Annotated in this window: 49 protein-coding genes (1 of these 49 running past the window's edge); 28 read left to right on the top strand and 21 right to left on the bottom strand. The window is 36.6% G+C overall.

From position 1 onward, the window contains the following. The 4 genes from DB895_RS05280 to DB895_RS05265 form a co-directional block, all read right to left on the bottom strand. On the bottom strand, positions 1–29 hold the 5' portion of the coding sequence (locus DB895_RS05280; RefSeq protein ID WP_116724324.1) for a lipopolysaccharide biosynthesis protein. The gene continues 1,441 nt to the left of window position 1, outside the view; the window shows 29 of its 1,470 coding nt (coding positions 1–29); the start codon lies at positions 27–29; its stop codon lies off the left edge, out of view. 39 nt (positions 30–68) lie between these two features. Next, entirely contained in the window at positions 69–1,352 is a 1,284-nt protein-coding gene (locus DB895_RS05275) for a glycosyltransferase family 4 protein (protein WP_166426936.1), read from the bottom strand. Positions 1,353–1,380: 28 nt separating this feature from the next. Then, positions 1,381–3,813: a YfhO family protein gene (locus DB895_RS05270; RefSeq protein WP_116724322.1), complete on the bottom strand. Its 2,433-nt coding sequence runs from the start codon at positions 3,811–3,813 to the stop codon at positions 1,381–1,383. Positions 3,814–3,879: 66 nt separating this feature from the next. Continuing rightward, positions 3,880–4,158: a DUF4834 family protein gene (locus DB895_RS05265; protein WP_116724456.1), complete on the bottom strand. Its 279-nt coding sequence runs from the start codon at positions 4,156–4,158 to the stop codon at positions 3,880–3,882. Positions 4,159–4,279: 121 nt separating this feature from the next. Here DB895_RS05265 and DB895_RS05260 point away from each other — a divergent pair, with 121 nt between their 5' ends. Both DB895_RS05260 and DB895_RS05255 read left to right on the top strand, forming a co-directional pair. After that, positions 4,280–5,266 carry a transporter gene (locus DB895_RS05260; protein ID WP_116724321.1) on the top strand — a complete coding sequence of 329 codons (987 nt, stop codon included), beginning with the start codon at positions 4,280–4,282 and terminating at the stop codon, positions 5,264–5,266. 1 nt (position 5,267) lies between these two features. Further along, a complete protein-coding gene (locus DB895_RS05255; RefSeq protein ID WP_116724320.1) occupies positions 5,268–6,386 on the top strand; it encodes a GTP cyclohydrolase in 1,119 nt (372 codons plus the stop codon). Between the two features lie 89 nt (positions 6,387–6,475). On the opposite strand, the gene DB895_RS05250 is transcribed toward DB895_RS05255, so the two are convergent. Beyond that, positions 6,476–7,738: an aminotransferase class I/II-fold pyridoxal phosphate-dependent enzyme gene (locus DB895_RS05250; protein ID WP_116724319.1), complete on the bottom strand. Its 1,263-nt coding sequence runs from the start codon at positions 7,736–7,738 to the stop codon at positions 6,476–6,478. Between the two features lie 245 nt (positions 7,739–7,983). On the opposite strand from DB895_RS05250, the gene DB895_RS05245 reads away from it, so the two are divergent. Together DB895_RS05245 and DB895_RS05240 are read left to right on the top strand one after the other, a co-directional pair. After that, positions 7,984–8,787 carry an NYN domain-containing protein gene (locus DB895_RS05245; protein ID WP_116724318.1) on the top strand — a complete coding sequence of 268 codons (804 nt, stop codon included), beginning with the start codon at positions 7,984–7,986 and terminating at the stop codon, positions 8,785–8,787. 250 nt (positions 8,788–9,037) lie between these two features. Continuing rightward, positions 9,038–9,967, top strand: coding sequence for a T9SS type A sorting domain-containing protein (locus tag DB895_RS05240; protein ID WP_116724317.1), 930 nt, complete (start codon positions 9,038–9,040; stop codon positions 9,965–9,967). Between the two features lie 647 nt (positions 9,968–10,614). Here DB895_RS05240 and DB895_RS14250 read toward each other — a convergent pair. Beyond that, on the bottom strand, positions 10,615–10,776 hold the full coding sequence (locus tag DB895_RS14250) for a hypothetical protein (protein WP_166426935.1): 162 nt from the start codon (positions 10,774–10,776) through the stop codon (positions 10,615–10,617). Between the two features lie 268 nt (positions 10,777–11,044). On the opposite strand from DB895_RS14250, the gene DB895_RS05235 reads away from it, so the two are divergent. From DB895_RS05235 to DB895_RS05220, 4 genes are all read left to right on the top strand, one after another. Further along, complete coding sequence (locus tag DB895_RS05235) at positions 11,045–11,617, top strand: non-canonical purine NTP diphosphatase (protein ID WP_116724316.1); 573 nt, start codon at positions 11,045–11,047, stop codon at positions 11,615–11,617. A 100-nt stretch (positions 11,618–11,717) separates the two neighbouring features. Then, a complete protein-coding gene (locus DB895_RS05230; RefSeq protein ID WP_116724315.1) occupies positions 11,718–13,631 on the top strand; it encodes a DEAD/DEAH box helicase in 1,914 nt (637 codons plus the stop codon). Between the two features lie 87 nt (positions 13,632–13,718). Next, the gene (locus tag DB895_RS05225) at positions 13,719–14,483 is read left to right on the top strand and encodes a carboxypeptidase-like regulatory domain-containing protein (protein ID WP_116724314.1); all 765 of its coding nucleotides are present in this window, start codon (positions 13,719–13,721) and stop codon (positions 14,481–14,483) included. Between the two features lie 238 nt (positions 14,484–14,721). Then, on the top strand, positions 14,722–15,285 hold the full coding sequence (locus DB895_RS05220; protein WP_116724313.1) for a DUF4256 domain-containing protein: 564 nt from the start codon (positions 14,722–14,724) through the stop codon (positions 15,283–15,285). Positions 15,286–15,391: 106 nt separating this feature from the next. Here the strand turns inward: DB895_RS05220 and DB895_RS05215 are convergent, their stop codons facing one another. Next, positions 15,392–16,048, bottom strand: a complete 657-nt coding sequence (locus DB895_RS05215) for a TrmH family RNA methyltransferase (RefSeq protein ID WP_116724312.1) — start codon at positions 16,046–16,048, stop codon at positions 15,392–15,394. 94 nt (positions 16,049–16,142) lie between these two features. Here DB895_RS05215 and DB895_RS05210 point away from each other — a divergent pair, with 94 nt between their 5' ends. From DB895_RS05210 to DB895_RS05195, 4 genes are all read left to right on the top strand, one after another. After that, positions 16,143–16,835, top strand: coding sequence for an SIR2 family NAD-dependent protein deacylase (locus DB895_RS05210; protein WP_116724311.1), 693 nt, complete (start codon positions 16,143–16,145; stop codon positions 16,833–16,835). A 67-nt stretch (positions 16,836–16,902) separates the two neighbouring features. Then, entirely contained in the window at positions 16,903–18,249 is a 1,347-nt protein-coding gene (gene purB, locus DB895_RS05205) for an adenylosuccinate lyase (protein WP_116724310.1), read from the top strand. Positions 18,250–18,278: 29 nt separating this feature from the next. Then, the gene (locus DB895_RS05200; RefSeq protein ID WP_116724309.1) at positions 18,279–19,076 is read left to right on the top strand and encodes a polysaccharide deacetylase family protein; all 798 of its coding nucleotides are present in this window, start codon (positions 18,279–18,281) and stop codon (positions 19,074–19,076) included. A gap of 205 nt (positions 19,077–19,281) precedes the next feature. After that, positions 19,282–21,522 carry a cation:proton antiporter gene (locus DB895_RS05195; RefSeq protein WP_116724308.1) on the top strand — a complete coding sequence of 747 codons (2,241 nt, stop codon included), beginning with the start codon at positions 19,282–19,284 and terminating at the stop codon, positions 21,520–21,522. Positions 21,523–21,582: 60 nt separating this feature from the next. On the opposite strand, the gene guaB is transcribed toward DB895_RS05195, so the two are convergent. After that, positions 21,583–23,055, bottom strand: a complete 1,473-nt coding sequence (gene guaB / locus DB895_RS05190; RefSeq protein ID WP_116724307.1) for an IMP dehydrogenase — start codon at positions 23,053–23,055, stop codon at positions 21,583–21,585. A gap of 163 nt (positions 23,056–23,218) precedes the next feature. On the opposite strand from guaB, the gene DB895_RS05185 reads away from it, so the two are divergent. After that, the gene (locus DB895_RS05185) at positions 23,219–25,720 is read left to right on the top strand and encodes a cation-translocating P-type ATPase (protein ID WP_116724306.1); all 2,502 of its coding nucleotides are present in this window, start codon (positions 23,219–23,221) and stop codon (positions 25,718–25,720) included. On the opposite strand, the gene DB895_RS05180 is transcribed toward DB895_RS05185, so the two are convergent. Beyond that, positions 25,717–26,580: a beta/alpha barrel domain-containing protein gene (locus DB895_RS05180; protein ID WP_116724305.1), complete on the bottom strand. Its 864-nt coding sequence runs from the start codon at positions 26,578–26,580 to the stop codon at positions 25,717–25,719. The genes DB895_RS05185 and DB895_RS05180 overlap by 4 nt on opposite strands. Positions 26,581–26,651: 71 nt before the next feature. Then, positions 26,652–27,671, bottom strand: coding sequence for a quinone-dependent dihydroorotate dehydrogenase (locus tag DB895_RS05175; RefSeq protein ID WP_116724304.1), 1,020 nt, complete (start codon positions 27,669–27,671; stop codon positions 26,652–26,654). A gap of 367 nt (positions 27,672–28,038) precedes the next feature. Here DB895_RS05175 and ppsA point away from each other — a divergent pair, with 367 nt between their 5' ends. The 7 genes from ppsA (at position 28,039) to DB895_RS05135 (ending at position 35,749) form a co-directional block, all read left to right on the top strand. After that, the gene (gene ppsA / locus DB895_RS05170; RefSeq protein ID WP_116724303.1) at positions 28,039–30,459 is read left to right on the top strand and encodes a phosphoenolpyruvate synthase; all 2,421 of its coding nucleotides are present in this window, start codon (positions 28,039–28,041) and stop codon (positions 30,457–30,459) included. Between the two features lie 12 nt (positions 30,460–30,471). Beyond that, positions 30,472–31,227, top strand: a complete 756-nt coding sequence (locus DB895_RS05165; protein ID WP_116724302.1) for an SDR family oxidoreductase — start codon at positions 30,472–30,474, stop codon at positions 31,225–31,227. Between the two features lie 38 nt (positions 31,228–31,265). Next, positions 31,266–31,712, top strand: a complete 447-nt coding sequence (locus DB895_RS05160; RefSeq protein ID WP_116724301.1) for an OsmC family protein — start codon at positions 31,266–31,268, stop codon at positions 31,710–31,712. Positions 31,713–31,932: 220 nt separating this feature from the next. After that, complete coding sequence (locus DB895_RS05150) at positions 31,933–33,450, top strand: trypsin-like peptidase domain-containing protein (protein WP_116724299.1); 1,518 nt, start codon at positions 31,933–31,935, stop codon at positions 33,448–33,450. A gap of 277 nt (positions 33,451–33,727) precedes the next feature. Beyond that, entirely contained in the window at positions 33,728–33,985 is a 258-nt protein-coding gene (locus DB895_RS05145; RefSeq protein ID WP_116724298.1) for a zinc ribbon domain-containing protein, read from the top strand. Positions 33,986–34,327: 342 nt separating this feature from the next. Further along, positions 34,328–34,747 (top strand): hypothetical protein, encoded by a 420-nt coding sequence (locus DB895_RS05140; protein ID WP_116724297.1) that lies wholly within the window; start codon positions 34,328–34,330, stop codon positions 34,745–34,747. Between the two features lie 216 nt (positions 34,748–34,963). After that, entirely contained in the window at positions 34,964–35,749 is a 786-nt protein-coding gene (locus tag DB895_RS05135; RefSeq protein ID WP_116724296.1) for an RMD1 family protein, read from the top strand. A gap of 106 nt (positions 35,750–35,855) precedes the next feature. On the opposite strand, the gene DB895_RS14190 is transcribed toward DB895_RS05135, so the two are convergent. Beyond that, positions 35,856–36,053 carry a hypothetical protein gene (locus DB895_RS14190; RefSeq protein WP_133242645.1) on the bottom strand — a complete coding sequence of 66 codons (198 nt, stop codon included), beginning with the start codon at positions 36,051–36,053 and terminating at the stop codon, positions 35,856–35,858. Positions 36,054–36,384: 331 nt separating this feature from the next. On the opposite strand from DB895_RS14190, the gene DB895_RS05125 reads away from it, so the two are divergent. From DB895_RS05125 to gcvT, 8 genes are all read left to right on the top strand, one after another. Then, positions 36,385–37,029 carry a heavy metal-binding domain-containing protein gene (locus DB895_RS05125; protein WP_116724294.1) on the top strand — a complete coding sequence of 215 codons (645 nt, stop codon included), beginning with the start codon at positions 36,385–36,387 and terminating at the stop codon, positions 37,027–37,029. 90 nt (positions 37,030–37,119) lie between these two features. Continuing rightward, positions 37,120–37,365 carry a heavy metal-binding domain-containing protein gene (locus DB895_RS05120; protein WP_116724293.1) on the top strand — a complete coding sequence of 82 codons (246 nt, stop codon included), beginning with the start codon at positions 37,120–37,122 and terminating at the stop codon, positions 37,363–37,365. Between the two features lie 68 nt (positions 37,366–37,433). After that, positions 37,434–38,723 (top strand): efflux RND transporter permease subunit, encoded by a 1,290-nt coding sequence (locus DB895_RS05115; protein WP_116724292.1) that lies wholly within the window; start codon positions 37,434–37,436, stop codon positions 38,721–38,723. Between the two features lies 1 nt (position 38,724). After that, positions 38,725–40,647, top strand: coding sequence for an efflux RND transporter permease subunit (locus DB895_RS05110; protein WP_116724291.1), 1,923 nt, complete (start codon positions 38,725–38,727; stop codon positions 40,645–40,647). Further along, positions 40,637–41,893: a TolC family protein gene (locus DB895_RS05105; protein WP_116724290.1), complete on the top strand. Its 1,257-nt coding sequence runs from the start codon at positions 40,637–40,639 to the stop codon at positions 41,891–41,893. Before DB895_RS05110 ends, DB895_RS05105 begins: the two co-directional genes overlap by 11 nt. Positions 41,894–41,895: 2 nt before the next feature. Further along, positions 41,896–43,143 (top strand): efflux RND transporter periplasmic adaptor subunit, encoded by a 1,248-nt coding sequence (locus DB895_RS05100; protein ID WP_116724289.1) that lies wholly within the window; start codon positions 41,896–41,898, stop codon positions 43,141–43,143. 1 nt (position 43,144) lies between these two features. Beyond that, positions 43,145–44,272, top strand: a complete 1,128-nt coding sequence (locus DB895_RS05095) for an HlyD family efflux transporter periplasmic adaptor subunit (RefSeq protein WP_116724288.1) — start codon at positions 43,145–43,147, stop codon at positions 44,270–44,272. A 238-nt stretch (positions 44,273–44,510) separates the two neighbouring features. Then, positions 44,511–45,593, top strand: a complete 1,083-nt coding sequence (gene gcvT / locus DB895_RS05090; RefSeq protein WP_116724287.1) for a glycine cleavage system aminomethyltransferase GcvT — start codon at positions 44,511–44,513, stop codon at positions 45,591–45,593. A 179-nt stretch (positions 45,594–45,772) separates the two neighbouring features. On the opposite strand, the gene acs is transcribed toward gcvT, so the two are convergent. From acs to DB895_RS05040, 10 genes are all read right to left on the bottom strand, one after another. Further along, positions 45,773–47,680, bottom strand: a complete 1,908-nt coding sequence (gene acs, locus DB895_RS05085) for an acetate--CoA ligase (RefSeq protein ID WP_116724286.1) — start codon at positions 47,678–47,680, stop codon at positions 45,773–45,775. Between the two features lie 18 nt (positions 47,681–47,698). Then, positions 47,699–49,600, bottom strand: a complete 1,902-nt coding sequence (locus DB895_RS05080) for an acetate--CoA ligase (protein WP_116724285.1) — start codon at positions 49,598–49,600, stop codon at positions 47,699–47,701. Between the two features lie 18 nt (positions 49,601–49,618). Continuing rightward, positions 49,619–49,981 (bottom strand): response regulator transcription factor, encoded by a 363-nt coding sequence (locus tag DB895_RS05075; RefSeq protein ID WP_116724284.1) that lies wholly within the window; start codon positions 49,979–49,981, stop codon positions 49,619–49,621. Between the two features lie 3 nt (positions 49,982–49,984). Then, positions 49,985–52,690 carry a sensor histidine kinase gene (locus DB895_RS05070; RefSeq protein WP_116724283.1) on the bottom strand — a complete coding sequence of 902 codons (2,706 nt, stop codon included), beginning with the start codon at positions 52,688–52,690 and terminating at the stop codon, positions 49,985–49,987. Beyond that, entirely contained in the window at positions 52,683–52,877 is a 195-nt protein-coding gene (locus tag DB895_RS05065) for a hypothetical protein (protein ID WP_116724282.1), read from the bottom strand. Before DB895_RS05065 ends, DB895_RS05070 begins: the two co-directional genes overlap by 8 nt. Positions 52,878–52,977: 100 nt before the next feature. After that, positions 52,978–53,208, bottom strand: coding sequence for a DUF6814 family protein (locus tag DB895_RS05060; protein WP_116724281.1), 231 nt, complete (start codon positions 53,206–53,208; stop codon positions 52,978–52,980). Between the two features lie 12 nt (positions 53,209–53,220). Then, complete coding sequence (locus tag DB895_RS05055; RefSeq protein WP_116724280.1) at positions 53,221–54,756, bottom strand: MFS transporter; 1,536 nt, start codon at positions 54,754–54,756, stop codon at positions 53,221–53,223. A 24-nt stretch (positions 54,757–54,780) separates the two neighbouring features. After that, positions 54,781–56,037: a hypothetical protein gene (locus tag DB895_RS05050; RefSeq protein ID WP_116724279.1), complete on the bottom strand. Its 1,257-nt coding sequence runs from the start codon at positions 56,035–56,037 to the stop codon at positions 54,781–54,783. A 103-nt stretch (positions 56,038–56,140) separates the two neighbouring features. Next, the gene (locus tag DB895_RS05045) at positions 56,141–56,560 is read right to left on the bottom strand and encodes an IS1/IS1595 family N-terminal zinc-binding domain-containing protein (RefSeq protein ID WP_166426934.1); all 420 of its coding nucleotides are present in this window, start codon (positions 56,558–56,560) and stop codon (positions 56,141–56,143) included. 269 nt (positions 56,561–56,829) lie between these two features. Then, complete coding sequence (locus DB895_RS05040; RefSeq protein WP_116724277.1) at positions 56,830–57,366, bottom strand: hypothetical protein; 537 nt, start codon at positions 57,364–57,366, stop codon at positions 56,830–56,832. Positions 57,367–57,671: the final 305 nt, after the last annotated feature.

The raw sequence follows: 57,671 nt of genomic DNA, 5'->3' as shown, positions 1-57,671 counted from the left end.
TTTATAGATTGATTTAAAACTATTCCCATTTTTCTTGTAATTGCGAGGCATGAAGCAATCTGATAAAATTATTTAATCAATTTCGACAATTTTTCGGTTAGATTTCTTCTGGAATACTGCTGAAGCCCTATTGCATTCGATTGTAATTTACCTTCTATATACTTGCTGTAATAATCTAAAATCACCCCCTTTAGTTCGTCTTTCTCTGCATAATCAAAGAAAACGCCCGTATTCGTTTCCCTAATTATTTCAGCAAAGCCTGACCCATGTGGTCCAATAGCAATGATTGGTCTTTCGGAAACCATATATTCAAATAATTTTCCTGGAATTATACTTATTGTGTCAACCGAATTTATTTCAATTAACAATAAAACCTGTGATTTCCTTTGGTGCATAACAGCTTCGTTATGGGAAACATAGCCAACTAAATTAAGGTACCCCCCTAAATTATAGCTCCGTATCGTTTCCAAAACGTCTCGGCTTACCGTTCCAATTAATTTAAGTTCAAAATGTGTTGCAAAACCAGGAATTTCTTTTACGAGTTCGGCCAAACTTTGCCAAAGAATTGTTGGATTTCTTTCCGACAATAAGGAACCAATATGTGCTAATGTAAATTTTTCGTCTAATGGTTGTTTTATATTTTTTTCAATATCATACCCATTCGTTATTACTTTAATTGGCTTATTAGTAATCGCCTGAAATTCCGTTTTCGTTTTTTTGCTTGTCACAACGATTGTGTCAGCAAAATTTAATACTTTTTTTTCCAATATTTTATGTTTCCTTTTTGAATTATCAGACAATTTTAGCGCTTTATGATACCCAATGGTTGTCCAAGGATCTCGAAAATCCGCAATCCAATGAAGATCTAATTTACGCTTGAGTTTTAAACCAATTAAATGCAAACTATGTGGAGGACCTGTCGTAATTATAGTCTCAATATTATTGTCTTTGATATATTTTTCCAGGTATTTTACAGAAGGATTTACCCATAATACCCTTGCGTCTGGAATGAATAAATTACCTCTAACCCACAATAACATTTTTTCTATTTGTGTCTGTTTCCTTATATTTGGAATAATTCCGGCACTTATCTTTTTTGTTTTATTTTTCGAAAAAATTGAAGCTAAAGCATAGGGCTCAAAAATCTTCTTTTTTATAATAATTGCTTTGTCCGAAATTTCATTTACTAATTCCTCGTCAATGATTGGATACGTTGGGTTTTCTGGAATATAAACAACAGGCTGGATACCAAAATCAGGCAAATATTTCACGAACTTCAACCAACGCTGTACTCCTGGGCCACCAGCCGGAGGAAAATAATAGGTAATGATTAGGACTTTTTTCATTGGCAAATATTATGTTATTCATGAAAAGAACAAATTAATGCTTTTTAATGTCGTACCATTTTTTCTTTCTTTCAAAATACAGTCCGCAAACAATCAAAAACAACATTCCAATGGAGCTGTATAGGGCAATGGTGCTTCCCGTTTTTACCACTTCGGGTTCAAATTTGAATTCAATTACATGTTTTCCTGCAGGAATATTTAAAGCCCTCAAAGCATAATTAGCTCTAAAATGTGGCACTTTTTTTCCGTCAATAAAAGCATTCCAACCGTTCTTATAATACATTTCCGAAAACAAAGCCAATCCTTTTTGAGGATTATTTGACCTGTATTTTAAATAATTCGGTTTGTATTTTTGTAAGACAATTGTAGCCAAACTGTCCTTAACAAAAGATTTTTCAGCGATAAATTCTCCGAATTCTTTCTGGTTAATAACCGCTGAATTTTTGGGATCCAAATGATCTAAAGCCTTCATCTCTTCATCTGCCGTTTGAACAAATTTCACTTGGCTCACAAACCAAGCATTTCCATTGTTTTCAGGATTTTGAATCGGGAATTCTTTCCCTTCCTTATCCGTTTGAATGATGTATTTCACGTTTAACATATCCAAAACGGCCATATTGTTTTTAGCAATTTGATAATCAAACAATTGCTGCATCCTTCTGGGTTTTGCGGCATGATACCCCCCAATCGATTTGTGAAAATAAGAGGCTCGCGAACTGGATAAATTTCCGCTCACTTCAAAAACCCTATAATTTGTGGTGTCCTGCAATATTTTAGCATCGGATGGAGTCTCATGAAAAGGAACATCTACCTCGCTTGCATTTAAGAAATCCTTACCACTGACATAATTTTTGTCGATGAAAAACAAATCAAAAACCATTAAGAATCCTACCAAAATAATGGCTGTATTTTGAGCCAATTTATTTTTGATAAACAGCCATAAAATCCCGGCTGAAACCAAAATAAAAAATCCGGATCGCAACAAATCAGCAGAATACAAACTCCTTCTATCCGCTTTAAGCGCGTCTACAAAATCAGGTCCGTAACTTTCCATGAAATAACTGTCACTGGAACCTGAAAAGCTGAAAGATCCTTTAATCAAGAATAGGAATACTATTATACCTAATCCTACTGCCCCCGATTGCCATAATGCTTTCCACTGTGTTTCTTTGTCCGATTTAAAGAAAGAATGCAAGCCCATTATGGCCAAAACCGGAACACACAATTCCAATAAAACCTGAATTGAAGAAACAGCCCTGAACTTATTGTACATCGGCATAAAATCAATGAGGAAATCGGTAAGAATCGGAAAGTTTTTACCCCAAGAAAGCAGTAACGAAACAATTGCTCCAGCTAAAAAAGCATATTTAATTTTTCTCTTGTCTATAAATAAGGCCAAAATTACCAAAAAGAAAACTACGGCTCCAATGTAAGCTGGTGCAGCCACAATAGGCTGATCGCCCCAATAAGTTGGCATTCCTGAAACGAAATTTTTTGCCTGATCCTCAGGAACACTCTGACTCACCATGAATTCATACATTTTGCTTTCGGTTCCAATATTTTCGTTATTGGAACCTCCAAAAAGTCTAGGTGTCAACAAATTGAAACTTTCGGCAATTCCGTAACTATATTCAGTGATATAATCGCGACTTAAGGCATTGTCATTTACTTTTTTTGAACCGTCGGGATTGAATGTCAATTCGCTTTTCCCCCTGGTGCTGAAATCTGCATACTCCTTAGTGGCCAGCAAATTGGTTGCATTGACTCCAATGGCTAAAATTCCAGCAATGCCAAAAATACCAAAGGCGAATAAAAGGTTTTTATAGTCTTTTTGTTTAATGAATTTGTAACTGAAATAACAAGAAAATATCAAAATCAAAATCAACAAATAATAGGTCATTTGAAAGTGATTTGCATTAATTTCTAAGGAGGCGGCCACCATAGTAAGTATTCCTCCCAAAATAAATCGCTTTCTAAAAACTAATATCACACCCGCAATCACCAATGGCATATAGGCAATGGCATGTGCCTTAGCATTATGTCCAACGCCAAGTATTACAATCAAATAAGTGGATAGACCAAAGGCCAAAGCACCTAAGAAGGCTTTTAAAGGATCTATTTTTAAAACTAATAAAAGTCCATAAAAGCCTAAAAAGTATAGAAATAAATAGTCAGCCGGACGAGGCAAAAATCGAAGTATATGGTCTAATTTGCTGATATATTCATGCGGATAATTGGCTCCCAATTGGTAGGTTGGCATACCTCCAAATGCGGAATTAGTCCAATATGGTTCTGTATTTTCTACAGCTCGAAAATCGTTTTGTTCTTTTGCCATTCCGGTATATTGTACAATATCGGACTGGAAAATTTTTTTCCCTTGAAGAACAGGATAAAAATAAATGAGGGAAATTAAAACAAAGCCAACAAGGGCCAATACATGCGGATAAAACTTGTCAAGAATCTTCATTAAAATAGTTTAGAATTAAAAGTTTTAGGTTTTCAAAAATCCAACCCAATACATTTAACTGCAAACTTAATCAATTTCTTCATAATCTACATACTCCCCCACTTTTTTGGTCTCACGAGGTTTATTACTTTTACCAGTATCATAAATGATTTCGTCCTTATTTGAAGTATTTTGATTTTGTGAGGTATTTGATTGGTATTGTTGTTGGAAGTTTTGCCCCACTTTTTCTACCGCTTTCTTAATCACTATGGGAAGAAATAATTTTGCCAAAAATTTAAAGACATAATAAAAAACATAAATATAAAATAGCGTTTCTAAAAGTCCTGTAAAAGAAGCTGTTTGCATAAACATAAAATTTTTACAAATTTAATAAATCAAAACTTCAAAATTAAAAAAGCAATCTTAAATAAATAATAAAATATAGTACATTTGAAAAGCGATATAATTTCTAATGTAATAAACGAATATGCTTAAAATCAAATATTTAATCCTTTTTTCTTTCTTGTTTTTTTCAATAATAAGCTATGGACAGTTTACGGATGACATTAATTCGAATCGACCGGGAGAATCAATGTCTGCTTTTTCAGTGGGAAAAACTGTACTTCAGGCAGAATTAGGGATTTATGCTCTCAAAGAAAAACACGATTTGCTAGACAATGAAATAAGTGGATTTGGCAGTAATTTAGATCTTCGGTACGGTGCCTTTTTAGAACAATTAGAGTTGCATTTAAATCTGCAATATCAAAAAGCCAATTTTACTACACGCAATGTAGATAATTATTTTAGATTAAAAAAAACAATCATTGGAGCCAAATATCTTCTTTATGATCCCATGAAAAATTATGAAAAAAAAATAAATGTGTACAGCTGGAAATCGAATCATAAATTTAATTACCGACAGTTTATCCCTGCTATCGGAATTTATGCCGGTGTAAATATCAACCTTTCCAATGATATTCTTTCACGTCCTGGAATTCCGGCAGATCCAAAAATAAGTCCCAAATTTATGATATTGACACAAAATCAATTTGGTAATGTGGTTTTAATAAGCAATATCATTTTGGATAAATTTTCGTCCAACAAACAATCTATTGATTACGTTGTTACTATAACCAGAGGAATTACTTCTAGATGGTCTGGATTAATAGAGATTCAGGGATTTAATGGGGATTATTACTCCGATGCTTTTCTTAGAGGAGGTGCTGCATTTTTAGTTCAAGAAAATCTCCAAATCGATGCTTCTATTGGAAAAAACTATAAAAATACCCCTTCTATTTTGAACGGCGGAATTGGAGTTTCTTGGCGTTTTGACAATAATTATAACGAAATGCTGCTTCGAGTTCACAAAGAGAAAAAAGATGAAAAGGGTAAAGATAAAAAAGGAAAAAAAGATAAGAAAAAAGACAAAGCCAAAAAAAGATTAGACGAAGTGGGAGGCGAAAAAATAAAATAAGATGATTACCATAAAAGAGGCAAAAACCAAAAGCGATTTACTGAATTTTATAAAATTCCCTTTCGCATTATATAAAAACAACAAGTATTGGGTTCCCCCCATAATTGCTGACGAATTAGAAACTTTTGATAAAACTAAAAATCCTGCTTTTGAAAATGCAGAAGCGTATTTTTTTATAGCTTATAAAAACGATACAATTGTAGGTCGCATTGCAGCAATAATAAACTGGAGCGAAGTCAACGAACAACAAAAAAGAAAAGTGCGCTTTGGCTGGTTTGATGTAATTGATGACATTGAAGTAACTAAAGCTTTATTGGAAAAAGTATATGAACTTGGTCGAAAAAACAATTTAGAACACGTTGAAGGCCCAATGGGGTTTTCTAATCTGGATAAGGTAGGCGTTCTAACTGAAGGTTTTGATGAAATCGGCACCATGATTACCTGGTATAATCTTCCTTATTATGCCAGCCATTTCGAGCAATTGGGTTACGTCAAGGAAAAAGAATACTTAGAAAGCAAATTTCCTTTTTCAAACGTAAAACCTGAAATTTTCGAAAAGGCAAATGAATTGGTCAAAAAACGATATCAACTTGAACCGCTCAATTTTAAAACTACAAAAGAAGTCATGCCGCACGTGGATAAAATGTTTGATTTGTTTAACGAATCCTATGCTTCTTTGTCTTCTTTTGTGGCAATCACTGACGTTCAAAAAGAATATTTCAAGAAAAAATACATCAGTTTTATCAATCCGGAATTTATTAAATTCGTGGAAGATAAAGACCATAATATTGTTGCTTTTAGCATTGTTATGCCCTCTTTTTCGGAAGCGTTGCAAAAGGCAAAAGGAAAATTATTCCCTTTTGGATTCCTACATTTATTGAAAGCTAAAAAGCAAAGCAAGGACATGATTTTCTATCTGATTGGGGTACATCCAGAATACCAAAACAAAGCGGTAACAGCCATCATTTTTAATGAATATTACCATACTTTTAAGGAAAAGGGAGTCATAAATTGTTTCAGAACCCCCGAATTGGCAGATAACTTGGCGATTCATAACTTATGGAAACATTTTGACCCCGTGGTTCACAAACGAAGGTGTACCTATCGTAAAGAGTTGTAAAAAAAATATTGGGTTTTAGGATAGATTTTAGTAACTTTTATTACTTAACACCTATCCCATAACCCAACATCTATAACCTAAAAACCTTATTAAGCGTCTAAATCAACCTTAGTTCTGCTTGCAATTTCTTTATACGTTCCGTTTTCTAATTTCTCGCGAATCGCTTCAAAAGCATTTAGTGTTTCATCAATATCCGCTAAAGTATGGGATGCTGTAGGAGTCATTCTCAACAAGATAATTCCTTTTGGAATCACAGGATAAATAACTATCGACAAGAAAATTCCGTAATTTTCTCTCAAGTCATTTACCATAACCATGGCTTCCGGCACACTTCCTTCCAAATAAACAGGTGTCACACAAGTATTTGTATCTCCAATATTGAAATTTCTGGAACGCAATCCACCTTGTAAAGCGTTAACGATTACCCAAAGCTTATCTTTCAATGCTGATGAATTTCGTAACAATTCCAGTCGTTTCAACGAACCTATGGTTTGAATCATTGGTAATGCTTTAGCAAACATTTGCGAACGCAAATTGTATTTTAGGTAGTCAATAATCGCCGCATCAGCCGCCACAAAAGCACCAATATTTGCCATTGATTTTGCAAAAGTCGAAAAGTAAACATCAATATCGTCCTGAACGCCTTGCTCCTCGCCTGCTCCTGCTCCAGTTGCACCAAGAGTTCCAAAACCATGTGCGTCATCAACTAACAAACGGAAATTATATTTTTGCTTCATAGCAACAATTTCTTTCAACTTCCCTTGTTGTCCACGCATGCCAAAAACACCTTCGGTAATAAAAAGGATTCCTCCACCGTTTTCTTCAGCTAATTTGGTAGCGCGTTGCAGGTTTTTCTCCATGCTCTCAATATCGTTATGACGGTACGTAAAACGTTTTCCCATATGCAAACGAACCCCGTCAATAATACAGGCGTGTGCATCCACATCATATACAATCACATCATTTTTAGTCACCAACGCATCAATGATTGACACCATTCCTTGATACCCAAAATTCAATAAATAAGCCGATTCTTTCATCACAAAATCAGCCAATTCTTGCTCCAATTGTTCATGATATTTAGTATGTCCACTCAACATACGGGCTCCCATTGGGTAAGCCGCTCCATATTGTGCGGCTGCATCGGCATCTGCTTTACGAACTTCCGGGTGATTGGCAAGACCCAAATAGTCATTCAAACTCCAGTTTAAAACATCTTTTCCGGCAAACTGCATTCGCGGACCTAATTCTCCTTCTAATTTTGGAAATACAAAATAACCTTCTGCCTGTGAGGCCCATTTTCCTAGTGGTCCTTTATTGTTCTGAATTCTTTCGAATAAATCTTTTACCATAATATAGTGACGTATAATATATTTTTTAAGAGGGTGCAAAATTAATTATTTCTGATTTAATATAGTGTTGAAACCAAAAATATTTTCAGGACTTATCCTAAGAGCTATCAGGAGCTATTTCCTGCTATCCGCTATATCTTTTGTTTTTTAAAGAAAAAAACAAAAGGATGCCGCTACTATCAGGGCTATGACATTCCAATCAACAATAAACTTTGTATCTTTGAAGACATTTCAATTCTAAATCCATGGAAGAAAACGCAAAAGAATTAAAACTCGCCGTACTTATTGATGCAGACAACGTTCCCTACAGCAATGTAAAAGGCATGATGGAAGAAATTGCCAAGTACGGAACGCCAACTACCAAACGCATCTATGCCGATTGGACCAAACCCAACGCCGGAGGTTGGAAAAGTGTTCTTTTAGAGCATGCCATTACTCCAATCCAGCAATACAGTTATACGGTTGGTAAAAATTCCTCCGATTCAGCCATGATTATCGACGCGATGGATTTGCTGTATTCTGAAAAAGTGGACGGTTTTTGCATTGTTTCCAGTGATAGTGATTTTACCCGTTTGGCAATCCGTTTAAGAGAATCCGGTATGAAAGTGATTGGAATTGGAGAAAAGAAAACACCGAATCCCTTTATTGTTGCTTGCGATCGATTTATTTATATTGAGGTTTTAGAAGGCGCCATCAAAAAGACCCGAGCAATAGCGAACGGGCAAAGCAAAATACCAAAACCTACTGCCATAATTCCAACTGACACCAAAAAACCGGTAGAGAAAGAAATCGCTGCAAAAATAGATTTACAAACCATAGAATTGATTGAATCTACTATAGAAGCCATTGGCGATGATGATGGTTGGGCATTCTTAGGCGACGTGGGAAATCTCATCGTTAAGAAAAAACCAGAATTCGATCCCCGAAATTACGGCTTTGCAAAACTGACTCCCATGCTAAAATCCCTAACTGATATCCTTGAAATCGACGAAAGATATTCCGATAAGAAGGGAATAAAACACGTCTATGTGAGACTTAAATTTAGTTAAAAACAATTTTATTGAACAAATCACATATCTGTTATTCCGATTCCAAAGTATGAAATTTGAATCATTCCTTTCAATAAAATGTACTGTTTTCTAACATTCAACCCTCTGCAAATAAATGATTACAATTCTAATGCTCAATTCTAATGTCGTTCATCGTTTCTTTCAAACAGAACATCCAATTTTGGATGAGAGTTCAATTTCAATCCAAATAAAAGAAGTATATTAGCACAACACTTTAAAAATCAGAATCATGAAGACAAAGTACACTATTTTAACGGCGGTTGCCATTACGCTATTATTTTCATTCAACTCCTGGGCACAAACAACCATCGCCCAATGGAATTTTAATGGCACATCGAACGCCACAGTATCGGGAGGAGAAACTTCGCCTAATGCTTCCATTGGAACAGGAACGGCGCTATTGGTTGGAGGCGCCACTGGCGTTACTCCTTTCCCTGCAGGAAATTCAACAGCTGGAACTTTGGAAACAGCCGCAGTCAATACTAATTTTGCGTGGCAAACCATTGGCTACGCACCTTCGGGAACCGACAATAAATTGAGAGGGGTACAATTTAACGTAAGTACTGTGGGGCAGACTGGAATAATTTTTAAATTTGAACAACGATTAAGCAATTCATCTAACAATACCTATGCGGTACAATATACTACAGACCGAACTGCTGGAACCCCTATTTGGGTAGACAAACAAATATTTACGTTCACTCCGGCCGCAACAGGAACGGGAGATACGTGGTATAATGGAAGGATTGTTGACGCATCTGCCATTACGGCTTTAGACAACAATCCCAATGTGGCTTTTAGAATAGTTAGTGCTTTTGACCCTGTTGTAGGAGATTATGTAGCATCAAAATCAACAACGGTATATTCCGCAGGTACTGGAGGCACCGTTCGTTATGACATGGTAACCATTACTAGCAATACCACTTTAGCCGTTTCCCAATTCGAAACAAATAAAAATGCTTTTACTGTTTATCCTAATCCTTCTAATAAAGAGGTGGTACATTTTAACCAAGTTCAGGACATTAAAGTTTTTGATGTACTTGGAAAATTAGTTTTGAATGCCAAAAACGCTTCTTCAATAGACACAAAATCATTTGCAAATGGCATCTATATTATCAAAACCGCTACCGGAATCACCAAAAAATTAGTCGTGAAATAATTTGTTTATTCAGACCCAATGCTTAATGTAAGCATCTTTTACATCTTCTTCGCTGGATGCTTTTTGTAGTTTTTCGTAGAGGGTCATATCAATTGGTCAGTTGTGAATTATAAATTGTTCAGAAACAAATATAATTGTGTGTTATGAACGGTGAATGCCGATTTTTTGGAGAAAAACGCCATGTATGACGTCACTTAGGGTCAAATTTGACGCATGGGACGTCAAATTTGGGGTTGCGAACGTCAAATTTGACGTTTGAAACTGTATCTAAAATCTTTGGGGCATAGGAGCCCTTGTCTTAGAGTTGCAGCCACAAAAAAAGGAGGTCTTGTTACAGACCTCCCCTTGTAGATTTTGATTTACTGGTATCGACTTGAACTTTATGGGTTCATCCGACTTTCCAAATAAGCTTCTCTTTGCAGAGGAACATATTCAGATAATAAACCAAAACAACACTCAAATGTACGATTATTTTTTATTCAAAATACTATAATTCAACACTTTAAATAATATTTAACAGGCCCGAGTCAAATCCAAAAGCAAGCCGTTTATTTTTAAAATAGTGCCGTTCATTTATCAAATTAAAACGAAATCTAAAAAAATCACTTCCTAAATTAGAGTTTTAGCCACAAAAAAAAGGAGGACCTTTATAGTCCTCCAGTTGTAGGTTTTGATTTACCATTATCAAACTGATACTTTTCACTCGTATAGCTGACTATTGAATTGTCATATCCAATGTTTTTCACGTAGATTGACAGACTCAAGTAATTAATCAAAACCACATTCAAATGTACGAATAAATAAATCATATCTTATTTATTTATAGCATTTTAACTCATTTTTAACCGTTGATTTTCAAATTTTTAAAAGTTGATTCTCCTTAGTTCCACTTAAACTGTTATGCACAAGTCATTCTTTAAATTTAAAACAAAAACAGCTACCTTTGCCCTAAAAAAATCTTGATGAAATCGCCACTAACAATCAGTTTGTTGCAAACAAAAAACCAATAAATAAAAGGCGGTAACACTTGCCTTTCGGCAGACTGGTATTCCTTAAAAAAACAAATAGTATCTAGATATGAAACTCGTATTCGCCACCAACAATAAAAACAAAATCCTCGAAGTGCAAAGTATGCTCCCCGACTCCATCCAAATTATCAGTTTGGAAAGCATTGGCTGTTTGGAGGAAATTCCGGAAACGGCAGAAACAATAGAAGAAAATGCGATCATGAAGGCCAATTATGTTACCGAGAACTACGGTTACGATTGCTTTGCCGATGATACCGGGCTTGAAGTCGAAATATTAAATGGAGCCCCCGGAGTGTATTCCGCCAGATATGCCGGAGAACAGCGCAATGCCGAGGACAACATGGACAAATTGCTTGAAAATCTCGAAAACCAAACCAACAGAAACGCCCAATTCAAAACCGTAATTGCCCTAAACCGCAACGGAAAACAACACCTTTTCACGGGAATTGCCCAGGGCGAAATTACCTTAGAAAAATCAGGAAATCAGGGTTTTGGCTATGATCCCATCTTCAAACCCGAAGGGTATGACGTCACTTTTGCACAGATTTCCCTCGAAGAAAAGAGCCGAATCAGCCATCGGGGCAAGGCAGCGGAACAACTTATCACCTACCTAAAAAACTAACTTTCTGATTTTCAATTATTAATAAATTAATAAATCTGAATTTTACGTTAGATTATCTCATTTATTCGCCGTACTTTTGCACCAAATTTTAAAAACTTATATGAACAAATTTGAACAATTAGGATTGAGTGAATCGTTACTGCGTGCGATTATCGATCTAGGATTTGAGAATCCGACCGAAGTACAGGAGAAAGCGATTCCCCTATTATTGGAACAAGACACAGATTTAGTTGCGTTGGCTCAAACAGGGACAGGGAAAACGGCAGCTTTTGGTTTTCCAGTCATCCAAAAAATTGATGCCAACAACAGAAATACACAGGCGTTAATTTTATCACCTACCCGCGAACTATGTTTGCAAATTACAAACGAGATTAAAAACTACTCTAAATACGAAAAAGGTATTAACGTAGTGGCAGTTTATGGTGGGGCAAGTATCACGGATCAAGCCAGAGACATTAAAAGAGGTGCGCAAGTAATTGTAGCCACTCCAGGTAGAATGCAAGACATGATTAACAGAGGATTGGTAAACATTTCCCAAATCAACTATTGTATTCTTGACGAAGCAGATGAAATGTTGAACATGGGATTCTATGAAGACATCGTAAACATCCTATCAACAACTCCTGACGAAAAGAACACTTGGTTGTTTTCTGCAACCATGCCGGCTGAAGTGTCCCGAATTGCAAAACAATTCATGCACAACCCAATTGAAATTACAGTTGGTGCTAAAAACTCCGGTTCGGCTACCGTTTCCCACGAATTTTATCTAGTAAATGCAAGAGATCGTTACGAAGCATTGAAACGTTTAGCAGATGCCAATCCAGACATTTTCTCCGTAGTTTTCTGTAGAACAAAACGCGACACCCAACAGGTTGCCGAGAAATTAATCGAAGACGGTTATAATGCAGCGGCTTTACACGGAGATTTATCTCAGGCGCAACGGGATTCTGTAATGAAATCGTTCCGTGGAAGACAAATCCAAATGCTTGTGGCTACTGATGTGGCCGCTCGTGGAATTGACGTTGATAACATTACTCACGTAGTAAACTATCAATTGCCTGACGAAATAGAAACCTACAACCACCGTTCAGGCCGTACCGGTCGTGCTGGAAAATTAGGGACTTCTATTGTGATTGTAACCAAAAGCGAAATCCGTAAGATTTCTGCTATCGAGAGAATCATCAAACAAAAATTCGAAGAAAAAACGATTCCATCCGGAATTGAAATCTGCGAAATCCAATTATTGCACCTTGCCAACAAGATTAAGGATACTGAAGTTGATCACGAAATTGACAACTATCTTCCGGCTATCAACAGCGTTCTGGAAGGTTTGTCGAAAGAGGAATTAATCAAGAAAATGGTTTCTGTTGAATTCAACAGATTCATCAATTACTACAAGAAAACAAGAGATTTGTCTTCTCAATCTTCAGGTTCTGAAAGACGTGATGATAGAGATGGCGCACCAAGAGAAAGCAACAATGGCGGAGCAGTTCGTTACTTTGTGAACATTGGTTCCAGAGACAATTTCGACTGGATGTCCTTGAAAGATTACTTAAAAGAAACATTGGACTTAGGTCGTGATGATGTTTTCAAAGTAGACGTAAAAGAAGGTTTCTCTTTCTTTAACACTGATCCGGAACATTCCGATAAAGTGATGGAAGTATTGAATAACGTTCAATTAGAAGGACGCAGAATCAATGTGGAAATTTCTAAAAACGACGGTGGCGGAAGACGCGATCACAACGGAAGAAGTTCTGGTGGAGGTTTCAGTGGCGGAAGAAGTTCTGGTGGCGGTGGTTTTAGAGGCGAAAGAAGTTCTGCTCCAAGAAGCGGAGGTTTTGGTCCAAGAACCGAAAGAAGTTCTGCTCCCCGTGAAGGTGGTTTTGGCGGAAGAAGCGAATCTAGAAGTTCATCAGCAGCACCAAGACGTGAAGGTGGTTTCTCAGAAAGAGCACCAAGACGTTCTGAAAGTTCTTCTGATACACCAAGAGAAAGAAGACCAAGAAAAAGCTAATACTTTTAGTTAATTTTCTTATAATTATAGAAAAGACTACTCAATATCTTATCGTGTTTTATTACTTTTAAACTTTTAAAACACGACATGAGATATTTAGTAGTCTTCTTTTTTTTATTTGTTTCGCTTAACGCTTTCTCACAAGCAGTAATTCCACAGAAAATTTCAGGAACCATTCAAAATGATCAAACATTACTTCCTATATCTAATGTAAACATCATCAACCTCAATAAATCCAGAGGGACAAATACCAATGAAAAAGGATTCTTCGAAATTGAAGCTAGCGTAAACGACACCTTACACATTTCCTTCATCGGGTTCCAATCCATAAAAATCAGGGTTACTAACGATTGGATCAAAAGCAAGACAACAAAAATCCAGTTGACCGAAAAAGCAATTGCACTAGAAGAGATTAATATCATGCCGTATAATTTGACGGGCTATCTTGAAGTAGATTCCAAATTAATTCCATCAAGAGAGAATTATCGGTATAGCATTTCCGGTTTGCAGCAAGGTTATGAAGCGGGTGAATATTCTCCAAATGCTTTTGGCAGAGTCATGGGTTCCATTTTTAATCCCGCCGATATGTTGTACAACTTTTTTGGCAAAAAACCAAAGGAACTCAAGCGGCTCAAAGACATGAAAAAAGACAACAATGTTCGTGCCTTACTGGAATCTAAATACGACAGAGAAATGGTAGCGGTGCTTCTTGGAATAGACAAGAAAGAAATTGCAGAAATCATGGAACGCTGCAATTATTCGGAAGCATTCGTAAAATCGGCCAACGATTTGCAAATTATGGATGCCATTAGCGAGTGCTATGAGCAATATAAGGTTTTGAAGAAGAAATAATAGTCTGATTAGAAAGATTTAAAAGGGTATCAAAAAGTAATGTCCCTACTTTTTTGGGTTATTAATATCTTTTTTAAAGCCATTTGTTTATAGTAACCAACAAAATACCTTTTTATATAAGGAACTTTTATTGTGGTTTTATCCTTTAGATTTACATTCCAATCAAATAAAATTAAGCTCACCTTAAGGTTTTAGACGAACTGACGTTGTAAGCAAATCAGAATAACATATAATAAAAATGGAAAATAAAAAGGAGTTGTCACCTGAACAACGTGAAGAACTATACAAAACATTAAAAGACCGTTTTGAGAAAAACAGGAACCGACATAAAGATTTTGAATGGGATAAAGTACAAGCAAAGCTGGAAGCTGATACTGAAAAACAATGGGCTCTCAATGAAATGGAAAGAACTGGTGGCGAACCTGATGTTGTGGATCAAGATAAAAAGACGGGTAAATACATTTTTTATGATTGTTCTACGGAAAGTCCTAAAGGCCGTAGAAGCGTTTGTTATGATCGAGAAGGACAGCAATCAAGAAAAGAACATAAACCCGCAAATAATGCCATAGACATGGCTACTGCCATGGGTATTGAACTTTTAACAGAAGAGCAATATCGGGAATTACAGAAACTTGGAAATTTCGATACAAAAACGTCCAGTTGGATGAAAACACCTTCTGATATTAGAAAACTCGGTGGTGCCCTCTTTGCTGATTTCCGTTACGGCAAAGTCTTTGTGTATCACAACACCGCATCCTCTTACTATGCCGTTAGGGCGTTCCGTGGCTCGCTAAGTGTATAAATATCTCGACAGACAGTTAATTTGAGAATGGATCACTTGAGAAAGATTTTACTAAAAGAATTGAATTGTACGAGGTATGAATAAGTCAAGCCACAGTTTACTAATTTCAAATTGTACTATAATACCGTTCCTCAATTCGTTTAATGTCTTTGATGGAATTCTTGGCCCAAGCCAAACGTTTCTCTAGAATTTCATCTTCGGATAAATGCCAATCAATGTTTGAATTCCGCAATCGGTTCGTTAAATTTTGAATGATGATTGCTGCCGAAACCGAAATATTCAAACTTTCAGTAAACCCCACCATCGGAATTTTAAGAAAACCATCGGCACGTTTCAAAATTTCCTCAGATAATCCATCCCTTTCGGTACCAAAAAACAAGGCACTGGGTTTGGAGATGTCGAAATCATCTAAGAAACAATCATTCTCGTGTGGTGTCGTGGCAATAATTTGGTAGCCTTTCGCTTTCAGCGTATCCACACAATCTGTAATACTGTCAAATGCATTGATGTCAACCCATTTTTGAGCCCCCATTGCAATTTCCTTATCGATACTTTTTCCGTAGCGCTGCTCAATCACGTTCAATTCCTGAATCCCAAAAACCTCGCAACTGCGCATCACCGCGCTGGTATTGTGCATTTGAAAAATATCCTCTACGGCAATGGTAAAATGATTCGTTCTGTTTTGTAGGACTTTCAAAAATTTCTCTTTGCGATTTTCGGTTAGGATATTTTCGAGAAAATTTAAGTAATCAATATCAATCATTTTGGATTATTTTTGGTAAAAATAGTAAAAAAGATTATTTTTATTATTCAAAATAATCTTTGAGCCTTTGTGACTTCGTGGCAAAAATAAAAATATGAAAAAGAAAATAGTAGTTTTAACTGGCGCAGGAATTAGTGCCGAAAGCGGTATCAAAACCTTCCGAGACAGCGACGGTCTTTGGGAAGGTTATAATGTTATGGATGTGGCAACGCCTGAAGGTTGGCTAAAAAATCCAGAAATGGTTCTCGATTTTTACAACCAAAGACGCCGTCAATTGCACGAAGTACAACCCAATTTAGGACATCAAATCTTGGCGGAATTAGAAAATGATTTCGACATCCATATTATTACCCAAAATGTCGATAATTTACACGAGAAAGCAGGAAGTTCGAATGTTTTGCATCTTCATGGCGAATTGCTTAAAGTGAGAAGTTCAATTAACAACAGCCCTATTCTGAATTGGAAAACTGATTTGAATTTGGGAGATTTAGACAACGAAGGAAACCAACTACGGCCTCATATTGTGTGGTTTGGCGAAGACGTTCCTGCTCTTGAAGAAGCTTTACAAATCACACAACAAGCCGATATTTTTGTCGTAATCGGAACTTCATTGCAGGTCTATCCCGCGGCTGGATTAATGGAATTTACAAATCCTGAAATCCCTGTATTTTATATTGACCCAAAACCCATTAAAATTCCGAATCTTAGAAATCCTGTTGAAGTGATTCCTGAAGTCGCTTCAAAAGGAATGTTAATCCTCAAAAAAAAGCTTTTATCCCTTTTTTAAAAAGTAATCCTTTTCACAATTGTTTCTAAAGGTTTATATTTGTGCCTTTCGAACCAACAACACAACAATGACTACTTTAAACGAATTAAATGCTATATCGCCAATTGATGGAAGATATAGAAGTAAGACTTATTCACTAGCACCTTTCTTCTCCGAAGAAGCTTTAATCAAATACCGCGTATTGGTTGAAATTGAATATTTCATCGCTTTATGCGAAGTGCCGCTGCCGCAACTAAAAGGAGTCAATCCCGAATTATTTGAAAGCCTGCGCAACATTTATAAAAATTTCTCTACCCAAGATGCCCTTTGGATCAAAGAAACCGAAAAAGTGACCAACCACGATGTAAAAGCGGTAGAATACTTTATTAAAGATGCTTTTGAAAAATTAGGCTTATCCCAATACAAAGAATTCATCCATTTTGGATTGACTTCTCAAGACATTAACAATACGGCGATTCCGCTTTCTACAAAGGAAGCTTTCGAAAAAGTCTATATGCCATCGCTTATCACGTTAACCTCTAAATTGAAAGATTTAAGTGTAGAATGGCGCGATATCCCAATGTTGGCCAGAACGCACGGACAGCCCGCTTCCCCTACTCGTCTAGGTAAAGAAATTGGTGTTTTTGTAGAACGTCTGGAAGAACAAATGCGCTTGTTGTTCAACATTCCGTTTGCTGCAAAATTTGGTGGAGCCACAGGAAATTATAATGCGCATCATGTAGCGTATCCGCAAATTGACTGGAGAAAATTTGGAGGTAAATTTGTGGAAGAAAACCTTGGGTTGCACCACTCCTTCCCTACGACGCAAATTGAACATTACGACCATTTCGCAGCATTTTTTGATGCGCTGAAAAGAATCAACACCATCATTATTGACTTGGATCGGGACATTTGGACCTATGTGTCCATGGAATATTTCAAACAAAAAATCAAAGCGGGAGAAATTGGTTCCTCAGCTATGCCACATAAAGTGAACCCGATTGATTTCGAAAATTCGGAAGGGAATTTGGGAATTGCCAATGCTATTTTCGAACATCTATCGGCTAAATTACCTTTATCCAGGTTGCAACGCGATTTAACAGACAGTACCGTTTTGAGAAATATTGGGGTTCCAATGGGACATACAATAATCGCTTTCGAGGCCACTTTAAAAGGATTAAACAAATTGTTGTTGAACGAATCCAAATTCCATGAAGATTTAGAGAAAAACTGGGCGGTTGTTGCCGAGGCTATCCAAACCATTTTACGTCGCGAAGGCTACCCAAATCCTTATGAGGCCCTAAAAGGATTGACCCGAACCAATGAAGCCATCGATAAAAATGCGATTCATGGATTTATTACGACTTTAGACGTTTCGGATCAAATTAAAGCCGAATTGATGCAAATCACTCCGAGTAATTTCTTGGGGATCTAAACCAATAAACTTGCAAAGTACAAATCAATATGAACAGACAAACATTTACACTCATATTGATTTGTACTTTTTTTATATTTTCTTGTGAAAACAGGAAACCTATTATAAAAAGCAAACCCAAAGATACTATTGCCGGAGTTGTATTAACTTTTGATGATGCAAGCGTCAATGAATGGTATCAGACTGATAAAATATTGAGTGCTTATTCTTGGAAGGCTACTTTTTGTGTTTCTAAAATAAATACCTTAAATCTTTCTGAAATAACCAAACTTTTGGAATTACAAAAAGAAGGTCATGAAATTGCGGGGCACGGTTTTCATCATTTTGATGCGCCAAAATTTGTTGCCAAAAATGGAATTGATACCTACATGAATCAGGAGATAAACCCGATGCTGGATTTAATGGATTTTTATTCCTTTAAAGTGACTTCTTTTGCCTATCCTTTTGGTTTTAGAAATGTCCAGATTGACAAAGCCCTTTTAAAAAAATTTAAAATTGTAAGAGGAACAACCTATGGAGCAGAAGATCCTTTTTTCCAGAATTGCTATTTTAATAACTCAAAATTAGTTTTTGCAATAGGTATCGATTTGGATCATCCCAATTTCAGCATTCCGTACCTTTTAAAATTACTAGATTATGCCAAACGGAAACATAAAATTCTGATCGTATTTGGACATAAACCAGTACTGAAAGTAACGGCTAATTATCAAACCAAAATGGAAACTTTAAAACTGATTTGTAATTATATCAAACAACACCATATGACATTTTATAGTTTATCTGAATTGAATAATTTAAAATATGACATCGTTTCATTGCAACAGTGAGGTTGAAATGTATTAATTTTATAAAAATACAAATGCTTCTGGCAATTTAGCCCAGACAGCAGTGAAAAGCCTCAACGGGAATAAATCATTTTTTCTTGCACTGGCAGAGCGACCAAAGGAAGCTCCTGCCAGAGGAATAGAAAAACGATTTATGACTGAGAGCTTGAAACGTAGGGCTGGAAGAGCTCCTGAAAAATAAAAATTTATGAATACAGCAGCAACAGTAAAAGAAGTATCACATCACTTGGAACCATTAATTAGCGATTTGGGATTGATCCTCATGACCGCAGGAATTGCCGTTTTATTGTTTAAAAAATTAAAACAGCCTTTAGTTTTAGGCTATTTGATTGCTGGTTTTTTAGCAGGCAATCACTTTGATTTTTTCCCTTCGGTCAAAGACATTAAGAGTGTGGAAGTTTGGGCAGAAATTGGAGTCATCTTTTTACTGTTTAGTTTGGGACTGGAATTCAGCTTCAAAAAGCTCATGAAAGTGGGCGGAACAGCCTCTATTACAGCCATTACCCAAATTATCATAATGATTTTTGTTGGTTTCCTTGTGGGACAATGGATGCATTGGTCTAAAATGGATAGTATCTTTCTGGGGGTGATTCTTTCCATTTCATCGACAACCATCATACTCAAAACGTTTGACGAGTTGGGCGTAAAAACGCAGAAGTTTGCCGGAATTGTTATCGGATCACTTATTGTTCAGGATATAGTAGCTATTTTAATGATGGTTTTACTTTCGACCATTGCGGTGAGTCAGCAATTTTCAGGAATGGAATTAATGAAGTCCGTATTAAAATTGTTCTTTTTCCTGACAATTTGGTTTGTAGGCGGAATCTTTTTTATTCCAACTTTACTCAAAAGAGCGAAACATTTATTGACCGACGAGATGTTATTAATCATTTCGCTAGCCCTGTGTCTCATGATGGTAGGCCTTGCTGCCAATGTTGGTTTTTCCCCAGCGCTTGGTGCTTTTATTATGGGTTCTATTATTGCCGAAACTACACAAGCGGAACACATTGAACATTTGGTAAAACCGGTAAAAGATTTATTTGGTGCGGTATTCTTTGTGTCGGTGGGTATGCTAATCAATCCTCACACGTTATTTACCCACACGCTTCCGGTTGTAATCTTGACTTTTGTCACGATATTCGGACAGTCCATAAGCTCCACTATTGGCGCCTTGCTTTCAGGGCAACCTTTAAAACAATCCGTACAAACGGGAATGAGTTTGTCTCAAATTGGTGAATTTTCGTTTATCATAGCCTCATTGGGAATAACACTTCATGTAACTAGTGATTTTTTATATCCAATTGTAGTTGCAGTTTCGGCAGTAACAACGTTTACGACTCCTTTTATGGTTAAATTTTCAACACCTTTTTCAGAATTTCTCGCAAGGCAATTACCCCGAAGATGGATTAAACGAATCGAACGGTACAGTGCTAATACTCAAGCCATAAAATCCGTGAACAATTGGCAGATTGTAATAAACAGTTATTCCACCCAACTGATTGTGCTTTCAGCAATTATTTTTGCGGCTATTCTACTGTCTTCCAAATATATTTTGCCTCTAGTGGAAAGTTTCAGATATGGAAATGCGTTAGGCGCATTAATCACTTTAGTAGTTGTTTCTCCTTTTTTATGGGCATTGTCCTTTCGTCGTTTTGCAGCAAAGGAAGTCACCATTTTGATAGAAGAACGTAAATATAGAGGGCCAATAGTCATGATGTTCTTATTTCGGCTAGTACTTTCGGTATTTCTTATTGGGTTTCTGTTGAATATTTTCTTTTCCCCAATAATTGCGTTGATTGCATTGATTGGTGCCATAGCCGTATATATTATATTTCAAAAACGGTTGAATGCACAATACCACAAAATTGAAAACCATTTCTTGAAAAATTTAAATGACCGAGAAATCACCAAAATCAAAAGAAATCGAAGCAGTTTATCGCCTTGGGACGAGCACATGGCCTTTTTTGATATTGCGGCAGCATCAAATCTTGCCGGAAAAACATTAGAAGAATTACAAATCAGAGAACAACTAGGCATTAACATTGCCTCTATAAAGCGGGGGGAAATCATGATTAATATCCCAAAAGCAAATGAACGGCTATTTCCTGGAGATGAAATTTGTGTAATAGGAACTGACATTCAAGTTAAAGAATTCAAAACCTATTTGGATCAACATGAAATGGATGCACCAGACACTTTTACCGAACCTGAAATTGTTTTGAGACAAATAGAATTGAAGAACGAATCCTATGTCGGGAAAAGCATTCGGGACTCCAAATTACGGGAACGGACACGTGGACTAGTTGTTGGTGTAGAGAAAAAAGGAAAACGAATCCTGAATCCCGAATCCAATATGATTTTAGAAAAAGACGATATCCTTTGGATTGTGGGCGATAAAAAATTATTGGCCGATTTGGTTCATAATTAGAAATCAAAAAAGGTGTAAGAACTTAAACTTACACCTTTTTATTATCCCTAGGCTAAAAATCTATCTCGAATAATTTGGAGCTTCTTTTGTTATTGTCACATTATGCGGGTGACTTTCTGTGATTCCGCTCGAAGTAATCCGAACAAATCGTCCTGTTTCCTGTAATGTTGGAATATCTTTAGAACCGCAATAGCCCATTCCGGCACGAAGCCCACCAATAAACTGTTGCATACTTTCTTCCAATTCGCCTTTATAAGGCACACGTCCCACAATTCCCTCGGGAACTAGTTTCTTCACGTCATCTTCCACATCTTGAAAATATCGATCTTTAGAACCACCTTCCATCGCTTCAACTGAACCCATTCCGCGATAGGATTTGAATTTTCTTCCTTCAAAAATAATGGTTTCTCCCGGAGATTCCTTGGTCCCGGCTAAAAGAGAGCCTAGCATCACACAATCAGCACCTGCTGCAATCGCTTTAGGAATATCTCCTGTATAACGAATTCCACCATCAGCGATAACGGGAACGCCTGTACCTTTTAATGCTGCAGCAACTTCAAGAACTGCGGAAAACTGCGGAAAACCAACACCTGCTACAACACGAGTGGTACAAATAGAACCAGGTCCAATTCCTACCTTCACACCATCTGCCCCATTTTCTACAAGAAATTTGGCTGCTTCAGGGGTAGCTATATTTCCAACAATAACATCTATTTGAGGAAAATTACTTTTAACCAATTTCAACACATCAACAACCCCTTGCGTATGACCGTGAGCGGTATCAATAATAATGGCATCTACTCCTGCTTTTACTAGGGCTTCCGCTCTTTGTACCGCATCCGCTGTAACACCAATGGCTGCCGCAACGCGCAAACGACCGTAAATATCTTTGTTGGCAATTGGTTTTTGAGTCAGTTTTGTAATATCTCTAAAAGTGATTAATCCAACCAATTTATTTTCGGCATTCACAACGGGAAGTTTTTCAATTTTGTTTCCTTGCAAAACCACTTCGGCCTGTTCTAAGGAAGTTCCTTCGGCTACCGTAACCAAATTTTCGCTAGTCATGACCTCAATAATAGGCCTGCCATTGTTTTTTTCGAAACGCAAATCTCGATTGGTGACAATTCCTTTTAATATTTGATTTTCATCTACAATTGGAATTCCACCAATTCCAAATTCTTTCATCGCATTTTTAGCATCGGCAACAGTTGAAGTCAACGGCAAAGTTACCGGATCAATAATCATTCCCGATTCGGCCCGTTTTACCCTGCGTACTTTGGCTGCTTGTTGCTCTATTGTCATGTTTTTATGCAAAACACCTATTCCGCCTTCTTGTGCCATGGCAATAGCCATCGAACTTTCTGTAACGGTATCCATAGCTGCGGATACAATTGGAACATTAAGGGTGATATTTCTGGAGAATTTGGATTGAATACTCACTTCTCGTGGAAGTACATTAGAGTAATTAGGAACCAAGAGTACATCATCGTAAGTTAATCCTTCGCCGATAATCTTAGAATTGTGTGCGATCATTGCAATTTGTAGTTGTAGTTAAATTGCGTGCAAATTTATACAATCTTAAGCAATAAAACGACTAAATTTTACATTAAATGAATAAATTTGCTGTACGAGGTTATTTATTGGATTTCAAAAATCCACAACCCATGTAATCTGAAAAAACCAATTATTTTTGGCCATGACTGACATCAAACAACAACCGAAAGGACTTTCAAATGAGGAAGTCTTGCAATCGAGAGCAAAAAATGGTTACAATTCATTGGATCACCAAGATAAAAATAATTTTATCACTTCCTTGATTGAAATGGTAAAAGAGCCCATGTTTTTACTACTGATTACTGCTACAAGTGTCTATTTTATCACGGGAGATTATGGCGATGGAATTTTTATGTCGGTTGCCATTGTATTGGTATCAACCATTTCCTTATATCAGGAATCAAGAAGCCGAAATGCTATTGAATCCTTAAGAAAATTAACACAGCCCAAAAGCAAAGTGATCCGCGACGGCGAAGTCATAGAAATACCAAGCGAAGAAATTGTTTTAGGAGATTTGATTCAAACGGAAGAAGGCACCTTTATTCCTGCTGATGGCATCATCATTCAATCGAATGATTTCTCGGTAAACGAATCCATATTGACCGGCGAATCACTTTCGGTATTTAAAAATGAAAAATCCGAAAATAAGCAAGTATTTCAAGGTACAATTGTGGCAAGCGGCTTGGCTATATGCAAAGTAACCGCCATAGGCAACCAAACCAATTTGGGAAAGATTGGGAAAAGTTTAGAAACCATTGCCGAAGAAAAAACCCCGTTACAAATTCAGATTGGGAATTTTGTGAAGAAAATGTCTCTTATTGGTTTAGTTATTTTTGTCATAGTTTGGGGAATCAATTATTATAATTCCAGATTCGTTTTAGATAGTTTACTCAAGGCACTCACCTTGGCCATGAGCATTATTCCTGAGGAAATTCCTGTGGCTTTCACAACATTTATGGCTTTGGGCTCTTGGCGATTAATGAAAATGGGGATTATTGTGAAACAAACTAAAACCGTAGAAACCCTGGGAAGTGCCACCGTAATTTGTACCGATAAAACAGGAACGATTACGGAAAACAAAATGACATTGGCAAAATTTTATACTTTATCATCCAATGCCATTTCAAGTCCAGAAGAGAAAAATATCAGTACAGAAGATTTAGAGTTGATGAGTCTATCTATGTGGTCTAGCGAACCTATTCCGTTTGATGCAATGGAAATAGCTCTGCATGAAGCCTATGCTAAAATAACTGTCAAGGATGAACGACCTAATTTTAAATTGGTTCATGAATATCCGTTAAGCGGAAAACCACCCATGATGACTCATGTTTTTGAAAATCAACACCGTACAAGGATTATCGCAACCAAAGGTGCGCCTGAGGCCATCATAGCCTGCTCCCATTTATCCGAAACGGAAACAAAACAAATTCTATCTGCGATGCAAACGATGACAAAAGAAGGTTTTCGTGTTTTAGGCGTTGGGGTAACTGAATTTTCAGGGACAAATTATCCTAAAACGCAACAGGAATTTTCATTTCAATTTAAGGGATTGGTTGCTTTTTACGATCCTCCAAAAGAAAACATCAAATCCGTATTTGAAACGTTCTACAATGCAGGAATTCAGATAAAAATTGTTACTGGAGATAATGCCGAAACGACTTCAACTATTGCGAAACAAATTGATTTTAGAGATTATAACAGAACTTTAAACGGGGATGAATTAATGAAAATGGATGACGCAACTTTGGATAAAAAAGTGATGGAAACAACCATTTTTACCCGTATGTTTCCAGAAGCGAAACTTAAAATCATAAAAGCTCTGAAAGACAACAACCAAATTGTGGCCATGACTGGTGATGGCGTTAATGATGGACCCGCTTTAAAATCAGCTCATATAGGAATTGCAATGGGTAAAAAAGGAACCGAAATTGCTAAAGATGCAGCCAATTTAATCCTTATTGACGATGATTTTGCAAAAATGACTGATGCCATTGCCATGGGCAGAAGAATCTATATTAACCTAAAAAAAGCCATTCAATATATTATTTCCATACACATTCCAATTATATTGATTGTCTTCATTCCATTGGCTTTAGGGTGGATTTATCCAAACATTTTTTCGCCAGTCCATATTATCTTCTTAGAAATAATTATGGGCCCTACTTGCTCCATTATTTATGAAAACGAACCGATGGAACCTAATTTGATGTTACAAAAACCCAGACCCTTAACAACTACTTTTTTTAATCTGAAAGAAATAATCATTAGCATAATTCAAGGATTGGTAATTACTCTAGGATTGTTATTTATTTACCAATACTGTCTAGGGGATGGTTGTAGCCAAAGCGAAACCAGAACGGTAATTTTCTTGACTTTGATTGCTTCAAATATCTTTTTGACGTTGGCCAATCGTTCCTTTTATTATTCGATATTCACTACTTTAAAATACAAAAACAATTTGGTTTTGATTATTATTGGAATAACAATTCTCATCACAAGTTTATTATTATTCATACCCGTTTTTTCTCATTTCTTTATGTTTGCAACGGTTTCTATGACTCAAATAGGGTTGAGTATTTTAGTGGGATGTATTTCGGTTTTATGGATAGAAATTTACAAAGGATTTAAACGAAGTAGGGCTTAATAGAATTCACTAAACAATTTGGTGGCTTCATTATAAGCGCTTTCAAAACTCATGGGACTGGTATTCGTATTTTCCTTTTGGGTAGTAAAATAAGACAATAATTTCTCGGTTGGCATATTTCCAGTCAAACTATCTGTAGCCATTGGACAACCTCCAAAACCCTGAATTGCCCCATCAAAACGACGGCAACCCGCTTTGTAGGCAGCATCTACTTTTTCAAACCATTTATTGGGCGTAGTGTGTAAATGGGCACCAAATTCTATTGAAGGGTATTTGGGAATTAAATTCGAAAATAAATACGAAATGACTTCGGGAGTTGAGCTTCCTACAGTATCTGACAGCGACAAAATTTTCACTCCCATTGCTGATAATTTCTCTGTCCATTCCCCTACTATTTCCACATTCCAAGGATCTCCATACGGATTGCCAAAACCCATCGATAAATAAGCTACAACTTCTTTATTACTATTATCGGCAATTTCAAGAATTTCCATTAAGGTAATGGTCGATTGGGCAATCGTTTTATGCGTGTTCCGCATTTGAAAATTCTCTGAGATAGAAAACGGAAAACCTAAATATTGAATTTCATTAAATTTTGACGCCAAAATAGCACCTGGAGTATTGGCAATAATAGCTAATAATTTACTTTGGGTTTGTGACAAATCTAATTGAGCTAAAACGTCAGCAGTATCCCACATCTGTGGAATGGCTTTTGGAGAAACAAAACTTCCAAAATCTATGGAATCAAATCCAACTCGCAATAAAGATTGAATGTAAGCCACTTTTCGTTCCGTCGGAATAAATGACTTTATGCCTTGCATGGCATCACGTGGACATTCAATGATTTTTATTGGCTTCATATTAAGGTCAAAGATAGCAAAGAATTGGATTTTATAAAATCATATTTTCAACCTATTTTTAAAACTACATTTTACAATCGTTCCAATATCTTTTTATTAATCGCTTTGACCAAACTAGGTCCTTCATAAATGAAACCAGTATAGAGTTGAATTAAGCTTGCTCCAGCATCCAGTTTTTCAATGGCATCCCCGGCACAATGAATCCCTCCCACTCCAATAATTGGAAAGGCTTTGTTGCTTTTTTCAGATAAAAAACGAATCACTTCCGTGGATCGTTTCGTTAATGGTTTCCCGGACAACCCTCCAGTTTCTGTCTTGTTTTCAGATTGTAAACCTTCCCGTGAAATGGTGGTGTTTGTGGCTATTACTCCGGCAATTTTAGTTTCTTTTACAATGTCGATGATATCCATCAACTGCTCGTCTGTCAAATCAGGTGCGATTTTTAATAAGATGGGTTTTGCTTTTGGCTTTGCCAAATTCCTATTCTGCAAATTTTGAAGCAATCGCGTTAACGGTTCTTTATCCTGCAATGCCCGAAGGTTTGGCGTGTTTGGAGAACTTACATTGATAGCAAAATAATCGACACAATCGTACAAGGCATCAAAACATATTTCATAATCTGAAGTCGCTTCTTCATTTGGGGTGAGCTTATTTTTACCAATATTTCCTCCTATTAAAACTCCTTTATTGCGTTTCAATCTTTCAGCGGCGTCACGAACCCCTCCATTGTTGAACCCCATTCTATTGATGATGGCTGCATCCGGCTTTAATCGAAACAATCGCTTTTTCGGATTTCCATCCTGTCCTACGGGTGTCAGCGTTCCTATTTCGATAAAACCAAAACCAAAGTTAGACAATTCATTATAAAGTGTTGCATCTTTATCAAAACCGGCGGCAAGACCAACTGGGTTTTTAAACTTTAATCCAAATACTTCTGTCTCTAAACGCTTGTCATTAACGTCATACAAGGCTCTAAAAAGGAAAGAAAATCCCGGAATTTTAGACAAAATTCGAATTAAGGAAAAGGTAAAATAATGCACTTTTTCGGGGTCAAACCAAAAAAGAATCGGACGAATGAGTAATTTATACATGGTAGTTTAGTTGTGTGGTGCAAAAGTAAAATTATCCATTTGATTTTTATCTTTTTGCACTGTTTTTTTACTTTTAAATCGAGTTCGTCAAAAAGGCGAAATCCTCAAATTCTTATTCAAAAAAATAATCCGTTTTACCTTTTATTTAAGTATAATTTCGTAATTTTAAGATAGTTATGTTTTTTTTGGCAATCAAAAAAATAATGTTGTCTATTTGTTATAAATGGAAATTGAAAAATGATTTAATATTAAAACCCAATCTCAAACATAAATCATAAAAAGATACAATCTTCAACAACTAAAATTTTATTTTTTCTTAGCTATAGTTTTCTAAACTATGGAATTCCAGAATTAAAAAAGAATTAAAATGACAACCTTAAAACACATTTTATTTTTCAATCAAATTACGATTGAAACAATCAGTGAAGTCGGCGGTAAAAATGCCTCCCTCGGTGAAATGTACAATCAACTTAACCCAATAGGCATTAACATACCTAATGGATTTGCACTAACTGCAGAAGCCTATCGCCTCTTCCGAGAAGCAAATCATCTGGAGAAACCCTTGGAAGATTTATTATTTTCATTGGATACAAAACAGTATTCTAATCTCTCTTCAATAGGAGAAAAAGCAAGAAGCCTTATTTTATCAGCATCAATACCCGATAAAATTCGCGATGAAATTGATACCGCATACCAATTACTGAGCGAACAATGCGAAACCAGCAATCTTAATGTAGCGGTAAGAAGTAGCGCCACATCAGAGGATTTACCTACCGCAAGTTTTGCTGGACAAATGCAATCCTTTTTGAATATAAAAGGTGCTGCACAGTTAATCGATGCCGTACACCGCTGTTTTATATCCTTATTCACAGATCGCGCCATCAAATACCGCCATGACATGGGCTTTGCAAAATTAGACATTGCCATTTCCGTTGGTGTACAACAAATGGTGAGAAGCGACAAAGCGTCATCTGGCGTAGCATTTACCATTGATCCAGATTCTGGATTCGAAAATACCATTATAATTAACGGCTGTTGGGGATTAGGAGAAAATATTGTTCAAGGTACGGTCACACCGGATGAATGGATGGTGTTTAAACCCACTTTGATAAACCCCGATTTGAATCCCATTTTAAAAAGACAGTGTGGAAGAAAAGAATATACGATGATTTATTCTGAGAAATCGGAAAGGAAATCCGCAGAAAAAACGATTATTAACACTGAAACCTCCTTAGAAAAACAAACCCAATTTTCGCTAAATGATAAAGAAGTGATTCAACTTTCACACTGGTGCCATCGTATTGAGAAACATTATAAAAAAGCAATGGACATCGAATGGGCTAAAGACGGCTTGAACAACCAACTCTATATCGTTCAGGCACGTCCCGAAACTGTTCAGGGGAAAACTAACAAACAAGTCCGGGAAATTTACAAACTCAAAGGGAAAGGCACCCTTTTGACACATGGAATCGCTCTCGGTGATAAGATTGCTTCCGGAAAAGCCCGAATCCTTAGCAGTCCCCAAGAAGGCAATTTGTTGCAAAATGGGGAAATCATAGTTACCGATTTGACCAATCCCGATTGGGATCCCATCATGAAAAGGGCTTCGGCAATCATCACCAACAAAGGCGGACGCACCAGCCATGCTGCTATTGTTGCTCGAGAACTAGGAACCGTTGCCGTAGTAGGTTGCGGCAATGCGACTTCCGTCATAAAAAACGGTCAGGAAATCACTGTTTCCTGTGCTGAAGGCAAAGACGGAAATATTTATGACGGACAGCTAAAATGGGAAATAAAAGAACTGGATTTTAGCAAACTGGAAATGCCAAAAACATATCCCATGTTCATCCTTGCCGATCCAGAAAGAGCCTTTGAAATGAGTCATTATCCCAATCAAGGCGTGGGTTTGATGCGTATGGAATTTGTCATTTCAAATACCATCAAAATACATCCATTAGCTTTATGTGCGCCCGAAAAAATTACCGATTCAACCGTTAGTACCGAAATAGCGGCATTGACCAAAGGTTTTTCCGATCCTAAAAATTATTTTGTCGATAAACTGGCAGAAGCGGTATCCATTGTAGCTGCTGCCTTTTATCCGAAAGATGTCATTGTGAGAATGAGCGACTTCAAAAGCAATGAATATGCCAACCTCATCGGTGGGAAATATTTCGAACCCGAAGAGGAAAACCCAATGATTGGCTTCCGTGGTGCCTCCCGTTACTACAGTGATTTTTACCGAAAAGGTTTCGCCTTAGAATGTGAAGCCATGAAAAAAGTGCGCAACGAAATGGGGCTGACCAATGTAAAACTGATGATTCCTTTTTGCAGAACCGTCGAAGAAGGTGAAAATGTACTTGCCGAAATGGCTAAAAACGGATTGGTTCAAGGCATCAATGGACTGGAAGTATATGTCATGATAGAAATACCAAGCAACGTATTACTGGCCGATGAATTTGCAAAACTCTTTGACGGATTCTCTATTGGTTCCAATGATTTGACGCAACTTACATTGGGACTGGATCGTGACTCAGCATTGGTTAGTTATTTATTTAGTGAAGAAAATGCGGCCGTCAAATCTTTAATCAAGGAAACCATTCGGGTAGCCAAACGTTTTGAAATAAAAGTGGGATTGTGCGGACAGGCACCGAGCGATATTCCTGAATTTGCAAATTTTTTGGTTAATGAAGGCATAGACAGTATCTCCTTTAATCCCGACGCGATGATAAAAGGTATCGAGAATATTTTAGAAGCAGAAAAGAAAACAAAAAGAAAAATTCTAATATAAGAAAACTCAATTATGGAAACAACATTCAAAAACAAAGTAGCTATCGTAACAGGCGGTGCATCCGGAATTGGTAGAGCAACTGCGTTAGCTTTCGTCAAAAAAGGAGCCAAAGTGGTCGTTGTGGATTGGACTGAAAATGAAGAAACACTCAACCTTATAAAAAATTTAGGAGGGGAAGCCATTTTCGTCAAATGTGATGTATCAAAATCCGCGGATGTAAAAGCAATGATAGAAAAAACCATTGCTAAATTTGGCCGATTGGATTATGCATATAACAATGCGGGAATTGAAGGTGCGTCAGCATCTACACTAGATTGTTCAGAGGAAAACTGGGACAAAACCATTGCCGTCAACCTAAAAGGAATTTGGCTTTGTATGAAATATGAAATCCCAGAAATACTGAAACAGGGAAAAGGAGCAATTATCAATTGCTCGTCTGTAGCAGGAGTGGTAGGATTCGCCGGCTTGCCCGCTTATGTGGCCTCCAAACATGGTGTTGTCGGATTAACAAAAACCGCAGCTTTAGAATATGCTAAACTCGGAATCCGGGTGAATGCGGTTTGCCCCGGTGTAATACAAACGCCTATGATTGATCGGCTTACCGGAAATAGCAAAGAAGCCGTAGAACAGTTTACAGGTTTAGAACCCATAGGACGCTTTGGACAACCTGAGGAAATAGCCAATGCGGTGGTTTGGATGTGTTCCGATGAAGCTTCCTTTGTAACTGGCCATGCGATGGTCGTGGACGGCGGATTTGTGGCTCAATAATTCTTACGAACTTATTTTTTTACTAAAAATCTTGAGAAATGCAAACTTACGAAGTAAACCTAAAATGGACTGGCCGCAGAAAAGGACTTTTAAGTTCCCCTGTTTTGCCACAAAATATTGAAGTGGCCACACCGCCTGATTTTCCGAAGGGAATGGAAGGAATCTGGTCACCGGAACATTTATTCGCAGCATCAATAAACAGTTGCCTAATGACGACTTTTTTGTCCATCGCCGAAAATTCAAAATTGGAATTTATAAGCTTTGAGAGCAAATCCATTTGCAATATTAATAACATTGAGGGAAAATTTACTATAACCGAAATCCTCCTAAAACCAAAAATTGTTATCCCTAATTCACAAAAGCCGGAAAGGGCAAAACATATTTTGGAAATGAGCGAAAAAGCCTGTTTGATTTCTAATGCAATAAAAACAACCATTCGGTTAGAGCCCGAAATTATCGTTGAACACAGTCTCATTTCTAAATAGAAAAAACACGATTTTAACTAAAAATAAAATAGAGCAAAACCTTTCCAAGGAAATCAAAATTGTAGCAAACATTCCCAAAACCCGTTGCCAAAAAATAGTATGACTGTTACTAAAAGCCCGAGGAATTGCATTGGCCAAAGAAAATCTGTCAACATTAGAACAATCATAAAATGATTTAGGAATCCCAAAAAAGTAAATTTTAATAAAAACCATTTCAGTCATGACAACATTTAAAAAAAGGAATTGGAAAGGTCTAGGAATTTGTTGGTTGTTTACGCTTCTATTGTTCCATGGATGTCAAGCACAGGATAAGAAATCCGAAAAAGATATTGGAACTATTCAGAAAAATGCTACCCAAAACCCTGATGAAATTTCTTATACGAGTAATGTCGATTTCAAATTGGCCGCAAAGATAGCGACACCTGGTGTGGTTCACATCAAATGTACTTTTAAACCACAAATGTATCGGGATGAAAATGGGAATGATTTTTATAATATCCCTGATCCTTTAAGAGATTTTTTTAAAGATGAGCCCTTTTTCAAACAATTTAAATTCCAAATTCCCAAATCTCAACAATATGAATCCGAGCCAATAATTGGCAGCGGTTCCGGTGTAATACTGACCCCTGACGGATACATTGTCACCAATAATCACATGGTAAAGGACTCCGAAAAAATTAACGTAACTTTATACGATGGACGTTCCTACACGGCTAAAATTATCGGCACTGATCCGCAAACTGATCTTGCACTACTCAAAATTGACGAAAAGAATCTTTCATTTATTATGTTTGGCAACAGTGACAACATAGAAGTCGGTGAATGGGTAGTTGCGGTAGGGAATCCTTTTAATCTGGCATCGACTGTTACTGCTGGAATTGTAAGTGCAAAAGCCCGGAACATCAACATACTTAGCGATCATGATGCCATCGAATCATTCATACAAACTGATGCGGCTGTCAATCCCGGTAACAGCGGCGGAGCATTGGTAACATTGGAAGGAAAATTGATTGGAATCAATACCGCCATAGCAACACCAACAGGAGTTTATGCGGGTTACGCTTTTGCCATTCCTGTAGACATTGTAAAAAAAGTGACAAATGACCTCATGAATTTTGGTTCCGTTCACAGGGGTGTTTTAGGAATAGGTATCCGTGACATGAATAGTGAAATCGCAAAAGAGATAAAAATTGACCGTGCAAATGGTGTTTATGTCGACAGCGTGGCTACAAACGGAGCGGCAAAAGAAGCTGGTATCAAAGCAAAAGATGTAATTATCAGCATCGATAATGTGGAAACTTCTACCTCCTCCAAATTACAGGAGATCATTATGCGAAAACGTCCTGGCGATAAAGTGAAAATTACACTGATTAGAAACGGAAATGAAAAAAAGGAACTTACAGCTATACTCAAAAAACAGGAAGAAACTGCTAAAATCATAAAAACCAAAAGCACCGATTTGCTAAAGGATTTGGGAGTTGAGCTCGTTGTGATCAATAATGAAGACCAAAAAAAATATAAAATTAAAAACGGGCTAAAAATCACAAAACTTTACGACGGAAAACTGAGACAATTAACTAAGGTACGAGAAGGATTTATAATTATGGCAGTCAACAATAGAGCAGTGACTACTATTAAGTCCTTTGTTGAGGCCGTTGAAGCACAACGAGGCGGCATAATGCTGGAAGGAAAATATGCTGGCGACCCAACTTTTTACTATTATGCTTTTGGCATGTAAAAACAAATTACATGCTACAATCAGACACAATACGGAAACCCATGGATGAAAAAAAACTTTTATACTTGTATCAAATGCTGCTCATTTGATGTTTTGAGAAGATAGCAGCCGAGCAGTATACCAAAGCCAAAATCAGAGGATTCTTTCATTTATTGGAAAAGAAGCAGTATATTGATATGTTATGAGGAGATAAAATCAATGAAAAATGGATAGAAGACATGTATGATAAAAAATAATTTATAATGAATAAAATATTGTAACAATCAAAAAAAACATCATGGAAAATAAAATATTATGTCAAAGTTGTGGAATGCCACTTGACACAGAAGCAGTAAAGGGAACCGAAAAAAATGGTTTGAAAAATAATGAATATTGCAAGTATTGTTATGAAAATGGCGCTTTCAAAGATTCAAACATGAATTTGGATGAAATGAGAAACAACGTTAAAAACCAAATGAAAAAATTGGAATTACACGAAAATGCAATTCAAAAAGCAGTTAATATTTTACCTATGTTAAAACGCTGGAAAAGTTAATACCCATCTAAATTTATTCACCAATACAAAACGATGTCGCAACAAAAATAACACCTGTCGCAAAGCCTTTCAAAATGACGAATACATATTCCTTAACGAGAGAAGATGTTGCCGTTACTGAGATTTTTTTGTGGGAAGCAAAAGATTATTGAAGGAATTTGGAAAGGAACGCATTTCCATAACATAATTCCCAACTACCTTAAAAACAAAAAATTAGAATCAATATAACTTAATTATTTTTCAATAAAAAGAACATATTACGATTGTCGTCTAATTGTTTTTTGTAACTTTATGTAGTGTTGTTTTTTGACTAATCAAACTTTAACTTAATAATTGAAAAACATGAAAAACTGGAAAAAACAAACCGGAGTTTGGATTGATACCTCCAAGGCAATCATAGTAACACTTTTTGATGGTATAGAAGATATAACTGAAGTTCAGTCAGGTATTGAAAATCGGATATATCATGACGATGAAGTTCGTAAAGGAACTTTTTCAAGGAATCGTCATGCTGGCAACGAAACAAAATTTGACGAACAAAAAAAAAATCAACTCGACCATTTTTTAATAGACGTATTGTCACAAGTTAAAGAATCAGACGAACTCTATATTTTTGGTCCTGCTGAGACCAAGTCAAAACTAGAACAAAAAATATACAATGAAAAATGGATTGATTTCCACAAGCTAAAATCTGTTGAGACAGCCTCTGGAATGTCCCCCAATCAAATTCTGGCCAATGTTAAAGATTTTTACAAAAACTAGAGTTGAATCGCCTAAATTATTGAATGAGATGCGATTTAACTCTTGTTAAAAATTCAGTTTTAGTATAACTTCTAACGCAGGGTAGTCATTGGCTTAAGCATAGATACTTTAAAAATCGTAACATCAGAAAATTAAAAGGATTCAGAATTACTAATACTTTTTTTTGTGACATTATTTACACGTTAGATTTTTTATTTTTGTGTAAAAACTTTTGTTATGCAAATTAAAATAGAAGCTATCCAAATTGCCGAATCTTTCAACATAAAGAAATTCCGTACTGAATTCCACACTGAAGCCTTTTCTGGATCAACTTCAGAGGTTTTCTACGCTATAACAAAAACTAGTAGCTACTTGTATGTTTTTGACTATGGAGTTGTCGTTTTTGCAAATTATGATCCTTTAGCTAAGGACGAATTTATAAAAATTATAAAAAATTATGCGACCACTTTAGTTGATCTGAATTTATTTGAGGAATACCGAATTGAAACCGATGTGGCATTGCACAAAATAATTGTGAAAAATGATTATGTTATTGTTCCTCAAATTGATCCCTCGATATTACGAATCGCTATGCTCAACACAGGACAATCTGTCGCTTTAGAATATTATGAAGTTTTGACGGACGAACTTATTACTTCCTCAAAACACTACATACTCGAGTTGGAAAAACGCGGTAAACTCAGTATATCTAAAACCAATTTACTTAAATATATTGGAAAAGTATTGAATGTCAAAAATAGTATTGTCGACAATTTATATATTCTGGACGACCCTAACCTAGTTTGGGATCACGAGGAACTCGACCTGCTAAATCGCCAACTTAAAGCTAATTTCGACATCAATACGCGATTTAAAGACCTAGATTATCGCCTGCAAATTGTAGAAGATAATCTGACACTCTTTACTGATGTTTTAAACGTAAGGGAAAGTTCACGCTTAGAATGGATTGTCATCATATTAATTCTTATCGAAATACTGATCGCTTTATTTTTTCACAGGTAATCAGAATAACAATTTATCTCCCGTATAGATTTTAACAAATATTTAGTGATTAATCCTCTCTGTTTTTTGTATATTTGATTACTCATTTCGTGCATATGAAAAGCTATTACATTTTATTAATCGTTGTTTTTGGATTCTTTATGGCTCCAAATGTGGCTTTTGCATGTAATTCAAAATGTTGTGCTAAGGAGATTACATCGGCTAAAGCACATAAGGGCTGTTGTGAAAAAAACTCTAATTCAAAAGAGAAAAACCATGATGGATGTGGCAAGAAATGTGATCCATCTTCCTGTAAATGTCCCATTTCTCATAATAGCATAGTTATCCCTTTTGAAACAAAGTTGAAGTCAATGTGCTTTAATTTTTCTTCGGATAAAAAAATAAATCATAACGATGAAGCCTTTATTTCTTCTGGTTTCCGTTCCGTTTGGCTTCCTCCTAAAATAAGCTAAATTCCAATCTTCACAGCCATAGTTCTGTCTTCTTTAAAACAATTGAATTAATAATTCCGTTTGTTTTGAAAGGATGATTATAGAAAAGTACCATAAATATTTAGCGGTTATTTGTGTAATCTCTAAGTGGTTAAGTCTACTAATTTTTATAACTTTAACATATTAATTAAAAAAATAAAAAAAATGAAAAAATTAATCATCGTACTAAGCGTATTCTTAGCCGTCAGTACAGTAACATCAGCTCAAGAAGTTACAACAACTCCAAAAAAAGAAATGGAAAAAACAATTTATTCTTGCCCAATGCATCCTGACGAGATGAAATCAAGCCCCGGAAAATGCTCTAAATGTGGTATGGATTTGGTGAAAACTACCGAAAAAATGGATACTCATGCTACAAAAGGAAGTCAGCCTAGGACTAAGGTTGTGACAAAATATGTTTGCTCAATGGACGGGTCAATTTCCGACAAACCTGGCAAATGTTCTAAATGTGGAATGGAAATGGTAAAAACCACCGAAAAAATGGATACTCATGCTACAAAAGGAAGCCAGCCTAGGACTAAAGTTGTAACAAAATATGTTTGCTCAATGGACGGGTCAATTTCCGACAAACCTGGTAAATGTTCTAAATGTGGAATGGAAATGGTAAAAACTAATGAAAGAATTTACAACCATACTATAAAAGGAAGTCAAGCAAATAGTGAAGTTGTTACAAAATACGTTTGCAAAATGGATGGATCAACTTCCGACAAACCGGGTAAATGTTCAAAATGTGGTATGAAAATGTCAAAAGTTGACGATGATAAAAAAGAAGAAAATCATAAACATTAATTCAAAGTAATAAATTTACCTATGGGATTTTGAAATCTCATAGGTTTAATAAATTTTTTATAAAACTGGACACTAAAAAAATTAAACTAAATGAAAAAATTAATCCTATCAACAATCGTAATGGCTTTAATGGTGGCTTCTTGCAACAAAAAAAACAAAGACGCAACAACAAGTGCTACTCCAATGAACAATGATTCAACAATGATGGGTAATAATTCAAAAATGATGAATAGCGATTCAAAAGTGTATTCCTGTCCGATGCACCCGGAAGTTCATGGGAAATTAAACGATAAATGTCCAAAATGTGGAATGAAATTGACTGAAGAAGTTAAATAAAAAGTTAACCCTTTCAGTCTTTTACTCCGAAGTTTCGGGACTGGAAGAGTTAATTATATCAAAAAATTATGGTAGAAAAAATCATAACATTCTCATTAAAAAATCGATTAGTTATCCTGCTAGTTTCAGCCAGTTTATTTGTTTGGGGAGTTTACAGCGTTCAGCAAAACCCTATTGATGCCATCCCCGATTTATCAGAAAATCAAGTCATTGTTTTCACGGAATGGATGGGAAGAAGTCCGCAGGTTATAGAAGCCCAAGTTACCTACCCTTTGGTTTCTAACCTACAAGGCATTCCAAAAGTCAAAAACATTCGTGGAGCTTCTATGTTTGGGATGAGCTTCGTCTATATCATTTTTGAGGATAATGTAGATACCTACTGGGCGAGAACCCGTGTATTGGAAAGATTAAATTATGCCCAACGATTACTGCCTCAAAACGTTGTGCCAACAATGGGACCAGACGGCACGGGTGTCGGACATATTTTTTGGTACACTTTAGAAGCAAACGGTATGGATTTGGGAGAACAGCGTGCTTTGCAGGATTGGTACGTGAAATTTGGCTTGCAAACCGTTCCTGGCGTGGCTGAAGTGGCTTCATTTGGCGGTTTTGAAAAACAGTATCAATTGGTTTTAGATCCCCTAAAAATGCAGTACTACAATATCAGCATGATGGAAGTGATGAACTCGGTCAAGGCGAACAACAATGATGTGGGAGGGCGAAAATTCGAAATGAGCAATATGTCCTACATTGTTAGAGGATTGGGCTATATCAAAAACATAAAAGATGTTGAAGATATCGCCATCAAAAATTATAATTCGGTTCCAGTAAGAGTGAAAGACATTGGTTCGGTACAAATGGGAGGCGACTTGCGTTTGGGGATTTTTGACCAAAACGGAACTGGTGAAGCCGTTGGAGGAATCGTTGTAATGCGCTATGGCGAAAATGCCGATAAAGTGATAAAAGCAGTAAAATTGAAAATGAAAGAAGTCGAAAAAGGGTTGCCAAAAGGCGTTTCTTTTAAAACTTCCTATGACAGGAGCGAACTCATAGAAAAAGCCATCGAATCGGTTAAAGGAACTTTAATAGAAGAGATGATTGCCGTTTCTCTAGTCATTTTAATTTTTCTTTTCCATTGGAGAAGTGCCTTAATCATTTTGATACAAATTCCAATATCTGTTGCCACAGCTTTTATATTTCTGCAAGCCTTTGGCATATCATCCAATATTATGTCGCTCACGGGTATTGCGCTTGCCATTGGGGTTTTGGTAGATGACGGAATTGTAATGGTAGAGAATGCTTATAGGACAATTTCGGAAAGACAGGACGAAATGGACAGTAATCAAAAATTGACTTAAAATGAAGAATCTATTCAAAAAAGAGTCCGACCCAATGTCTTCTGAAGAAAGACTGAAGCTAATCGAAGCGTCTTCTAAATTAGTAGGGCCTGGCGTTTTTTATTCCACCGTAATTGTAATCGCATCCTTTTTGCCCGTATTTCTACTTACGGGAATGGAAGGCAAATTGTTTAGTCCATTGGCTTGGACAAAATCACTAATTCTCATTGTCGATGCCTTTTTTGCCATTACCCTAACGCCCGTTTTAATCAGCTTTTTGCTCAAAGGTAAACTTCGTCCCGAAAACAAAAATCCAATCAATAGAAAACTGGAAAGTATTTACACCCCCATTCTGACGCTGTGTCTACAATGGCGAAAAACAGTGTTGGCCATCAATATCATTGCCTTATTGATTGGCGTATTGATGTTTACTCGATTGGGTTCTGAATTTATGCCTCCCTTGGATGAAGGTTCCATTTTGTTTATGCCGGTAACCTTGCCCGATGTGTCCAATTCTGAAATGAAACGAATTTTGCAGGTTCAGGACAAATTGATAAAATCGGTACCAGAAGTCGCCCATGTTTTAGGAAAAGCAGGAAGGGCAAACACGGCAACCGACAATAGTCCCATAAGCATGATTGAAACTATTGTTTTGCTAAAACCCCACCAAGAATGGAGAGCCGGTAAAACCAAGAATGATATCATAACGGAAATCAACAACAAACTGCAAATCCCCGGCGTGACCAATGGTTTTACGCAACCCATTATCAATCGGATCAACATGCTTTCTACGGGCATCCGAACCGATGTGGGAATAAAAATTTATGGGGCAAGTTTAGACACCATCAACGTGTTATCGCAGAAAATCAAGAAAGCACTTGAAGGAACTGCTGGAGTGAAAGATTTGTATGCGGAGCCGATAACCGGAGGAAAGTACATTGATATTGTGCCAAAACGAGACATAATTGGCAGATACGGACTTACCATTGATGACATTAACACGGTTGTCGAAGCGGCCATTGGCGGAATGAAACTAACCACGACTATCGAAGGAAGGCAACGCTTTTCTGTAAATGCGCGATATGCGCAAGAATACCGAAACAGTCTGGAAGCACTGGAAAAACTACAAGTGCAAACGATGCAATTTGGCCCAATTCCTTTAGAAACCGTGGCCGATGTAAAAATAAGCGACGGGCCATCGATGATAAATAGCGAAAATGCCATGCTTCGCGGCAGTGTATTATTTAACGTTCGGGAACGTGATTTAGGAAGTACCGTAAAAGATGCTCAGAAAAAACTGAACGCCATGATGTCCAAAATGCCCAAAGGATATTATGTGGAATGGAGCGGACAATGGGAAAACCAAATCAGAGCCAACAAAACATTGAGTATGATTTTACCTATCGTTGTCCTCATCATTTTTCTCATTTTATATTTCACTTATCGTTCCATGAAGGAAGCGTTAATTACAATGATAACGGTTCCGTTTGCTTTAATTGGCGGCGTTTTTATGGTCTATTTTTATGGCATCAATTTATCGGTGGCGGTGGCGGTTGGTTTTATTGCCTTGTTTGGTTTGGCTGTCGAAACCGCCATGCTAATAACCATTTATCTGAATGAGGCCATGAATAAAATGGTCGCGAAACACGGAAACAGTGCAGCAACTATTACCGAGGAAATTTTAAGGCAGTATATTATTGAAGGTTCGGCAAAAAGATTACGACCAAAACTAATGACGGTTTCAGTTTCGCTATTCGGATTGGTACCTATTCTTTGGGCAACAGGAACCGGCGCCGATGTGATGCTGCCCATCACGGTTCCACTCATTGGCGGCACCATCACCTCCACAATTTATGTATTATTAGTAACCCCTGTCGTATTCGAAATGGTAAAACTCCGCGAACTAAGAACAAAGGGAAAAATAGATCTCATCGATGCAAAATAGTATAAAATATTTCGTCATAAGTTGTTTGATTTTAGGCAATGCCAATGTAGTGGCACAGACACTTTCGTTAGATGCCGTCTTGACGAATATCAAATCCAATAATCCGCAATTAAAAATGTACGATGCCGATATTCAAAGTATGGATGCGGCGGCAAATGGTGCCAAAAGCTGGATGGCACCGCAAGTGAGTACCGGTTTTTTCATGACCCCTTATAATATCAAAATGTGGACGGCTAATGAAATGGGACTCGGAATGGGAAATTATATGGTGGGTATAACGCAAATGATACCCAATTCTTCCAAGCTTAATGCCGATTTTAAGTATATGAATGCCATGTCTTCGGTCGAAGCCGAAAACAAAAACTACACGATAAATCAACTGAAGGCACTGGCAAAAACGAATTATTACCAATGGCTGGTTTTAAACAAAAGGATAAAAATTGCCAATGATAATCTGCTGCTTTTAGACTACATGATTAAAAGCATGGAGATTCGTTACCAATATAATATGGATAAATTACCCACCTATTACAAAGCAAAATCGCAATACGGCACATTAGAAAGCATGATTGTGATGTTGCAAAATGACATTTCCCAAAAACGAATTATGATTAACACCCTGATGGCAAGAGATAAAAATACCGCTTTTGACATAGACGAAACCTATAAATTAAATGATTTTAATGGAATATTATCAGACACCATCTCGCTTTCAAAAAACCGAAGCGATGTTAAAGCTATCGAAAAAACAATCGCCCTAAATCAACTAAAAACGGAAGCCGAAAAGTCAAAATTATTGCCCGAATTTGGAGTGAAATACGATCACATGTTTGCCTTTGGACAACAGCCACAACAATTCTCCCTAATGCTTATGGTCAATATTCCTTTTGCTCCTTGGTCATCAAAAATGAACAAGGCCAATATAAACAGTTTCCAGATCAAAAATGAAAGCCTCAATTGGCAAAAACAAATGATCTTGAATGAAGCCACAGGAATGATTTCGGGCATGAATACGGAACTGACGAACCTGAAAAAGCAGTATGCAATTGCCGAGAAAAATATTATTCCGGCCTTGCGAAAAAATTACGACACCGCAATTTTGGCTTGGCAAAACAACACCGGCGATTTGTTTGTGGTGCTTGACGCTTGGGAAGGATTGAATATGGCACAAATGGACGCGTTGGATAAATTGCAAACCATTTTGATTACGCAAGTGGAAATCGAAAAACAACTGGAAACCAACTAATCATGAACCGATATTTAAAAAATAGTTTGGCAGTAATTGTGATTTTCGGTATTGGATTGGCAATCTATTCCTATGTGAAAAAGTCAAACAATCGTTCCAAAAATTCCCATCAGACCGAAGTCTATACCTGTTCGATGCACCCTCAAATCATTCGGGACAAACCCGGCAATTGTCCCATTTGCGGAATGACTTTGGTGAAAAAAATGATTCAAAATCAAGCTATAGATAGCAAATCAATTGACAATCTTTTGAAACCCACCGATAATTTTATCGTCGGGAATTATAAAACCACGACCGCAAAAGACACTATTATTGGCAGTGAAATAACTTTGCCCGGCATCGTGGAGTACGACCCAAATTCCTCTGTAACCATTTCTGCTCGAATAAGCGGCAGAATTGAAAAAATGTATGTGAATTATAAATACCAAAAGGTAAACAAAGGGCAAAAACTGTTTGATTTATACAGCCCGGAATTACTGACGGAACAGCAAAATTTTATCTATTTAATTTCCAATGATGCCGAAAATGGTTCGATTATCAAAGCCTCAAAACAAAAGTTATTGCTTTATGGAATGACGGCGTATCAAATAAACGTCTTGATTTCGACCAAAAGCGCAAACCCGACAATCTCCATTTACAGCCCCGCTTCCGGAATTATTTCAGGAACGGAAAGCATGTCCAATAGTGCCAATGCAACCATGCAAAATGCACCTTCAACCACAGAAAATCTATCAGTTAAAGAAGGCGATTACATCAAAAAAAATCAAACCGTTTTTAAACTGTTGAATACTGATAAAGTTTGGGGCATTTTTAATGTGAGCCAAGAGTATAACAGCCAAATTAAAACCAACCAATCCATCCGAATTTCAACTGAATTGGATAAAAATGAAGCCATCAACGCCCAAATAAATTTTATCGAAACCCAATTCAATCCAACGGATAAAACCAACAGAATTCGGGTTTATTTGAACAATACTAAACTGAAATTACCCATTGGTTTGCGATTGCAAGGCGTCGTGAAAACCAATCCAACGAAGGGAATTTGGCTGCAAAAACAAGCATTGGTAAGCATTGGAACCCAGAAAATAGTGTTTCTAAAAATGGGGAATGGCTTCAAAGCAAAAGCTATAAAAACGGGAATGGAAAGGAGCGATTTTGTCCAGATTACAGATGGTATTTCCGTTCAAGATACCCTAGCCGAAAACGCACACTATTTAATTGATAGCGAAAGCTTCATTAAAACCGAATAATATGAAAACATTATTTTATGTACCATTAATCGTTTTTCTTATAGGTTGCAATACCAAGAGCCCCCTAGCCCCCGAAGGGGGAACAAAAAACAGTCAAAACAGCCCAGAAAAAACGAATGATTCCACTTCAAACGAGATAAGTTTGAGTAAGCAACAAATTCAATTGGGTAACATCACTTCCCAAACTATTTCGGAAACAAAAAGCAGTTTGGAAGAGACTTACACGGGTGTTTTGACCATTAACCAGGAAAAGATCAAGACCCTTTCGGCAAGGGCAATGGGACGAATCGAAAAGTTGCATTTCAAAACTGTAGGGGATTATGTTTCTGAAAATCAACCCGTTTATGAATTGTACAGCGAAGATATCGCCGTTGCCAAACAAGATTATTTCACTGCGTACAAACAACTGGCCATGCCTGGTGATTTTGGAAAAAATGCCCAAAATATGCTCATTGCCGCCAAACAGAAACTGCTGTTTTTTGGTTTGACCAATGCCCAAATTGAAGGCATCAAAACAACGGCGGAAGTATCGCCAAGCACCACTTTTTATAGCACTTCAAGCGGAACTATTTCAGAAATAATGGCTACTGAAGGCAGTGCCGTAATGGAAGGTTCTCCTATAATTAAATTGGCTGATTTGAACAGTCTTTGGCTCGAAACGCAGGTAAGCGTGAACCAATCTAAAAATCTAAAAATGGGTCAGAATGCTGCCGTTTCATTTGCCGATTATCCCGATAAAACCATAAATGCAAAAGTGACCTTCATCAATCCGGAAATCAATCCAGATTCTGGATTGCTCCTAATTCGAATGGAAATTCCCAACCAAAATTTGCTTTTAAAACCCGGAATGCAAGCCATTGCAAAATTATCGCAGCCCAATGTAAAAGGACTATTTATTCCCATTGATGCGGTAATCCGGGAAGAAAATGCCTCCTACATCTGGGTCGAAAAAAGGCCGGGTGTTTTTGAAAACCTCATGGTAGAAACAGGCATAGAAACCAACGGAATGATTGAAATAAAATCGGATATCGATCCTTCAAAAAAAGTGGTGATTACGGGTGCCTATGCCATAAACAGCGAATATATTTTTAGAAAAGGAAGCGACCCAATGGAAAAAATGAAGATGTAGTTACAATTTGGGACTGTATCCATTAAATTGATTATTACGCTCCACTATGTTTTTTCCTTAACGATGGCAAATCATTTTGTTCTTTAAACCGTTGTTTTATCCCTTTGTTATTAATATTTTGAAAGACTAAAACCGTTATTATAATTAGCGATTGCAGCATACAAATTGGGAACAAAACTATTGCCACTCGGAATAAAATCGATAAATTTGCAACTCGAATTTTACACCTAAAATCACCATGAAAAATACTGCATTAACACACATACACGAGAGTTTGGGGGCCAAAATGCTTCCATTTGCCGGATACAATATGCCAATTTTATATGAGGGCGTGAATGCTGAACATGATACTGTTCGTAACAGTGTGGGGGTTTTTGATGTATCACACATGGGGGAATTTTTGCTTACAGGATCCAATGCATTGTCCTTGATTCAGAAAGTGACTTCTAATGATGCTTCGACGTTGACTATAGGCAGGGCGCAATATTCTTGCTTGCCAAATAATGACGGTGGAATCGTGGACGATTTACTTGTTTATAAAATGAAAGACGAACAATATCTATTGGTCGTGAACGCTTCTAATATAGATAAAGATTGGGATTGGATTTCGGCTCATAACAATTTGGGTGTTGATATGAAAAACCTTTCGGATGACTATTCTCTATTGGCCATTCAAGGACCAAAAGCGGTAGAAGCCATGCAAGCGTTGACAACGGTAAATTTGTCGGCTATCCCCTATTACCATTTTAAAGTGGGTGATTTTGCTGGGTTTCCACATGTAATTATTTCGGCAACGGGTTATACTGGTTCTGGTGGTTTTGAGATTTACTGCAAGAATGAGGAAGTGGAAACCATTTGGAACAAAGTTTTTGAAGCCGGAGCAGCATACGGAATCAAACCTGTTGGCTTGGCTGCGAGAGATACTTTGCGATTGGAAATGGGATTTTGTTTGTACGGAAATGACATCAACGATACCACTTCGCCAATTGAAGCTGGTTTGGGTTGGATTACCAAATTCACCAAGGAATTCACGAATTCTGAAAACCTGAAAAAACAAAAAGAAGCGGGCGTTTCCAGAAAACTGGTTGGTTTTGAAATGCAGGAACGCGCAGTCCCAAGACACGATTATGAAATTGTGGATGCTGCGGGAACTGCCATTGGGATTGTGACTTCGGGAACGATGTCTCCAACGATGAACAAAGGAATTGGAATGGGTTATGTGACTAAGGAACATAGTACTATAGGTAGTGATATTTTTATCCGAATCCGGAAAAATGATGTTCCTGCCAAAGTAGTAAAATTGCCCTTTTATAATAAATAAGTGGGTTAGTTCTTGAAATAATGAACCGCTAAGATTCTTGGAAGTAGGCTGATTCCTGTTGCTTTTAAAACATGGTAAAAAATTAAAAAAAATCGGCGCAACAATCATTTTTAGGTTAATAACCCCTCAAAGCTAATTGGCACCAGCTTGGAATAAAAATGAAAATTGCGCCGAAAATATTACAGTTTTCCTTTCTTGATTTCCTCTACAATTTCAGGATTTAGTAACGTTGAAATATCTCCAAAATTAGAATAGTCCCCTTCGGCTATTTTACGAAGAATTCTACGCATGATTTTTCCGGAACGTGTTTTAGGCAAACCGGTAACAAACTGAATTTTATCCAATTTGGCAATAGGTCCAATGTGATCAGACACATGTTGGTTGATCTCTTTACTTAAGTTTTCTCTATCACGGTATTCTCCGGATTCTTTAAGGATTACAAAACCATACAACGCATTTCCTTTAATGTCGTGTGGGAAACCTACAATAGCACTTTCTGCAACCGCTGGGTGTTCATTTATGGCATCTTCAATTGGAGCTGTACCCAAGTTATGACCTGAAACAATAACCACATCGTCTATACGCCCTGTGATTCTATAATAGCCTACTTCGTCTCGCAAAGCGCCATCACCCGTGAAATATTTCCCGGGAAATGTACTGAAATAAGTCTCTTTATAGCGTTTATGATCACCCCAAATGGTTCTTGCAATACCCGGCCATGGGAATTTGATACATAAACTACCTGTAACTTGGTTGCCTTCTATCTCGTTTCGTTTTTCATCCATTAACACCGGTTGAATTCCTGGCAAAGGCAAAGATGCGTATGTTGGTTTTGTTGGGGTGACAAACGGGATTGGAGAAATCATGATACCTCCCGTTTCCGTCTGCCACCATGTATCAACAACAGGGCAACGCTTTCCTCCTACGTGGTCATTATACCAGTGCCAAGCTTCCTCATTAATGGGTTCTCCAACAGAACCAATCACTTTTAATGATGCCAATGGATATTTTTGTACAAACTCTAAATTCTCTTTCGCTAAAGCCCTAATGGCCGTTGGAGCCGTATAGAATTGGGTCACTTTGTGTTTTTCGATAATTTCCCAAAAACGACTAAAATCGGGATACGATGGTACCCCCTCAAAAATTATAGTTGTTGCGCCATTCAATAATGGACCATAAAGGATGTAGGAATGTCCTGTAATCCAACCAATATCGGCGGTACACCAAAAGATATCATTTTCTTCATAGTTGAAAACATTTTTGAACGTATAAGCGGAATAGACCATATAGCCCGCAGTTGTATGCACCATTCCTTTTGGTTTGCCGGTTGAACCGGAAGTGTATAAAATAAACAAAGGGTCTTCAGCATCCATTATTTCAGCCACATTATTGTCTGAAGCATCGTCTAAAAGGGGCTGCAACCATTGGTCACGTCCCTCCATCATTTTTATAGCGGTGTTGGTTCTTTTGACTACCAAAACTTGTTCAACACAAGGACATTTTTCTAGCGCTTCGTCAACAATCCCTTTTAAATCTATTGTTTTATTACCTCGATATCCCCCGTCAGAAGTAATGACCATTTTACATTCGCTATCATTTATTCGGGTTGCCACTGCAGAAGAAGAAAAACCGGCAAAAACTACGGAATGGATAGCTCCAATTCTGGCGCACGCCAAAACAGAAACTGCCAATTCAGGTATCATGGGCAAATAAATACAAACTCGATCTCCTTTTTGAATGCCTTGTTCACGAAGTACATTCGCCATTTTTGAAACCCGCTCATGCAATTCATTATAACTAATATGCAGCGCTTCTTCGTTTGGATCATTCGGTTCAAAAATAATGGCCGTTTTAGTACCGCGTCTTGCCAAATGTCTGTCGATACAGTTTTTAACTATGTTTACCTTGGCATCAATAAACCATTTAATTTTAGCTTCGGCCATATCAAACTCCATTACTTTTTCCCACTCTTGATACCAAGTGAAATTTTCGGAAGCAATTTTTCCCCAAAATTTTCTTGGTTCCCGAATGGATTTGTTGTAGTGCTTAAAGTATTGTTCCAGATTGTCAATTTTATAATAACTCATAACTATTTTTATTAATTCTTATTTTTTATTGTAAACTCCTATTTCGTATTTTTTTAAAACCGCAATGATTTCCTCAACAATATCCTCGTCATCAATGGTGGACGGAATTTGAACATTTTCACCGTCGGCAATGGTTCGCATTAATTTCCTGAGAATTTTACCCGATCGTGTTTTAGGCAATCTTTGCACGATAACAACATTTCTCAAGGACGCGACTGCCCCTATTTGCTGACGCACTAATTTAACAATTTCCTGTTCCAATTGAAAATGTTCAATTTCGTCCCCCGTTTTATTGACAACTAAAGCCAACGGAATCTGTCCTTTTAATTCGTCATTGATTCCGATTACAGCGCATTCTGCAACCGAGTAATGAGAAGCAACAATTTCTTCCATCTCAGCGGTGGAAAGTCGGTGTCCCGCTACATTTATCACGTCATCAACCCTGCCGGTGATGAAAATAAAATCCTCTTCGTCTTTATATCCTCCATCACCAGAAAAATAATAGCCTGGAAATTTGTTCAAATAACCCGCCTTGAACCTCGGAGTATCCTTCCACAAATCTATTAAAGTTCCGGGGGGCAAAGGTAATTTTATTACAACATACCCTTCCTCATTTTGACTTAATTCTTCCCCTTTATCATTAAATATTTTAATATCATATCCGCAAACGGCCTTCCCTACAGAACCCGGTTTGATGATTGGTTTTTCAATCCCCATCATGTTGGCAACCATTGGCCAGCCTGATTCCGTTTGCCACCAGTGGTCGATTGCGGGAACAGGAATGTGTTCCAAATACCATTCTAATGTGGCCAAATCACAACGTTCTCCAGCGAGAAATTGGGTTTTTAAAGAACTCAAATCGTATTGTTTTATAAATTCTCCGTTGGGGTCTTCTTTTTTAATGGCTCTAATGGCTGTTGGTGCCGTAAACATTACGTTTACCTTGTGCTGTTCAATAACCCTCCAAAAAGTGCTGGCATCAGGAGTTCTGATGGGTTTCCCTTCAAAAATCACGGTCGTATTTCGATTAATTAATGGCGCATATACTATGTAGCTATGCCCAACAACCCAACCCACATCCGAAGCCGCCCAGAAAACTTCATTCTCTTTAATTCCATAAATGTACTGCATTGAATATTTAAGTACCACAGCATAACCTCCTGTATCTCTTACAATTCCCTTTGGTTTTCCCGTAGTCCCAGATGTATAAAGCACATATAAGGGATGTGTTGCGTTTACGGGAACGCAAGGTACTTCTTCCGATCCGTAAACTAGGGCATCATAATCGACATCGTATTTTTTAAAGGGAACCCGGGCACCCAATTTTCTATTGAAAACGATTACTTTTTTGGGTTTATGATTTGCCAATGCAATCGCTTCGTCCACTAAAGGCTTATAGGCAATTAATCGGTCAATTTCAATTCCGGAAGAAGCCGTAATAATTGCTCTGGGTTTGCAGTCGTCAATTCTAATGGCTAATTCATGTGGGGCAAAACCGCCAAATACCACGGAATGGGTGACACCTATTCTGGCGCAGGCCAACATCCCAAAAACCGCTTGGGGAATCATCGGCATATAAATCACAGCCGTATCTCCTTTTTTTAGTCCCAGTGAAATTAAACCTCCTGCCAAACGTGCCACTTCTGATTTGACTTCATTGAAGGTGTATTTTTTAATGTTTTGTGTCACTGGCGAATCATATATAATGGCAATTTGTTCCCCATAACCATCTTGAATGTGCTTGTCTAGTGCGAGATAACAAATATTCAACTCCCCATCTTTGAACCAAAGCGGATATCCATTTTCGTCCTCAGACAATATGACTGAAGGAGTATTGTACCAATCGATTGCTTTGGCCTGTTCAGCCCAAAATGCTTCGGGTTGATGGAGACTCTTCTGGTAAATTTCTTTATAATTCATTTTTTGTTGATTTATTTCTTATTGAATTAATTCATTTGCTTGTTCTACCAATTTTTTGACCGAGAATGGCTTAATTACGTATAAATCTGCACCTAATGACAGCCCTTTTTCTATGTCTTTTTCTTTGTTTTTTGCGGAAAGGAAAATAACTTTACAGTGTCTTAATCGTTCTTCTTTTTTTATTTGTTCTAAAGTTGCAAAACCGTCTACCATTGGCATCATTACATCTAGAATGATAATATCTGGCAGTTGTTTTTTTAGAATATCTAAAGCTTCTTGTCCGTCACGGGCAATAAATACTTCAAAATTGTTTTTTTTGAAAGTATATTCCAATGCCATCACAATGTTGGGTTCGTCATCTACAATTAAAATTTTTTTCATCTTTTAATTCGTTTCGTTTGTATTATAATTGGGCAATGCAAAAGTGAATGTTACGCCACCCGGTTCTGTGTTTTCTGCCCATATTTTTCCTTTGTGGTGTTCGATGATTTGTTTGGATATTGCTAATCCCAACCCACTTCCTATTGGTTTTTTTACATTTTGATTTCTTGATTGATAGAATTTATCAAAAATGACTTCAAAATCTTCTTCATTTATTTCTTTGCCGTTGTTGTGAATTCTTACTTCAACGACATCTTTGTTCTCTATTATTTTAATGGTAATTTTCCCTTCCGTTTTCGAACAAAATTTTATGGCATTGGAAAGCAAATTATGAATGACCTGAATGATTCTTTCTTCATCATAAAAAGCTTTTATTTCTTTGGAAGCCTCAGTAAATTCGACGATTATATTTTTATTCTTGATTAATTGTTTTAGAGAATCTAACGTCTTTTCTACCGTTTTTGAAATATTGTTTTTAGACAGATAAATCTTTTGTTTACCCGTTTCAAATTTCTCCAAATCAAGTATTTTATCAATCAACCGATTCAATCGATCGGATTCGGAAATGATATTTTGCAGAAATTTTTTTCTCAATTCTTCCGGCAATTCATCATCGTCATGTAGAATTTCGCTTGCCGCACGAATGGCTGTAATTGGCGTACGCAACTCATGGGTAACCGTATCCAGAAATTCGTCTTTTTGCAGGTCTTTATTCACTAACTCTTGGTTGGCATTTTTTAGTTGCGTTGATATTTTCTTTAATTCATTGGACGTTTCCGTTAACTTTTTGTTTACCAAAATGTTTTCCTTGGATTCTTCCAGAATGTGCAACACTTCAATTAAAGAAATTTTATCTTCCTTAACTACACTAGATATGAGTATTTTGGCGGAAGCCGTACCAATATGACCCGTTAATAAATTTTCGGCAAATTTGATAAATCGTGCATCGGCCATTGTTGCATTTTTATCAATATTATATTTTAAATTAAATAAAGACAACGCACGTTTTGTTCTTTCTTCTCCTAAAAAACGCAGCAAAACATTTTTAATATCAGCAATATAAGCAGTCCCTTTCCATACAAAAGCATCTTCATGATTGGTGATATAAGTATCGATATCCACAAACATTTCGGCATAATTTCGTTCTCTGTAATTCCCTTTAAAACTTACTGAAATGGACAAATAACTCATGAGATTGAAAAACAAACTCCAAAAAACAGCGTGAGGAATGGGTTCTAAATAATCTAATCCAAAAAGCTGAAATGGTTTTAATACTTCAATTCCCCAAGGGCCTTCTTGTATAAATTGGCTGGTATATCTTGTAATTCCAATAGCATAAGGAATTAACAATGTATAGATGCATACCACAAATCCAAGGATAATGCCTACAACTGCCGCTTTATTGGAACCTCTTTTCCAAAATAAAGCGCCAAAAAAAGCAGGAGCCAATTGTGCAATAACCACAAAAGAAACCAATCCTATGGATACTAATGAATAATCTAAAATGAAAATCCTATAGATGGCATAGGCTATAATGATGAGTGAAAAAATTCCTATTTTTCTACTGCGTACAATTCGTTTACTATTTTTTTCTTGTGAAACATTTTGAAGCGAACCTATGAATCCATACGGAATTAGCAAATTGTTGGTCAACATGGTAGAAAGTGAAATAGAGGAAACTATAATCATGGAAATGGCTGCCGAAAATCCCCCAAGGAAAACCAAAACCGTTAAGAAATTATTGTTGAAAAACTGTGGAATTAGCAATGAATACGTATCTGAATTGAGCCCTTTTCCTTGAAACAGAATATTTCCTCCCCAAGCAATTGGGAAAACAAAAATGTTGAAAAGCAATAGATACAAGGGAAACAACCACATGGCCGTTTTGATATGAGCTTCTTTATTGTTCTCTACAATGGCCGTATGAAATTGTCTTGGCAACAAAAAAATGGCGAACATGGAAACTAAGCAAAGAAAAAACCAATTGATTCCATTGGTCACATCTCCAATGGAGTTTTTTTTGTCAAAATTCTCAAGAATCGCTGCTTTGTTGTAAATATCTCCAAAACCATCATAAACAAAATACGTTACATAAATCCCAATGATTAAAAAGAAAACCAGTTTTAGTATTGATTCCATGGCAACAGCGGTTACAATTCCGCGTCTTTTTTCGGAGGCATCTACATAGCGGGTTCCGTAATACGAGGCAAATAATGCCAATGCTAAACAAACATAAGTTGTAGTGTCTGTAAACGTATTGGAACTCGACGGGGTTTTTGTGACAATATGAAAAGTTTCGGATATGGATTTTAACTGTAATGAAATATAGGGCAAGATACCAAAAACACAAATAACTGTTACCAAGGCCCCAAGAAACCGACTGTTGCCGTATCGCAATGAAATAAAATCGGCAATACTGGAGATTTTATTCACTCTGGAAATTCGAACAATTTTTCGGAGAAGAATCATCCAAGTTGGAATGATAAACACTGGCCCTAAGTAAATTGGAATGTAACTTAAACCTGAATCTGCGGCAACTCCAATGCTTCCAAAAAAAGTCCAGGCGGTACAATATACGGCCAATGAAAAAGAATAAATATAGGCATTATTCGTCCATTTAGAATGGCTTCTTTTCTCCGCCCAATAAGCAGTATAAAAAAGGAGAGATAAATAAATGCCCAATATCAATAAAAGTCCAATACTACTCATAATATCGATTTATGATTAAGTACGTAACGGCAATTGAAAACAACCACACCGAAAAGACATAAATATAAATAACAGGTAACCCAAAAAGAGGTTTAGAACTATCAAATAAAAGTAAAAGAGGAACATTCAATGCCAATAACAATAGCATTGAAAGGATAACCAATTTTTCTTCGTGTCTCTTTTTCATAGTTGGATACTATTTGCTTTTTTGGGATTTGATATCAAAATAAAAATACGCAATCTCTACTGTATAAATGTAGAGATTGCTTATTATTTATATAATTTAACTATTTGTGTTTTGGTTTATCGTATTCTCCCATTAAGGCATAGTATCCAAAGGTTCCCAACCCGATGACGATCAATGGAGTAAGCACAAAAAGGATAATTATTCCGAATACTAAATCTTCTTGTTTGCCGGATACAAATTTTGGCAATCCAAATTCGAACACACAAAAATAGGCCGCAGCAATTGACAGTGCTATCCAAACCATTCCTAAAGCTCTTTTTAACTGATTCATAGCTAATTATTTTTAAACGTGAGTATTTTTATTTTTATTGTCTATATAAATCATCCCAATAACAAAACAAACCGATGCAATGATGATAGGATACCAAAGTCCCTCTAAATAGTATTCAGCATCGCCCGCATCTTTACCATGAATTACCAAATACGTTGAAATAGCGGGAAGCAAGCCTCCAAAAATTCCGTTTCCGATATGGTAAGGCAATGACATGGATGTATACCTGATTCGGGCAGGAAACATTTCTACCAAAAAAGCAGCAATAGGACCGTAAACCATCGTTACAAATATAACTTGAACGAATACTAAAAAGATCAAAATCCATCTGTCATTCGAATTAATATTGATGGTAGTTTTTACTTCTGTTTTTGGCTTTCCGTCAACTATCAGGGCTTTTCCGTTTTCTAGAGACACCGTTTTTACTTCGAGTAATGTAGTTCCATCTGTATACTCTTTATTTGAAGTATAGATAGAATCCATGATTTGTTTTTTGTTTTCTTTTAATTCAGCCAGTAATTTAGTTTTTTCAACTATTTCGGTTTTGTTTTTTACCGAAGTGGTTTCGTACATCGTTTTATATATGGGTCTGTACAACAAAATAGCCAATAGCATTCCTCCCATCATAATGTATTTCCTACCTACTTTGTCGCTTAACCATCCAAAGAAAATAAAAAAGGGAGTTCCTAATATTAATGCAATTCCCAATAAAGTATCTACTTGTGAGGAATCGATTGTCATTACGGTTTTTAAAAAACTCATGGCATAGAATTGACCGGTGTACCAAACCACTCCTTGTCCCATTGTGGCTCCAAATAAAGCCAATAAAACAAATTTATAGTTGTACCGATTTCCGAAGCTTTCTTTCAATGGATTTTTACTGGTATTGCCTTCGCTTTTGGCTTTTGCAAAAACAGGAGATTCATCCATGTTTTTTCTAATCAAATAGGAAATAGCAACCATGATAATCGACACCCAAAAAGGAACTCTCCAACCCCAAGTATCAAACTGCTCCGGAGTAAGAATGTTTCTTGTAGCTAAAATAACCATCAATGAAATAAATAAACCAACGGTTGCCGTAGTTTGAATCCAGGAAGTCCAATACCCGCGTTGTCCTACAGGTGCGTGTTCGGCCACATACGTTGCGGCACCTCCATATTCACCCCCCAAAGCAAGCCCTTGAAGCATTCGTAATAATAAGACTAGTAATGGTGCCATAAATCCGATGGTTTCATAACTAGGAATACAACCTATTAAAAACGTAGCTCCGCCCATTAATAGTAATGTAACCATAAAGGTATATTTTCTTCCAATCAAGTCCCCTAACCTTCCGAAGAAAAGAGCACCAAATGGGCGAACTACGAATCCTACTGCAAAAGTGGCCAGTGTTGCCAAAAAGGCCGCTGTAGGGTTATCGGCAGGGAAAAATTTTGTTGAAATTACTACGGCCAAACTTCCGAAGATGTAGAAATCATACCATTCAATCATTGTTCCCATTGAGGATGCGGAAATTACTTTCCAAATTCCTTTTGTTGATTTATTTGTCATAAAATTATACTTTTAATTAGTGGATTAAAATGAATAGACACATGAGACCATGGCTCTAAAATTATTTACGTCTTTTTTATTGGTGCTTGCTGTAGCATTGTTTTTGATTAAATCGCCCCACGTTGCAACAGTATATTCCAGTTCTGGTGAAATTCTAAATTTATTTTTCTTGAAATCAACTCGTGTAGAACCTCTCCAAATTTTATCAACAACTCTTGTTCCGCTCACTCCTCTCATGTAATTTATGTATGTTGCAGTGGCACTATCGTCACTAGACCCATTGTTTTTGGTATATCCAAAAAAGATTCCTGGAGCAATCGATTTTGCGTTACTGGAAACATCAAACCAAAAAGCTGTCGTTTTTATCGGATCGTATGTTTCGACTCCACCCGTTATCGTTTTCCCAGTATAGCCTCCAAGCATAACAAGATTGTACAAATTCCCACCAGAAATCCCATACGCTTTAATGGCTATTTTATCGTTTGAATATTTTGCAAATCCAAAAATTGATGAACTGATTGCTTTTTCACTCGTTGCTAAAGCATTTGAAACGGTTAAAGGCTGAAGTGACTTATATTCAGAACCAAGTCCCATTAAAACGTTTTTTCCTTTATACTGAATTTGACCGTGAATAGTTGGCAAAGCTGAATTAATAGATGCTGAATTTTGTGTTCCCGGCCCAGGTGTTGTAAATTCTCTTTCTTTATAGGCTACAAATGTCAATGATAGCTCTTTACTCAACATTTGTTTCAATTTTACTTGAGTTGCCCAGCCGAATGGATTAAACAAAATACCCGTATTAAAATTGGCAACTCCTGGAAATACTTCGGGTATATATTGGGGATACCAAGTTTGCCCCATCGTTAAGGTGGTTTTTGACCATTCTAAATTTACATAAGAATGTCTCAATCGGAACAAACCGATGGTGGAACCTTCTAAATTCCCGAAGAAATCGCCTTCTAAAACTGCCGACGTTTTTGCACCCCATACATTTGGTCCTTTCGCTTTCACACCAAGTCTTGAAGTGACGGATAGAAAATTAGATTGTACTGTTTTATTGATATCTTTTCCATTAGCGTCTAAAACTTCATCTAACGGATATAAATTTAGATTTTCTTCTCTTACTTGTACCGTTTTTCTGGTATCTAATATATAATCCGTACGCACAAAGCCATAAATACTAACATCCCACTCCTTTTCTATGGGAGGCGTTGTTGCTGATTGGGAATATCCTTTTATAGAAATAATTCCAATCAAAAGAATGATGTAACTTTTTTTCATAAAAATTAGTCTTTGGTTTATAATAGTTTTGCTATTATGGAGCCAAATTCTAATTTTTTGTTTAATAAAAAAATATTGATATATATAAATGTAAATACTATAGTTAATCTTTAAAACGTTCCCATTTTATAAGCATAAATTTGTCCCCCAATTCCGTAATAATCATACCCGCCCCTGAGAGTAAATCTTTATTTTTTATATATTCTACCAGTTCCAAATGATTAAAAATCTTATAGGTAGGGTGGTAATTAGCGTGTGATGGTTTTTTTATATGAAATGCCTTCACCCAGTTGCTGATTGTTACATGCGAAACCCCTATTATACGTTCAATTTCACGGTAACTTAATCCTTCCAGATACAATTGCAAAGCTTTGGTCACATAGTAATCATCAATCTTCTTCCCTATTTTATTGACAGTAAAATAATACTTACATTTTTTACACAAATACCTTTGTTTGTTGTTGATCACGCCACTTTTTACAATCTGGTTACCTTGGCATTTTGGACAGGTTAAAATCTCCATATATATAAATTTAGCATAAATATAGTAATTTAGCATTTATATAAAAACATATTTCATAAAAATTTAAATTAATTATTGCGGAGTACGCATTTATATTAGGATATCGTTAGATTATAACCAGAGATATTCATTTTATTTAATTCCGTTTTGAAAACTTCCAAGTGATTTTAAAGTGCTGATTTCACGAAAAAAGAAAAAGGCTTTGTCTTTTTCAAAACAAAACCTTTTCCCTTTTTATCGAATAAACTATGAACACAACAACGCTTTAGTTACCCCCCTTTCAGGATTTCTCCATTGGGATGTACAATTATTTTATTCACTTTTTTATCTTTTTTTAATTTAACATGATATTGTTTTTTGACAATATCGCCCTCTTTTTGAGAATATAGATATTTGTCATTGACAATTTTCCAACCCGGAAATGTTTTGTAAATGGAATAAATAACAGCACCAGGAAGTTTTATGTTTTTATAATTTTCAACCACGCTTGTTAGTTTTCCATTTTCATTGTAAGTGGCTGTCAAAGTACCTTTTTTAGAATTCATAATTACCAAATAGGAATCCTCACCCTGATATTCTTTTCCAAGTTTATACCCAATAAATTCTTTTTCGAGTTGTTTAACACCCAAAACCGCATCTCTATCAGGCATATAAACAGAAAAATCTTTTCCGGCACGTCTTACAACAACTTCTGGTAATTCTATCGTTTTAAGACTTTCATTGCCTGAAACTCCTCCCTGATCCACTTGAGAATAGGAATTAGGAGTTAAACCTAACATACATAAAGCTATAACAAATGATTTCATGATAATTTAGATTAAAAATTAATATTCAATTTTGAAAATGTCTTATAATTAAATGAATTTTAAGTTTTATTATTTTCCTCACCAATAGCTACCTAAACTTCATTTTATCATTTTAAACGATACACAAGTAACTAAAAAACAGTTACTTATAACCAAATACTCCATAGTAAAGTTAAAAAAAAATATTTGTTTTTTTGTTAATTTTTACATATTGTTTGTTATTAAATCTAACCCGTTGGGTGTAATTATTTGAAGTAGAAAATATTGGCTAGATATTGGTCAAGATACTGAAATTCAGTATCTTG

This window comes from Flavobacterium psychrotolerans (genome assembly GCF_003097635.1).
Classification (GTDB): Bacteria; Bacteroidota; Bacteroidia; order Flavobacteriales; family Flavobacteriaceae; genus Flavobacterium; species Flavobacterium psychrotolerans.
Note: the sequence above shows the minus strand (reverse complement) of the source record. Positions and strands in the feature narration are given on the sequence as shown.

What these genes read in the sequence shown, in the direction of transcription:
- DB895_RS05065 (WP_116724282.1), bottom strand. Translation starts at nt 52,877, where the DNA reads ATGAAAAAGAGACACGAAGAAAAATTGGTTATCCTTTCAATGCTATTG.
- DB895_RS05125 (WP_116724294.1), top strand. Translation starts at nt 36,385, where the DNA reads ATGAAAAAATTAATCATCGTACTAAGCGTATTCTTAGCCGTCAGTACA.
- DB895_RS05180 (WP_116724305.1), bottom strand. Translation starts at nt 26,580, where the DNA reads ATGAAGCCAATAAAAATCATTGAATGTCCACGTGATGCCATGCAAGGC.
- DB895_RS05165 (WP_116724302.1), top strand. Translation starts at nt 30,472, where the DNA reads ATGGAAACAACATTCAAAAACAAAGTAGCTATCGTAACAGGCGGTGCA.
- DB895_RS05225 (WP_116724314.1), top strand. Translation starts at nt 13,719, where the DNA reads ATGAGATATTTAGTAGTCTTCTTTTTTTTATTTGTTTCGCTTAACGCT.
- DB895_RS14190 (WP_133242645.1), bottom strand. Translation starts at nt 36,053, where the DNA reads ATGGGACATTTACAGGAAGATGGATCACATTTCTTGCCACATCCATCA.
- DB895_RS05230 (WP_116724315.1), top strand. Translation starts at nt 11,718, where the DNA reads ATGAACAAATTTGAACAATTAGGATTGAGTGAATCGTTACTGCGTGCG.
- DB895_RS05265 (WP_116724456.1), bottom strand. Translation starts at nt 4,158, where the DNA reads ATGCAAACAGCTTCTTTTACAGGACTTTTAGAAACGCTATTTTATATT.
- DB895_RS05255 (WP_116724320.1), top strand. Translation starts at nt 5,268, where the DNA reads ATGATTACCATAAAAGAGGCAAAAACCAAAAGCGATTTACTGAATTTT.
- DB895_RS05060 (WP_116724281.1), bottom strand. Translation starts at nt 53,208, where the DNA reads ATGAATCAGTTAAAAAGAGCTTTAGGAATGGTTTGGATAGCACTGTCA.
- DB895_RS05270 (WP_116724322.1), bottom strand. Translation starts at nt 3,813, where the DNA reads ATGAAGATTCTTGACAAGTTTTATCCGCATGTATTGGCCCTTGTTGGC.
- DB895_RS05070 (WP_116724283.1), bottom strand. Translation starts at nt 52,690, where the DNA reads ATGAGTAGTATTGGACTTTTATTGATATTGGGCATTTATTTATCTCTC.
- purB (WP_116724310.1), top strand. Translation starts at nt 16,903, where the DNA reads ATGACTACTTTAAACGAATTAAATGCTATATCGCCAATTGATGGAAGA.
- DB895_RS05215 (WP_116724312.1), bottom strand. Translation starts at nt 16,048, where the DNA reads ATGATTGATATTGATTACTTAAATTTTCTCGAAAATATCCTAACCGAA.
- DB895_RS05080 (WP_116724285.1), bottom strand. Translation starts at nt 49,600, where the DNA reads ATGAATTATAAAGAAATTTACCAGAAGAGTCTCCATCAACCCGAAGCA.
- DB895_RS05135 (WP_116724296.1), top strand. Translation starts at nt 34,964, where the DNA reads ATGCAAATTAAAATAGAAGCTATCCAAATTGCCGAATCTTTCAACATA.
- DB895_RS05140 (WP_116724297.1), top strand. Translation starts at nt 34,328, where the DNA reads ATGAAAAACTGGAAAAAACAAACCGGAGTTTGGATTGATACCTCCAAG.
- DB895_RS05260 (WP_116724321.1), top strand. Translation starts at nt 4,280, where the DNA reads ATGCTTAAAATCAAATATTTAATCCTTTTTTCTTTCTTGTTTTTTTCA.
- DB895_RS05100 (WP_116724289.1), top strand. Translation starts at nt 41,896, where the DNA reads ATGAACCGATATTTAAAAAATAGTTTGGCAGTAATTGTGATTTTCGGT.
- DB895_RS05050 (WP_116724279.1), bottom strand. Translation starts at nt 56,037, where the DNA reads ATGAAAAAAAGTTACATCATTCTTTTGATTGGAATTATTTCTATAAAA.
- DB895_RS05040 (WP_116724277.1), bottom strand. Translation starts at nt 57,366, where the DNA reads ATGAAATCATTTGTTATAGCTTTATGTATGTTAGGTTTAACTCCTAAT.
- DB895_RS05185 (WP_116724306.1), top strand. Translation starts at nt 23,219, where the DNA reads ATGACTGACATCAAACAACAACCGAAAGGACTTTCAAATGAGGAAGTC.
- DB895_RS05055 (WP_116724280.1), bottom strand. Translation starts at nt 54,756, where the DNA reads ATGACAAATAAATCAACAAAAGGAATTTGGAAAGTAATTTCCGCATCC.
- DB895_RS05145 (WP_116724298.1), top strand. Translation starts at nt 33,728, where the DNA reads ATGGAAAATAAAATATTATGTCAAAGTTGTGGAATGCCACTTGACACA.
- DB895_RS05115 (WP_116724292.1), top strand. Translation starts at nt 37,434, where the DNA reads ATGGTAGAAAAAATCATAACATTCTCATTAAAAAATCGATTAGTTATC.
- DB895_RS05220 (WP_116724313.1), top strand. Translation starts at nt 14,722, where the DNA reads ATGGAAAATAAAAAGGAGTTGTCACCTGAACAACGTGAAGAACTATAC.
- DB895_RS05250 (WP_116724319.1), bottom strand. Translation starts at nt 7,738, where the DNA reads ATGGTAAAAGATTTATTCGAAAGAATTCAGAACAATAAAGGACCACTA.
- DB895_RS05075 (WP_116724284.1), bottom strand. Translation starts at nt 49,981, where the DNA reads ATGAAAAAAATTTTAATTGTAGATGACGAACCCAACATTGTGATGGCA.
- DB895_RS05200 (WP_116724309.1), top strand. Translation starts at nt 18,279, where the DNA reads ATGAACAGACAAACATTTACACTCATATTGATTTGTACTTTTTTTATA.
- DB895_RS05235 (WP_116724316.1), top strand. Translation starts at nt 11,045, where the DNA reads ATGAAACTCGTATTCGCCACCAACAATAAAAACAAAATCCTCGAAGTG.
- ppsA (WP_116724303.1), top strand. Translation starts at nt 28,039, where the DNA reads ATGACAACCTTAAAACACATTTTATTTTTCAATCAAATTACGATTGAA.
- DB895_RS05105 (WP_116724290.1), top strand. Translation starts at nt 40,637, where the DNA reads ATGCAAAATAGTATAAAATATTTCGTCATAAGTTGTTTGATTTTAGGC.
- DB895_RS05175 (WP_116724304.1), bottom strand. Translation starts at nt 27,671, where the DNA reads ATGTATAAATTACTCATTCGTCCGATTCTTTTTTGGTTTGACCCCGAA.
- DB895_RS05240 (WP_116724317.1), top strand. Translation starts at nt 9,038, where the DNA reads ATGAAGACAAAGTACACTATTTTAACGGCGGTTGCCATTACGCTATTA.
- DB895_RS05110 (WP_116724291.1), top strand. Translation starts at nt 38,725, where the DNA reads ATGAAGAATCTATTCAAAAAAGAGTCCGACCCAATGTCTTCTGAAGAA.
- DB895_RS05160 (WP_116724301.1), top strand. Translation starts at nt 31,266, where the DNA reads ATGCAAACTTACGAAGTAAACCTAAAATGGACTGGCCGCAGAAAAGGA.
- DB895_RS05045 (WP_166426934.1), bottom strand. Translation starts at nt 56,560, where the DNA reads ATGGAGATTTTAACCTGTCCAAAATGCCAAGGTAACCAGATTGTAAAA.
- DB895_RS05120 (WP_116724293.1), top strand. Translation starts at nt 37,120, where the DNA reads ATGAAAAAATTAATCCTATCAACAATCGTAATGGCTTTAATGGTGGCT.
- DB895_RS05195 (WP_116724308.1), top strand. Translation starts at nt 19,282, where the DNA reads ATGAATACAGCAGCAACAGTAAAAGAAGTATCACATCACTTGGAACCA.
- DB895_RS05245 (WP_116724318.1), top strand. Translation starts at nt 7,984, where the DNA reads ATGGAAGAAAACGCAAAAGAATTAAAACTCGCCGTACTTATTGATGCA.
- DB895_RS05095 (WP_116724288.1), top strand. Translation starts at nt 43,145, where the DNA reads ATGAAAACATTATTTTATGTACCATTAATCGTTTTTCTTATAGGTTGC.
- gcvT (WP_116724287.1), top strand. Translation starts at nt 44,511, where the DNA reads ATGAAAAATACTGCATTAACACACATACACGAGAGTTTGGGGGCCAAA.
- guaB (WP_116724307.1), bottom strand. Translation starts at nt 23,055, where the DNA reads ATGATCGCACACAATTCTAAGATTATCGGCGAAGGATTAACTTACGAT.
- DB895_RS05150 (WP_116724299.1), top strand. Translation starts at nt 31,933, where the DNA reads ATGACAACATTTAAAAAAAGGAATTGGAAAGGTCTAGGAATTTGTTGG.
- DB895_RS14250 (WP_166426935.1), bottom strand. Translation starts at nt 10,776, where the DNA reads ATGATTTATTTATTCGTACATTTGAATGTGGTTTTGATTAATTACTTG.
- acs (WP_116724286.1), bottom strand. Translation starts at nt 47,680, where the DNA reads ATGAGTTATTATAAAATTGACAATCTGGAACAATACTTTAAGCACTAC.
- DB895_RS05210 (WP_116724311.1), top strand. Translation starts at nt 16,143, where the DNA reads ATGAAAAAGAAAATAGTAGTTTTAACTGGCGCAGGAATTAGTGCCGAA.